This is a genomic window from Gemmatimonadota bacterium (assembly GCA_016714015.1).
Lineage (GTDB): Bacteria > Gemmatimonadota > Gemmatimonadetes > Gemmatimonadales > Gemmatimonadaceae > Pseudogemmatithrix.
This window is the reverse complement of the sequence record JADJNZ010000004.1, coordinates 115,344-173,014: the sequence shown is the minus strand read 5'-3', so window position 1 is coordinate 173,014 and position 57,671 is coordinate 115,344. Positions and strand designations below refer to the sequence as shown.

At 71.2% G+C, this 57,671-nt stretch carries 48 protein-coding genes (2 of these 48 cut by a window edge); 37 read left to right on the top strand and 11 right to left on the bottom strand.

All coding sequences use genetic code 11. The annotated features are described in order from the left end of the window. Both IPJ78_08010 and IPJ78_08005 read left to right on the top strand, forming a co-directional pair. Positions 1-2 carry a 2-nt sliver of a hypothetical protein gene (locus tag IPJ78_08010; GenBank protein ID MBK7906494.1) on the top strand. Its footprint begins 280 nt before the window's first position, so only 2 of the gene's 282 nt are visible here; its start codon lies off the left edge, out of view; only part of the stop codon is in view: it crosses the left edge, with 2 bases visible at positions 1-2. Positions 3-131: 129 nt separating this feature from the next. Continuing rightward, positions 132-434 carry a biopolymer transporter ExbD gene (locus IPJ78_08005; protein MBK7906493.1) on the top strand — a complete coding sequence of 101 codons (303 nt, stop codon included), beginning with the start codon at positions 132-134 and terminating at the stop codon, positions 432-434. 11 nt (positions 435-445) lie between these two features. On the opposite strand, the gene IPJ78_08000 is transcribed toward IPJ78_08005, so the two are convergent. Then, positions 446-1,225 (bottom strand): hypothetical protein, encoded by a 780-nt coding sequence (locus tag IPJ78_08000; protein MBK7906492.1) that lies wholly within the window; start codon positions 1,223-1,225, stop codon positions 446-448. A 344-nt stretch (positions 1,226-1,569) separates the two neighbouring features. Here IPJ78_08000 and IPJ78_07995 point away from each other — a divergent pair, with 344 nt between their 5' ends. The 3 genes from IPJ78_07995 to IPJ78_07985 all read left to right on the top strand — a co-directional run bounded on the left by IPJ78_07995 (position 1,570) and on the right by IPJ78_07985 (position 4,247). Beyond that, on the top strand, positions 1,570-2,121 hold the full coding sequence (locus tag IPJ78_07995) for a hypothetical protein (GenBank protein MBK7906491.1): 552 nt from the start codon (positions 1,570-1,572) through the stop codon (positions 2,119-2,121). Positions 2,122-2,138: 17 nt separating this feature from the next. Next, positions 2,139-3,314 carry an energy transducer TonB gene (locus tag IPJ78_07990; GenBank protein MBK7906490.1) on the top strand — a complete coding sequence of 392 codons (1,176 nt, stop codon included), beginning with the start codon at positions 2,139-2,141 and terminating at the stop codon, positions 3,312-3,314. Positions 3,315-3,383: 69 nt separating this feature from the next. Next, positions 3,384-4,247 carry an HDOD domain-containing protein gene (locus tag IPJ78_07985; protein MBK7906489.1) on the top strand — a complete coding sequence of 288 codons (864 nt, stop codon included), beginning with the start codon at positions 3,384-3,386 and terminating at the stop codon, positions 4,245-4,247. Positions 4,248-4,250: 3 nt separating this feature from the next. Here the strand turns inward: IPJ78_07985 and IPJ78_07980 are convergent, their stop codons facing one another. After that, complete coding sequence (locus IPJ78_07980; protein MBK7906488.1) at positions 4,251-5,708, bottom strand: sulfatase-like hydrolase/transferase; 1,458 nt, start codon at positions 5,706-5,708, stop codon at positions 4,251-4,253. 46 nt (positions 5,709-5,754) lie between these two features. On the opposite strand from IPJ78_07980, the gene IPJ78_07975 reads away from it, so the two are divergent. Together IPJ78_07975 and IPJ78_07970 are read left to right on the top strand one after the other, a co-directional pair. Continuing rightward, positions 5,755-6,834 (top strand): formylglycine-generating enzyme family protein, encoded by a 1,080-nt coding sequence (locus tag IPJ78_07975; protein ID MBK7906487.1) that lies wholly within the window; start codon positions 5,755-5,757, stop codon positions 6,832-6,834. A gap of 79 nt (positions 6,835-6,913) precedes the next feature. Beyond that, on the top strand, positions 6,914-8,650 hold the full coding sequence (locus IPJ78_07970) for a response regulator (GenBank protein MBK7906486.1): 1,737 nt from the start codon (positions 6,914-6,916) through the stop codon (positions 8,648-8,650). On the opposite strand, the gene IPJ78_07965 is transcribed toward IPJ78_07970, so the two are convergent. Then, complete coding sequence (locus IPJ78_07965; protein MBK7906485.1) at positions 8,631-9,782, bottom strand: hypothetical protein; 1,152 nt, start codon at positions 9,780-9,782, stop codon at positions 8,631-8,633. The genes IPJ78_07970 and IPJ78_07965 overlap by 20 nt on opposite strands. A gap of 180 nt (positions 9,783-9,962) precedes the next feature. Between IPJ78_07965 and IPJ78_07960 the strand changes: the two genes are divergently transcribed. Next, positions 9,963-12,977 carry a tetratricopeptide repeat protein gene (locus IPJ78_07960; protein MBK7906484.1) on the top strand — a complete coding sequence of 1,005 codons (3,015 nt, stop codon included), beginning with the start codon at positions 9,963-9,965 and terminating at the stop codon, positions 12,975-12,977. On the opposite strand, the gene IPJ78_07955 is transcribed toward IPJ78_07960, so the two are convergent. Then, on the bottom strand, positions 12,958-13,560 hold the full coding sequence (locus tag IPJ78_07955; protein ID MBK7906483.1) for a hypothetical protein: 603 nt from the start codon (positions 13,558-13,560) through the stop codon (positions 12,958-12,960). The two genes, IPJ78_07960 and IPJ78_07955, sit on opposite strands and share 20 nt — an antisense overlap. A gap of 204 nt (positions 13,561-13,764) precedes the next feature. Here IPJ78_07955 and IPJ78_07950 point away from each other — a divergent pair, with 204 nt between their 5' ends. From IPJ78_07950 to IPJ78_07935, 4 genes are all read left to right on the top strand, one after another. After that, positions 13,765-14,580: an AraC family transcriptional regulator gene (locus IPJ78_07950; GenBank protein ID MBK7906482.1), complete on the top strand. Its 816-nt coding sequence runs from the start codon at positions 13,765-13,767 to the stop codon at positions 14,578-14,580. Between the two features lie 15 nt (positions 14,581-14,595). Then, on the top strand, positions 14,596-15,024 hold the full coding sequence (locus IPJ78_07945) for an SRPBCC domain-containing protein (protein ID MBK7906481.1): 429 nt from the start codon (positions 14,596-14,598) through the stop codon (positions 15,022-15,024). A 21-nt stretch (positions 15,025-15,045) separates the two neighbouring features. Next, positions 15,046-15,456, top strand: coding sequence for a hypothetical protein (locus IPJ78_07940; GenBank protein ID MBK7906480.1), 411 nt, complete (start codon positions 15,046-15,048; stop codon positions 15,454-15,456). A gap of 91 nt (positions 15,457-15,547) precedes the next feature. Next, the gene (locus IPJ78_07935) at positions 15,548-16,414 is read left to right on the top strand and encodes a hypothetical protein (GenBank protein ID MBK7906479.1); all 867 of its coding nucleotides are present in this window, start codon (positions 15,548-15,550) and stop codon (positions 16,412-16,414) included. A 60-nt stretch (positions 16,415-16,474) separates the two neighbouring features. Here the strand turns inward: IPJ78_07935 and IPJ78_07930 are convergent, their stop codons facing one another. Both IPJ78_07930 and IPJ78_07925 read right to left on the bottom strand, forming a co-directional pair. Further along, entirely contained in the window at positions 16,475-18,472 is a 1,998-nt protein-coding gene (locus IPJ78_07930) for a S9 family peptidase (GenBank protein ID MBK7906478.1), read from the bottom strand. Positions 18,473-18,525: 53 nt separating this feature from the next. Next, entirely contained in the window at positions 18,526-18,894 is a 369-nt protein-coding gene (locus IPJ78_07925) for a hypothetical protein (protein ID MBK7906477.1), read from the bottom strand. Between the two features lie 167 nt (positions 18,895-19,061). Here IPJ78_07925 and IPJ78_07920 point away from each other — a divergent pair, with 167 nt between their 5' ends. From IPJ78_07920 to ggt, 3 genes are all read left to right on the top strand, one after another. Further along, positions 19,062-19,664 (top strand): hypothetical protein, encoded by a 603-nt coding sequence (locus IPJ78_07920; GenBank protein ID MBK7906476.1) that lies wholly within the window; start codon positions 19,062-19,064, stop codon positions 19,662-19,664. A 92-nt stretch (positions 19,665-19,756) separates the two neighbouring features. After that, positions 19,757-20,461: a hypothetical protein gene (locus IPJ78_07915; GenBank protein MBK7906475.1), complete on the top strand. Its 705-nt coding sequence runs from the start codon at positions 19,757-19,759 to the stop codon at positions 20,459-20,461. 167 nt (positions 20,462-20,628) lie between these two features. After that, the gene (ggt, locus tag IPJ78_07910) at positions 20,629-22,179 is read left to right on the top strand and encodes a gamma-glutamyltransferase (GenBank protein ID MBK7906474.1); all 1,551 of its coding nucleotides are present in this window, start codon (positions 20,629-20,631) and stop codon (positions 22,177-22,179) included. A gap of 3 nt (positions 22,180-22,182) precedes the next feature. Here ggt and IPJ78_07905 read toward each other — a convergent pair whose 3' ends face one another. Then, positions 22,183-22,734: a hypothetical protein gene (locus tag IPJ78_07905; protein ID MBK7906473.1), complete on the bottom strand. Its 552-nt coding sequence runs from the start codon at positions 22,732-22,734 to the stop codon at positions 22,183-22,185. Between the two features lie 200 nt (positions 22,735-22,934). Here IPJ78_07905 and IPJ78_07900 point away from each other — a divergent pair, with 200 nt between their 5' ends. The 7 genes from IPJ78_07900 to IPJ78_07870 are packed head-to-tail and all read left to right on the top strand — an operon-like array spanning position 22,935 to position 30,450. Next, complete coding sequence (locus tag IPJ78_07900) at positions 22,935-23,381, top strand: hypothetical protein (GenBank protein MBK7906472.1); 447 nt, start codon at positions 22,935-22,937, stop codon at positions 23,379-23,381. Between the two features lie 41 nt (positions 23,382-23,422). Further along, positions 23,423-24,439 carry a M28 family peptidase gene (locus IPJ78_07895; protein ID MBK7906471.1) on the top strand — a complete coding sequence of 339 codons (1,017 nt, stop codon included), beginning with the start codon at positions 23,423-23,425 and terminating at the stop codon, positions 24,437-24,439. After that, on the top strand, positions 24,436-24,849 hold the full coding sequence (locus IPJ78_07890) for a nuclear transport factor 2 family protein (protein MBK7906470.1): 414 nt from the start codon (positions 24,436-24,438) through the stop codon (positions 24,847-24,849). Before IPJ78_07895 ends, IPJ78_07890 begins: the two co-directional genes overlap by 4 nt. Continuing rightward, a complete protein-coding gene (locus IPJ78_07885; protein ID MBK7906469.1) occupies positions 24,842-25,282 on the top strand; it encodes a hypothetical protein in 441 nt (146 codons plus the stop codon). The genes IPJ78_07890 and IPJ78_07885 overlap by 8 nt, the downstream gene beginning before the upstream one ends. A 16-nt stretch (positions 25,283-25,298) precedes the next feature. Then, positions 25,299-27,980 (top strand): hypothetical protein, encoded by a 2,682-nt coding sequence (locus IPJ78_07880; protein MBK7906468.1) that lies wholly within the window; start codon positions 25,299-25,301, stop codon positions 27,978-27,980. Positions 27,981-28,008: 28 nt separating this feature from the next. After that, positions 28,009-29,730 (top strand): M20/M25/M40 family metallo-hydrolase, encoded by a 1,722-nt coding sequence (locus IPJ78_07875; GenBank protein MBK7906467.1) that lies wholly within the window; start codon positions 28,009-28,011, stop codon positions 29,728-29,730. 12 nt (positions 29,731-29,742) lie between these two features. Beyond that, positions 29,743-30,450, top strand: a complete 708-nt coding sequence (locus IPJ78_07870) for an SGNH/GDSL hydrolase family protein (GenBank protein MBK7906466.1) — start codon at positions 29,743-29,745, stop codon at positions 30,448-30,450. 37 nt (positions 30,451-30,487) lie between these two features. On the opposite strand, the gene dacB is transcribed toward IPJ78_07870, so the two are convergent. Then, positions 30,488-32,041, bottom strand: coding sequence for a D-alanyl-D-alanine carboxypeptidase/D-alanyl-D-alanine-endopeptidase (gene dacB, locus IPJ78_07865; protein ID MBK7906465.1), 1,554 nt, complete (start codon positions 32,039-32,041; stop codon positions 30,488-30,490). 126 nt (positions 32,042-32,167) lie between these two features. On the opposite strand from dacB, the gene IPJ78_07860 reads away from it, so the two are divergent. The 8 genes from IPJ78_07860 (at position 32,168) to IPJ78_07825 (ending at position 44,059) form a co-directional block, all read left to right on the top strand. Next, positions 32,168-33,775: a protein kinase gene (locus IPJ78_07860; GenBank protein MBK7906464.1), complete on the top strand. Its 1,608-nt coding sequence runs from the start codon at positions 32,168-32,170 to the stop codon at positions 33,773-33,775. A 1-nt stretch (position 33,776) separates the two neighbouring features. After that, a complete protein-coding gene (locus IPJ78_07855; protein ID MBK7906463.1) occupies positions 33,777-34,454 on the top strand; it encodes a spermidine synthase in 678 nt (225 codons plus the stop codon). A gap of 139 nt (positions 34,455-34,593) precedes the next feature. Beyond that, positions 34,594-36,306 (top strand): sodium:solute symporter family protein, encoded by a 1,713-nt coding sequence (locus tag IPJ78_07850; protein ID MBK7906462.1) that lies wholly within the window; start codon positions 34,594-34,596, stop codon positions 36,304-36,306. Positions 36,307-36,318: 12 nt separating this feature from the next. Further along, a complete protein-coding gene (locus IPJ78_07845; GenBank protein MBK7906461.1) occupies positions 36,319-36,546 on the top strand; it encodes a hypothetical protein in 228 nt (75 codons plus the stop codon). A gap of 30 nt (positions 36,547-36,576) precedes the next feature. Further along, on the top strand, positions 36,577-39,207 hold the full coding sequence (locus tag IPJ78_07840) for a hypothetical protein (protein ID MBK7906460.1): 2,631 nt from the start codon (positions 36,577-36,579) through the stop codon (positions 39,205-39,207). A 6-nt stretch (positions 39,208-39,213) separates the two neighbouring features. Further along, the gene (locus tag IPJ78_07835; protein ID MBK7906459.1) at positions 39,214-41,829 is read left to right on the top strand and encodes a glycoside hydrolase family 2 protein; all 2,616 of its coding nucleotides are present in this window, start codon (positions 39,214-39,216) and stop codon (positions 41,827-41,829) included. Continuing rightward, on the top strand, positions 41,826-43,007 hold the full coding sequence (gene galK / locus IPJ78_07830) for a galactokinase (protein MBK7906458.1): 1,182 nt from the start codon (positions 41,826-41,828) through the stop codon (positions 43,005-43,007). The genes IPJ78_07835 and galK overlap by 4 nt, the downstream gene beginning before the upstream one ends. Then, complete coding sequence (locus IPJ78_07825) at positions 43,004-44,059, top strand: UDP-glucose--hexose-1-phosphate uridylyltransferase (GenBank protein ID MBK7906457.1); 1,056 nt, start codon at positions 43,004-43,006, stop codon at positions 44,057-44,059. The genes galK and IPJ78_07825 overlap by 4 nt, the downstream gene beginning before the upstream one ends. Here the strand turns inward: IPJ78_07825 and IPJ78_07820 are convergent. After that, a complete protein-coding gene (locus tag IPJ78_07820) occupies positions 44,013-45,521 on the bottom strand; it encodes an amidohydrolase family protein (protein MBK7906456.1) in 1,509 nt (502 codons plus the stop codon). The genes IPJ78_07825 and IPJ78_07820 overlap by 47 nt on opposite strands. Positions 45,522-45,606: 85 nt before the next feature. Here IPJ78_07820 and IPJ78_07815 point away from each other — a divergent pair, with 85 nt between their 5' ends. The 3 genes from IPJ78_07815 to IPJ78_07805 are packed head-to-tail and all read left to right on the top strand — an operon-like array spanning position 45,607 to position 49,583. Continuing rightward, positions 45,607-47,310 (top strand): hypothetical protein, encoded by a 1,704-nt coding sequence (locus IPJ78_07815; GenBank protein ID MBK7906455.1) that lies wholly within the window; start codon positions 45,607-45,609, stop codon positions 47,308-47,310. 30 nt (positions 47,311-47,340) lie between these two features. Beyond that, positions 47,341-48,285 (top strand): 5'-methylthioadenosine/S-adenosylhomocysteine nucleosidase, encoded by a 945-nt coding sequence (locus IPJ78_07810; protein ID MBK7906454.1) that lies wholly within the window; start codon positions 47,341-47,343, stop codon positions 48,283-48,285. Further along, entirely contained in the window at positions 48,282-49,583 is a 1,302-nt protein-coding gene (locus IPJ78_07805; protein MBK7906453.1) for an NCS2 family permease, read from the top strand. Before IPJ78_07810 ends, IPJ78_07805 begins: the two co-directional genes overlap by 4 nt. Before the next feature lie 12 nt (positions 49,584-49,595). On the opposite strand, the gene IPJ78_07800 is transcribed toward IPJ78_07805, so the two are convergent. Then, positions 49,596-50,711, bottom strand: a complete 1,116-nt coding sequence (locus tag IPJ78_07800) for an aromatic ring-hydroxylating dioxygenase subunit alpha (protein MBK7906452.1) — start codon at positions 50,709-50,711, stop codon at positions 49,596-49,598. After that, positions 50,708-52,777, bottom strand: a complete 2,070-nt coding sequence (locus IPJ78_07795; GenBank protein ID MBK7906451.1) for a response regulator — start codon at positions 52,775-52,777, stop codon at positions 50,708-50,710. The genes IPJ78_07800 and IPJ78_07795 overlap by 4 nt, the downstream gene beginning before the upstream one ends. 243 nt (positions 52,778-53,020) lie before the next feature. On the opposite strand from IPJ78_07795, the gene IPJ78_07790 reads away from it, so the two are divergent. The 4 genes from IPJ78_07790 to IPJ78_07775 all read left to right on the top strand — a co-directional run. Continuing rightward, positions 53,021-54,121 carry a hypothetical protein gene (locus tag IPJ78_07790; GenBank protein MBK7906450.1) on the top strand — a complete coding sequence of 367 codons (1,101 nt, stop codon included), beginning with the start codon at positions 53,021-53,023 and terminating at the stop codon, positions 54,119-54,121. A gap of 28 nt (positions 54,122-54,149) precedes the next feature. After that, positions 54,150-54,569 (top strand): substrate-binding domain-containing protein, encoded by a 420-nt coding sequence (locus tag IPJ78_07785; protein ID MBK7906449.1) that lies wholly within the window; start codon positions 54,150-54,152, stop codon positions 54,567-54,569. Positions 54,570-54,726: 157 nt separating this feature from the next. After that, positions 54,727-57,174: an ABC transporter permease gene (locus tag IPJ78_07780; protein MBK7906448.1), complete on the top strand. Its 2,448-nt coding sequence runs from the start codon at positions 54,727-54,729 to the stop codon at positions 57,172-57,174. Between the two features lie 139 nt (positions 57,175-57,313). After that, positions 57,314-57,671 carry the beginning of a hypothetical protein gene (locus IPJ78_07775; protein MBK7906447.1) on the top strand. It continues 917 nt past the right edge of the window, so only the first 358 of its 1,275 coding nucleotides appear in the window; it begins with the start codon at positions 57,314-57,316; its stop codon lies beyond the right edge, outside the window.

Sequence of the window (57,671 nt, the reverse complement as noted above, 5' to 3'; positions counted from 1 at the left end):
GAGCACCGTGCGGAAGACCGCCCGGCTTCAGCGAGACGTCACGCGCCCCTCATGGTCCCCTAACCCGATCGCCATACCAGCCTCAGCGACCGTCGCCAACGTGCGGCCACCACCCAGGCCCCGAGGCGATCATGCATGCCGACTCCCGCCACACCGTCGCGCCCGTCCCCAACGTCACGCCGATGATCGACGTGATGCTCGTGCTCCTCTGCATCTTCATGATCGTCACGCCGGCCCTCTCCGCGGGCGTCGACGCCGAGCCGCCGCAGGGGGAGCATCTCCGGCCGCATCCCGACGACGGCGACGACCACACGCTCGCCATCGACGCGAGCGGCCGGCTCTGCCTCGATCGCCGGGAGATCACCGCCGCGGAATTGCCGAAGGCGCTCGCGGGACTCTTCCCCGCGAGCGCCTCCGAGTTCCAGCCGGGCTGACCCGCGCGCGCTCAGCCGTCCCGCTCGTCCCCGTCGCGATCCCGGTCCTCGAACGCCCGCACCGAGTTCTGGATGTTGTTCTCCACGGTGCTCTTGTTCCCGCCACCGCTCCCCGCCGTCGCCGGATTGATCAGCGGGCCGGCAGCGCCGTTGCGGAACCAGCTCGCGATGTCGATCCGCACCGTCAGGTTCGTCGGCGTGACGCCGTCCACCACGAGCGGCGGCGACAGCGACTCCTCGGCGTGGAAGTTCACGTCCGAGAGGTAGGTGAACGGCGTGCCGTTGTAGAAGCCGGTCACGCGGATGCTCTCGCCCGTCGGCCAGTTGGGGTTCGCGACGAGGAAGGCGGCGTCGCCCGCGTCATCGCTCACCTTGTGGACCTTCATCCGCATCGACGAATAGGTGCCGGCGGCCACGTCCACCTCGAGCACCTGCGACGCGACGTCGGTCAACGGCAGCACGACGAGGCGCGCGGAGGCGCTGAAGTACTCGCAGCTGTCGGACGAGAGCGTCGAGTCGCACCCGCTCACGCCTGCGCGGCGCAGCTCGATCTCGCGCGCGACCACCTCGACGCGGGTGATCACGAGCGTGTCGCTGCCGGCCGTGACCATGAGCGAATCGCCCACGGCGTTGGCCATCGTCGCCGAGGACCGGAAGCCGGCCGCGACGCCCGCGAAACGCGCGCCGGCGAAGGAGAGGCTGACGCTCTTGGCGCCAGGCGCGGTGGCGCTGTCGCAGGCCGCCGTGGCGACGGCGAGCGCGCAGAGGGAAAGGAATCGCTTGGCGGACATGGACTGCCTCCTCGAAGTGTGCCGGCGGACGAGGGTCGTCCTCCGGGCTGGACCATGGGGATCGGTGCCCCGTTGACCCCTTCCAAGAGCAATGGACATACCGCGGTGACGATGGCGCCACCACGCGCTACAACATGTTGCCTGACATGAGGTTAGGGCTGCGGTAAGGCATCCCAGCACACACCGGGAATGCATCGGCGCGGTACATGGCTCTCACGTTTCGTTATAGGCATCTCGCGGTCGCAATGCCGTCTAGCGTCGCCGTGATCAGGCGGTATCGTTACGCCGCGCGCCGGATCGACCCACCACTCCCCGATCCCAATCCCACGAACCGAACGGAACGCGTGGTCTCCCTCCCTCGGATCCTCTTCGCGCTCGGCCTCCTCGTGGGCTACACGTGGGCCGCGTGGCTCCGCTTCGACCGCGACGCGCGCGGGATGAGCGTCGCCGTCGTCCTCGCGTCGCTCGCGGTGATGGCATGCGGCGCCTGGGTCCGCGCCGGACAGTTGCGCGCCGACCGACGCGCCATCGGGAGGAGCAGCCCTCGCGATGCGTCGTCCGGCGCCGGGCAAGACGACTCCGTGGAGGCACTCGTCGCGTGGGATCGCGCGCAGCAGGCGACCGGAACCGAGCAGGTGGTCCGCCGCGGCCCGATCTCCCACGGGCTCCGGCTCGTGCCGGTCGCGTACTTCTGGGTCGGTACGGTCGGGCTGCTCCTGGCACCCGAGCGCATCCTGCCGTTCGTGTCGTCCGCCGTCCCGCGCTTCGTGATCGCCGCCGCGTCTGCCGCCGCCGTCTCACTCGTTCTCGCCATCGGGCTCGGACTGTACGGGTGGACGCGCGCCCGGTCGCGGTCCCGACGCGGGGCGGTCCCCACCCTCGGAGGTCTTCCGTGACCGGTCCAGGAGCACCGATGCCATCGCCCACCTCGCGCCGCTCGCGCCCCTCCCACCTGCTCCGCGCCGCGCTCTGCGCATCGCTGGTCGCGCTCGCCCCGGACCTGCCCGCCCAAGGCCTCATCTCCGGCCGCGCCGTGCTGGCCAACTCCACCCGACCCCTCGCCTGCGTGGACGCGGCGCTCCGCCGCACCGACGGCACGCTCATCGCGACCACCTTCACGCGCGAGGACGGCACGTTCGAGTTCGCGGCACCGCCGGCCGGTCGCTACGTCGTCGCCTTCAGCACGCTCGGGATGGCCGAGGCGGTCGCGCCGCTCGACTCGCTCCGCCCCACATCCGATCTCGACCGGACCTTCGCCGTCCCGCTCAACGCGGTGGACTCGCTGGTCGAGCACGTGGACGCGAACCGGCGGAACGTCCGGTTCGCGCAACTGGCGCGGACGAGTGGCGCTCCCCGCTATCCCGCGACGGAGCGCGAGAACGGCCGGGAGGGCGGGGTCGTCGTCGCGCTCGTCGTGCGGCCCGACGGCCTCGTCGACCCGACCTTGACCTCGACGCTGTATGCGTCGGCGGAGCCGTTCGACACGGCATTGCGCGAGGCCTACGCGCAGATGCGGTTCGAGCCGGCGCAGTTCGGCGGGCAGCCGCGCTGTTCCCTGCTCGTCCTGCCCTACATCTACGAACTCGCCGCCAATGGGGCCACGCGGTCCAGCTCCTACGTGCTCGCCGAGGTCGGCGTGCTCGCCCCCAGCGTGGTGACGCCCATGCCCGAGGAGCGGCGCGGCGTCTGCCCGCCCCTCCCGGTCGAGGCCGAGGGCACGCCGCTGGTCTATCTGGCGTGCCAGGTCGATCGCGAGGCGCGCGAAGTGCGGAACAGGGCGCGGCTCGATTGGGAGCCGGCCGAAGGGGAGATCCGGGCCAACTCGTGCTTCCGCGCGGAGACCCGTTTCGTCGTGGACGCGGCCGGGGTGCCGGAACCGGGCACGGCGGTCCTCGTCTCGACGAACAACAGCGCCTTCGGCGCCGCCGTGCTCGCGATGGCGCCTGACCTGCGCTTCGCGCCGGCGCGCCTCAAGGGCCGCCCGGTACGGCAGGTGGTCACCTACCGGGAGTCGGTCGGGGTCAGCGTGAGCATCCAGGATGGCATCGGCGTCGGGTCCTCCACGCCGTCGCGCGTGTCGCGCTGCTGACCCCTCACCTCAAGCCCCCCGCCTGCGGCGTCGATACTGAAGGGGACACCCATCCCCTTTCGAGCCGCCGTGCCCTACATCTTCCCGCGCCTGCAACAGATCATCAGCCGAGGGGACGACCTCCCCACGCTGCCGACGATCGTCCTGCAGCTGCACCGCGTGCTCGACGACCCGCACGCGGGGGTGTCGCGCGTGGCGCACCTCATCGAACAGGACCCCGCGCTGACCACGCGGCTGCTGCGGCTCTCCAACTCGGGCGCGTTCGGGCGCGCCGGGGCGCCCATCTCGACGGTCAGCGGCGCGATCGCGCGCATGGGCCTCAACCAGGTGCGCGCGGTCTGCACGGTGCTCGCCGTGGTGAAGGCCTTCGGGAACGGGCGCGCGCGATTCGACCACGAGGAGTTCTGGTCGCACTCCGTGACGGTCGCCGCGCTCGCGCGCCGGCTCTGGGCCGCGGTGGGTGATTCCCGCGAGATCCGCCCCGAGGACGCGTACCTCGTGGGCCTCCTGCACGACGTCGGCCTGCTCGTCGTGGATCAGTACTTCCCCGACGAGTTCTCGGAACTGCTCGACGCGCGCGCCGATCACGACGCGCCGATCGGTCCGATCGAGGAGGAGCACCTCGGCATCGACCATGGCGCGGTCGCGAGCCTCCTCATCGGGCGGTGGGCGCTGCCGGAGTTCATCGCCGACGCGGTCTACCATCACAACCATCCGCAGGAGGCGCCGCCGGAGGTCGCGCGACTCGCGACGGTGATCGCGGCGGCCGAGGCGATGTGCTGGCAGCTCGACGTGGGCTTGCCGGTCGAGGGGCGTCCGCCGCAGCCGGCGGCGGTGCTGCTGCGCGCGCTCGAGGTGCCGGCGCGCGACGTGCACGGGATGATCGACTGGACGGAGGATGCGTACACGAAGGCGGCGCTCCTACTCGCCTGAGCGTCAGCGCCGCGCCGGCAATGCCTCGCGCTGCAGTCGCTCCAGCTCGCCGCGCACCGTCGGGAGGATCGAATCCCCCTTCGGCGTGCCGATCAGGTTGTCCATCTGGAACGGGTCGCTCACGACATCGTACAGCTCGTCCATCCCCTGCAGCTCGCGATACGCGATGTAGGTGTATCGCTCGGTGCGCACCGCGTCGTAGCCCATGGTGAGCGTCCGCGGGAAGACGATGTCGGTGTAGTACTCGAGGAGGACCGAGCGCCGCCAGGTGGTCGCGCTGCCGTCGAGCACCGGCACGAGCGACACGCCCTGTCGCGGCACGGTGTCGGGCACGCCCGCGAGCGCGAGGAGCGTCGAGGCGAAGTCGATCGTCTGCACCATCTGCGCGGGCGTCGTGGCCGGCCGCGCGACGCGCGGGTAGCGCACGATGAGCGGGATCCGCGCCGACTCCTCGTAGGCGAGCCGTCGCTCCTGGTCGAGGCCGTGCTCGCCGTAGAAGTAGCCGTGATCGCTCGTGAGGACGATGATCGTGTTGTCGAGCTGGCCGAGCGAGTCGAGGGTCGCGACGATGCGGCCGAGGGACTCGTCGACGCCGAGGAGCATCTCGAGGCGTGCGCGGACGTCGGCATCGCTGGTGCCGGTCTCGGGCGAGAGGGGCGGCAGTCCGGGGATCGCACGCTGCAGCGCCGGCTTCCGTTCCGGCGCGCGACGCGCGTTCTCGCGCCGCGGCACGACGGCGGTCGCGTACCGCCCCGCGTGGCGCGGCGCCGGCACGAAGCCCTCCGGCTGCCCCGTCGCCATCGTCCCGCGCGTGCCGTCGTTGCGCTGCACGATGTTCGGGTGCAGCGCCTTGTGCGCGAGGAAGACCATGAACGGCGCCGCGCTCGAGTCGCGGAGGAACCCGACCACCTGGTCGGTGAGCACGTCGGTCACGTAGCCCTCGACCACGCGCCGCGTACCGTCGAAGTTCAGCGACGGATCGACCGCCTCTCCCTGCCCGCGCATCGCGACCCATCGCGTCCAGCCCGGCCGCGGGGAATCGTCGTTCCCCATGTGCCACTTGCCGAAGAACCCGGTGCGATAGCCGGCGGCCTCGAGCGGGATCGCGAAGGTCGCGAGCCGATGGCTCGCCGAGTCGCGCGCGGTGTTGTCGGTGATCCCGTTGGTCCGCACGTACTGGCCGGTGAGGATGCTCGCACGACTCGGCGAACAGAGCGGCGTGCTCGCGAAGGCGTTGAGGAAGCGCGCCCCCTCGGCGGCGAGGCGGTCGATGTTGGGCGTCTCGGCGAACGGATGACCGGCGGCACCGAAGTCGTCCCAACGCAGGTCATCGACGAGGACGAAGACGATGTTGGGGCGCGCCGGCGCCGCGGGCGCGCAGGCGATCGCCGTCGCGGCGAGGAGTGCGACGAGCGCACGCGCCAACGGCGCGCGACGCGGACGGTCGAGGGGAGCGGTCACGGCGGCAACGTTATCTCCCGCCGAGGGCCGACGCTAGATTCCCGACGTGCCCCCACGCCATTCGATCCGTCGTGCGCTCGCGGTCTCGTGGTTCGCCGCGCTCGCCGCCTGCGGTGCTCGGGACGGCGCGAGCGCGGCGCGCGCGGTGCCCGCGGTGCCCGCGCCGGGTCCGGCGCCAGACGGCATGGTCTGGATCCCCGGCGGCACCTTCTCGATGGGCGACGACGGGCCGTTCGCACTGCCGCATGAGCGACCGGTGCATGCCGTCGCGGTGAGCGGGTTCTACATGGACGTCCACACCGTCACGAACGCCGCCTTCGCGCGCTTCGTCGACGCGACGGGGCACGTGACGGTCGCCGAGCGCGCGCCCGCGCTCGAGGAGCTGATGCGCGGGATGCCGCCGGGGACGCCGCCACCCGCGGCCGACCTCCTCGTGCCGGGGTCCCTGGTGTTCACGCCGACGTCGGGCGAGGTGGACCTGCGCGACGTGAGCCGCTGGTGGCGCTGGGTCCCTGGCGCGAACTGGCGTCATCCCGGCGGGCCGGGCACCGACCTCGCCGGAAAGGCCGACCTCCCGGTGGTGCACGTGGCCTGGGAGGACGCGGTCGCCTATGCGCGATGGGCGGGCGGACGCTTGCCGACCGAAGCGGAGTGGGAGTACGCCGCGCGCGGCGGCCACGAGCGTCAGGCGCATGCGTGGGGCGACGGCGCGCACGACGCCGAGCATCCGCAGGCGCACATCTATGGCGGGACCTTCCCGCTGCATCCCGCGGAGCCGGTCGCGGTGGGATCGTTCCCGCCGAACGGCTACGGGTTGCACGACATGGCGGGGAACGTCTGGCAGTGGACGGCGGATCACTATCGGCCCGACACGTACGCACGCCGCGCGCACGAGGCCCCGGTGCACGACCCGACCGGTCCGGCGACGGGACTCGACCCGCGCACGGAGGGCGAGCCGATGCGCGTGATCCGTGGCGGCTCGTTCCTCTGCAATGATGTGTACTGCCGCGGCTATCGCGTGAGTGCGCGCGGGACGGGCGCGCCGGACACCGGGGCTTCGCACATCGGATTCCGCGTGGTGATGACGCCGGCGCAGTGGCGCGCGAGGCGTGCCGTGGTGCGGTGAAGGGTTCGCGGGACCGGCGCTCTTGCTCGCCTGACCAGGATGGGCATATTCCTGTTCGCGCATCCCCCCACCGGTCCACATGCACGACCCGCACCGCTCCTGGCACCACACGCTCGTCAAGCTCGGCCGCCTCCGGACGCTTCTGCTCATCACGGGTTTCTCCGTCGCGCTCTCGCTCGCGCTGACGGTCGTCGCGTACCTCGTCTTCAACGGCCAGCCGTCGGATCGCGCGGCGTACTTCATCCCGGCGGCGATCATCCCGGCGATCGTCGCGCCGTTGGCGACGTGGGCGGTGGTGCGGATGGCGTTCGAGCTCGACGCCGCGCACACGCAGGTCGCGCGGCAGGAAGCGCGCTCGCGCGCCCTGCTCACGGCGGCGCCGGTGGGGATCGCGCATCTTGCGCGTGACGGCCGCGTGCTCGACGCCAACGCGCAGTTCGTCGCGCTCGCCGGCAGCGGTACCACCACCGGCGCGGCAGCCACCGCCGACTGGCGCACGCGCCTCGCCGACCCTGCGGACCGGGCCGCGCTCGAGCGCTCGCTCGCCGAGGGCGCCCCGCGCCGCGACCTCCGCTGGCCGTGGCACCTGCCGGACGGCACGGCGCGCGTCGTGCGCGCGCATCTCGTGCCCGCGGGTGGTCCCGAGGACGCGGTGCTGGTCCTCGAGGACGTCACCGCGCGTGAGGCGGATGCCGCGGTGGCGCGCCGCGCCGACAAGCTCGACCTCGCCTCGCGCCTCGCGAACGGGGTCGCGCACGACCTCAACAACCTGCTCACGATCGTGCGCGCGAGCGCGGCCGCGCTGCGACCCGTCGGCGATGCCTCGGCGATCGGCGCGATCGACGAGGCGACGGCGCGCGGCGCGCGGCTCACGCGACGACTGCTCGCGATCTCGGGGCGCGACGTCCACGACCCCGTCCTCCAACCGATCGCGCCGCTCCTCGACGACACCGCCGACCTGATGCGCCGCGTCCTGCCGTCGGGTATCGCGCTCAAGGCCGATCGCGCGACGACCGCACGGCTCCGCGTGGATCGTGATGCCGTGGAGCAGGCGCTGTTCAACCTCATCGTCAATGCGCGCGACGCGCTCGGTGACGCGGGTACCGTCCGTCTCGCGATCGAGATGCGTCGCGACGAGGGACGGGCGTGGACCCTGCTGACGGTCACCGATGACGGGCCGGGGATGTCGCCCGAGGTCCTCGCCAGGGCGAGTGAGCCCTTCTTCACGACCAAGCCCGCGCACCTCGGCACGGGCCTCGGGCTCGCCATCGTGCGGGACACGATGGCACGACACGACGGCCGCTTCGTGCTCTCCAGCACCCCGGGGACCGGCACGCGCGCCGAGCTGTGGTTCCCGACGCCGAGCGAGGACCTCGACGTCGCGACCGCCACGCCCACCGCACGGCGCTCGACACCGACGCGGACGCCTCTGCCGGCGATCGACGGCCATCACCTCCTGCTGATCGAGGACGAACCGTTGGTGCGCTTCGCGACGGAGCGGATCCTCCTCTCCTTCGGCGCGAAGGTCCGCGCCGTCGCGTCCGTCGAGGATGCCCTGCCCTGGCTCGCGGGGGTCGAGCGGTACGTCGCCATCGTCAGCGACGTCACGCTTCCCGGCGCGAGCGGCCTCGACCTGCTGCGCACGCTCCGCGCGCAGGGCGTGCGCACGCCCGTGCTGCTCGTCTCCGGCTATTCGGCGGAGACGATCGAACAGTCGATGGGGGACGATCCGAACGCGGCGTTCCTCGGCAAGCCGTGGGATGTGGAGACGCTCGAGGCGAAGCTGGTCGCGCTCATCACCGGGGCGCGCCCGTAGGCGGCCGCACCCACCAGTACCGGCTCCCCTCCCCGTCCTGCCGCGTGACGAGGTAGCGCCCCGCGTGCTTCCCGAGCACCGCATCGTCCACGGGGAGTCGCACGCGGAAGCGCGGCTCACCCGCCGCCGAGAGGACCAGCCACTCCACCTGCTCCCCCAGCTGGTCCGGTGTGCCACGGAGCCAGATCTCACCGTCGCGCATGGTCACGAGCGCCGTGACGAGCGGCATCCGCGTGGCCATGCCCTGCGTGAGCTGGCGCGCCGCGGCGTCGCGCATCGCCCCCGGCGGGAAGCCGCGGAGTCGTGACGCGCTCGCCTCCGCGATGTCGCGCTCCAGCGGTTCGCGCGGCACGAGCGCGAAACCGATGCGCCGCACGAGCGCGCCCGCGGAGTCGTAGAGCTCGACGACGAGCTCGCCGCCGTACGCGAACACCACCGACCCGTCCTGCCGCAGCGCGAACCAGTCCGCGGGCGTGAAGAGTCCGGGTGGCTGCCGCATCGCCATGAGCGCGTAGGCCGGCTGGCGCAGGGCAAGGGTGTGCAACTGGCGCGCGCTCGGCGCAGCGCTGTCGAGTGCGAAGACGTGCACCGGGAGTGAATCGCCGGGCGTCTTCGGGACGTCCGTCGAGAGGATACGCAGTTCGCCGCGAACGAAGCCGAACCCGCCCAACGGCGCGGGCGGGAGGGTGACGAGCGCGGTGGAGGCGGTGGCACCATCGCGCGAGTAGCGCAGCGTGCGACGGGCAGCGATGTCGAGGATCAGGGCGTCGCCGGTGGGCGAGAACCCGAGCAGCCCCGGGATGCGGTACTCGCCCGGTCCGCTGCCTTCGCGTCCGACCCGCACCGCGGAGTCGGTGCCGGCGAGCACGCGGCCGACCTCGGCGCGACGACCGCTCGCCATGAGGAGCAGCACGTCGCCGTCGTCGCCGACGACGGCGTCCGCGCGCGGCGGGGTGAGGCATGCCAGTGGATCGGCGCAGAGCGGCGCGTCCGGTTCGAGCGCGATGGTGGGGACGGCCTCGTAGGCGGCCGCGTCACGGATCTCGGGTGCGACGGTGCGCGTGGGCGGGGCGGCCCGATCGCACGCCGTGGCGAGCATGCTCGCCAGGAGGAAGAGACGTTGAGGGCGCATGGGGCGAATGTCGGCGGCGAGACGCGCGCGGGCAATACCGTTCACCGACACTTAATGCGCGCGGGTCAGCACTTCACCACCGAACCGTGAGGGTTCTCCCGGTAGGAAGTCACGACGGACCGTCATATAGATGAGGCAGCGCCCGAGCTCTCGGGCGCCTCACTCACCGGGATGTCCGACATGCGCCGGGACCACCACGACCCCCGACCGATCGGCTGGCGAGCCACGGCACTCGCGCGCGTGTCCCGTGCCGTGTTCGCCGTGCTCTTCGCGAGCCTCTGGCTCGGTGGCGCCGCGCCGCTCACGGCACAGTCAGCGAAGCCCGGCGCCATCCCGGTGCCCGACACGGCGGCGCTCGCCCAACGCCTCGCGACCGCGACAGGGGCCGCACGCATCCCGCTGCTGCTCGCCCTCGCCGATGCGCACAAGGACGCGCCCGCGATCGGCCTCCCGTTCGCCGACGAGGCTCTGACCCTGCTCACCGTGCACCCATCCGTGCCCCGCGAGGTCGAGGCGCGCATCACGCGGAGCTACGCGCTGCAATCGGGAGGGACCTATCCCGAGGCGCTGGCGGAGGCCCTGCGCGCGGAGTCGCTCGCGACCTCGCTGGGGGACGCCCGGACCCTCGCGGATGCGCACTACGAGGTCTCGCTCGTCCAGTGGCGCATGGCGGACTATGCGGCCGCTACTGCCTCGATCGGGCGCGCGCGGCGGCTGCTCGAGCCGTATGGCGACTCGCCTGCGCTCGCGCGCACGCTCTCGCATGTCGGCGCGATCCACTACAACCAGAGCGATCTCGCGGCCGCCCTCGACGGGTTCGTCGCGGCGCTGCGCATGAGCGAGACCCTCGGCGACGAGATCGCGGCCGCCCGCGCGCACAACAACATCGGCCTCGTCTATCTCGACCTCGGGCGGACGGCGGACGGCTACGCAGCGCTCCGACGCGCCCTCGCGATCCACGAACGCCTCGGACCGCGCCGCAACCTGACGAACACGCTCAACAACGTCGGGCTCGCCCTGATCGAGCTCGGCCGCCCGAGCGCCGCGATCGGACCCCTCGAGCGCGCGTACCTCCTCGACGTGGAGGACGGGAACCTCTACGGGCAGGCGAAGGACCTGAGCAACATCGGCTATGCGCACGAGCGGATGCAGCAGCCGACGTCGGCGCTCGACTACCATCGCCGCGCCCTCGCCCTGCGCGAGCGGATCGGCGACAAGGACGGCGTGGTCCGGTCGCAGGGCGCGGTGGCGGAGGTCCGCATGCGACTCGGCGACCCGCGCGGCGCGATCCCGCTCTTCGAGCGATCGGTCGCGCTCGCGACGGAGATCAACAGCCGCCGCAGCCAGTCGGACCTGCTCGCGTTGCTCTCGGAAGCGCAGGCCGCGACCGGGGACAGCGGCGCGGCCCTCCGCACCTACCAGCGCTATCACGCGCTCGCGACGGAGCTGGCGGACAGCGCGAAGCAACGCCTGACGGCGGAGATCGAGACGCGCTACCAGGCGCGACAGCGGCAGGCGGACCTCGACGCGCTCGCCGTCCTCGCCGAGTCGCGTCGCGAGCGGTTGGTCTGGTCCGTCGCCACGATGCTCGCGCTCGTCGCGAGTCTCGTGCTGCTCCTGGTGCTGTACACCACGCGCGTGCGCGCCGAGCGGGCGGTGGTGGAGTCGGAGCAACGGTACCGTGCCCTGTTCCAGACGTCGATGGTGCCGTTCCTGCTGGTCGACGCCTCGACGCGCACGGTGCTCGAGTGCAACGGTCCCGCGCGCACCCTCTGCGGTGTGGACACCGCGATGGGCACGCTCCCGATCGCGGCGATCGACCCGCGCTGGCTCGCCGACGCGCTCGCGCGACTCCTCGAGGGACCGGACACCGACCATCAGGCCATCGACGCGGAGTGGGAGGATCCCGCGGGGCGCGCGCACTGGAGCGAGGTCCGCGGAAGCCGCGTGACCTCCGGTGGCCGCAGCTGTGTGCTCGTCAGCGTCCGGGACACCACCGAGGAGCATCAGGAGGAGGAAGCGCGACAGCGCGATGACAAGCTCCAGTCGCTCGGCGTGCTCGCGGGCGGGATCGCGCACGACTTCAACAACGCGCTGACCGCGATCCTCGGGCATGTGACGCTGGCGCGCGACGCGGAGCCGGACGAGCGGGAGGAGATGCTCGCTGGCGCGGAGCAGGCCGCGATGGCGGCGAGTCACCTGACGACGCAGCTGCTCGCGTTCGCGAAGGGCGGGCAGCCGCTCCGGCGCACGACCGACGTGGCCCGCGTGCTCCGGGATGCGATCGCGCTGGCCGGTGCCGGCTCCCACATGCGCATCGACATCGAGCTCCCCGAGTCGCTCTGGCACGCCCATCTCGATGCCGGGCAGTTCAGCCAGGTCGTGAGCAACCTCGTGCTGAACGCCGCGCAGGCCACCGGCGAAGGGGGACGGCTCGTCGTGCGGGCGTCGAACGTCGCCGAGCACCTCCCGCTCGGCGCCGTCGCCGCGGCGGCGCCCGCGTCAGGCTCGGGTGCGGAGCGCTACGTCCGGATCGACTTCGCCGACAACGGCAACGGGATCCCCGAGGCGATCCGCCATCGCGTGTTCGACCCGTACTTCACGACGAAACGCGGGGGGAACGGTCTGGGCCTCGCCACGGCCTTCGCGATCTGCCGCAACCACGGCGGGACGCTCACCTTCACGTCGCGCGTGGGCGAGGGCACGACCTTCAGCGCGTTCTTCCCGGCGTCGAGCGAGATGGCGGCGGAGGCGACACCCGAGCAGGTCGCGCTCGTGCCGGGGAACGGGTCGATCCTCGTCCTCGACGACGAACCGCTCGTCCGCTCGGTGCTGCAGCGGATGCTCGAGCAGCTGGGCTATCGTGTCGAGTCCGTCGCCGAGGGACGCGCGGCCGTGGAGCGATTCACCGAGCGGCGGCAGGCCGGCTCCCCGTTCGACCTGCTCGTCATGGACCTCACGATCCCTGGCGGGATGGGCGGTCGGCAGGCGATGGCGGAGATCCTGCGGATCGACCCGTCGGCGCGGGCCATCGTGGCGAGCGGCTACTCCGACGATCCGACGATGGCGCACTTCCGCGAGGCGGGCTTCGTCGCGGCCCTCACGAAGCCCTTCCAGCGCGAGGCGCTCGCCCGGGCGGTGCAGGCGGCGCTGCACCGCCCGGGCGACGACGGCATCAGTTCGCCGTCACGTTGATCGTCGCCGTGCAGGTCTCCACGGCGGGCGAGGCGAGCAGCGTGTTGAAGTCCGTCAGCGCCGCGAGCTCGTGGTTCTGCGCGAGGAACTTGAACGCGTGCTGTCCGGGCGTGGTGCTCGCGCCCGAGATGGTGATGAGGGCGTTCGCCCCGGCGAACTGGCTGCTCGTGCCGTAGCCGAGGAGCCGGGCGCCGGTCGCCTCGTCGACGATCGTGAACGACCAGTAGAGGAAGTTGCCGGACGAGGCGACCGGTCCGGTCGTCGGGCCCGTGATCGACATGATGATCTCGGAGCGATCCTGGATGCCCTTGCGGATGGTGATGCCCATCGAGGTGCCGGCGTCGCACACCGCGCCCGCGGAGGCCGCGCGGATCTTGCCCACGGCCGGCGCAGGCGCGCCACCGCCACCACCACCGCCGCCACCACCGCCGCTTCCGCCGCCGCTCGGCGCGCTGCCCGACTTGGCCAGCGAGATCTCGTTCGCCGTCTGCAGCGTGGGGTCGAGGGGTGAGCCGGCATCCGCGCACGCCGTCATCAACGCGCCGAAGGTGAGGACCGAGAGGATCGAGAGACGCGCATTCATCGTGGAGCACTCCATGGCGTGACACGTGGTGGGATCGAGCGGTGACGGTCCTCATGAAAGGCAAGGATCCGGCCAGCGTGCGCGGATCGCCAACACGTTGCCGAGCAATGAGTTGGGTGCAAGGGGCATTCGGAGTGCCTCTGACGTTCCGTTCCAGGGCTATAATGTTCCGATGCAACAGCGGACCTAGGGGGCGCATCCATCATGTACCAACTCCGCCGCCCCGATCCGCGCCTGGCGCCGTTCATCGAGCACTACTGGTTCGTGCGCGCGAGTCCCGCACAGCCGTACGCACTCACGGTGGACGTCTTCGTCGACGCCCGGGCCGACCTGGTGCTCAACCATGGCGTCCCGTACATGCGCACCGTGCACGGGGAGCCCGAGGTGACCATCGCGCACTCCAACCTCGACGCCCAGCGCCTGCGACCGATCCGCATCGCGCAGCGGGGCCAGGTGGTGCTCGCGGGCGTGCGCTTCCATGTCGGCGGTCTCGCGCCCTTCGTGCGCCGATCGCTGCACGAGTGGACCGACCGCGTGGTGCCGGTGGAGGAGGCCTTCGACGGCGATCTCGACGGCTCGCTTCGCGACCACGACGCGGACGAACAGGCGCGACGGTTCGACGCCTACTTCCTCGAGCGGCTTCGGCTCACCGCCGCGACCGAGGACTTCCTCGAGATGAAGGCACGCATCGAAGCCGGCGCGACGCGGATGGACCAGCTGCCGATCCCGCTGCGCCGTCTCGATCGACTCTTCCGCGCCGGCCTCGGCATCACGCCCAAGGCGTTGGTGCGGATCGTGCGCTTCCAGCGCGCGCTCACGCGACTCCGGCACGACCCGGGATGCACGCTGGGACAGGTCGCTGCCGAGTTCGGCTACTCCGACCATGCGCACTTCGTGCGCGAGCATCGGCGCTTCGCCGGTGTCACACCCGGACAGCAGGTGGGCTACTTCCCCGCCGGCGCGCCGACGGATTTCAGCCCCAACCTTGTCCGATTCGTTCAAGATTCCCCCCCGTCCTGAGGTGACCGTACGGTCATGGCCCAGACACGACATCGGTTCTTCTCCCGCGAGACGGACGTCCGGATCGAGATCGAGGCGAGCGCCGATGCGGTGTGGTCCGTCCTCATCGACGGCGCCGCCTATCCCACTTGGACGTCCACCGTGCGGTCGATCGATGGGGTGATCGCCGCCGGTCAGCGGATCAAGCTCGTCTCGTCGCTCGACCCCAAGCGCACCTTCTCATTGACGGTGCGCGAGTGCGAGGCCCCGCGTCGACTCGTCTGGGGCGACGCGATGGGGCGCCGGACGTACGAGTTGCGGCCAGGTGGCACCGGGACCACGTTCACGATGCACGAACGGATCGGCGGACCGCTCTTCCCGCTGTTCGCGCGGATGATCCCGTCGTTCGACGAGTCGTTCGACCGCTTCGCGCAGGATCTCAAGCGGCGCGCCGAGTCACGCTGACCTCCCATCACGGGTACCTCGATGGCCATCGTACTGGATCGCGGGAAGGCGTCGCCGTGGAAGCTCCGTACGCCCCCGGGCACCTCGGACTACACCATGCACGTCGAGGAGAAGGACGGGCGCACGATCCTCGTCTGCACGGTCGGGACGACCATCCTGCACTACGACGCGCGCTGCGTCGCCGACCTACACGCGATGCTGCGGGCGGCCGGCGACTGGGTGGAACTGGGCTCCGCCGATGAACAGAAGCCGGCGAAGGCGGGCACCGTGGAGGCGTGGGGGCGTTCACCGGACAACCCGATCGGCGGGTGGTACGGGCTCAAGAAGGGCTTCCGCGGCCGCTTCGGCATGTATCTGCCGCCGCTGCTCGAAGCGCTCGGCCTCTGCGAGCTCGAGCACCACGCGCGTAACAACCGGATGCGCGCGAAGTAGCGTGACCTGCGTCACGCGGCTAACGTCGGCGCGACTCGCACGTCCGACCCCGTGAAATGGAGACACACCCCACCATTCACTGGAGTCCGCCATGTCCCGCCTGCGCCTGCTGGTCCCTGCCGTCCTCCTCGCCGTCGCCGCGTGTGACGACACTACCGGCCCCGACGGCGGTCTCACCGCGGTGCAGACCACGCAGGTCGGCGCGACGATGCAGGACGAGGTCGAGAACGACGTCGACGCGATGATCATCGAGGCGGCAGTGACGCCGAGCTTCGAACCGGCGCCGGGGATGGCGCAGGTCGTGGCGCCGTGCGTCGCTCCGTCCAACACGACGGACACCGACGGCGACGGCATCTACGACGACGCGACGATCGTCTTCACGACGCCGGCCTGCACGCGCACCAACCGCCGCGGGGGCACCGTCGCCATCACCGGCACGCTGCGCATCCAGGACCCGACCCCGCAGGCCGGGCTCGCCTTCACCAACACGCTGACGGGCCTCACCTTCGCGTTCACCGGTGGTGGCGTCGCCGCGCGCAACTATACCGTCTCGCGCACCGGCACCCGCAGCATCGCGATCGCGGGCTCCGGACTCACCTTCGCGTCGGACCTGTCGATCACGCGCACCTTCAACGTCGGCGCGCAGGCGACCGTCGAGAAGGTCTGGACCGTGAGCTACACGCCCGCGGCCGGGCAGGTGCTCGCCGCGGGACAGCCGCTGCCGAGCGGGACCTTCTCGGCGACCGGCACCGTGGACTGGACGCGCGGCGCCGAGCAGTTCTCGTTCGCGGTCACGACGCAGACGCCGCTCTCGTACGATGCGACCTGCGACGCGGCGCAGCGGATCACCGCCGGCGAGGTGCGCGCGCAGGGGACGTTCAACGGACGCGCCGGGTACCTGCGGATGCGCTGGACCGCCTGCGGCGTGGAGCCGTCGGTCGTGTTCATCCGCACCTGATGGGGAGAGGGCCCTGACCGCGATCGCGGTCAGGGCCCTCGGACGCCCTTGGACGCGCGATCAGCGCGCCACCCAGCGCTCCATCCACGTCGTCCACCGCTCCATCCGGTCGATGGCGAAACTCGGCCGCCGGATGCCATGGTGCTGGCCCGGGTAGACGACGAGCTGCGTCGGGACCTCGCGGCTGCGGAGCGCGAGGTACATCTGCTCGGAGCCGGCGATCGGCACGTTGAAGTCGTCGGCGCCGCCCATGAACAGCGTCGGGGTCGAGATCCGCTCGGCGCGCCAGAAGGCGTACGAGAGCTTCTGCCAGAGCGCGGGGTCCTTCCACGGGGCGCCGAGTTCCGCGAGGTATTGCGCCGCGTACTGGTCCGAGCCGAACATCGACGTGAAGAGCGAGCTCCCCGCCCCGCTCACGGCCGCCTTGAAGCGCGGGGTGGTCGCGATGAGACAGTCGGTGAGGATGCCGCCGTAGCTCCATCCCCCGACGGCCAGTCGCGCGGAGTCGGCGATGCCGGAGCGCACGGCCTGATCGACCGCGCCGAGCAGGTCCTCGACCTCCTTGCCGCACCAATCGGCGTAGATGGCGCGCTGATGCGCCTCGCCGCGTCCGCTGGAGCCGCGATAGTTCATCTGCAGCACGTTCCATCCGGCTGCCGCCAGGACCTCGCGCTCGAGCCAGAACGAATGGTCATCCTGCGCCACCGGCCCGCCGTGGATCCAGAGCACCGTGCGATGCGGTCGGCCGGGCTCGGCGCCCGCGGCGCGCGCGAGCAGGCCGCGCACGATCGTGCCGTCGCGGCTGCGTGATTCGAACTCCTCCACGCCGGCGAGCTTCACCGTCGCGCGCCAGGCGTCATTCTCGTGCGTGAGTCGCCGCGGGCCACTCGCGTCGAGCGCGTGCACCTCACCGGGCGTCGTCGCATCGCCGAGGACGATGGCGATGCGCCCCTTCGCCTGATGGACCGACTCGACCAGCTGCCGACCGTCGACGACGCGCGTGATGGCGCCGTCGGCGAGCGCGATCCGCAGCAGCACGCCACGGCGGTCGTCGTCGATGACGGTGAGCAGCGCGTCGCCCCGGTCCGTCCACACGGGCGCCGTCTGCGGGCGATCGAGCGCCGGCGCGAGGACGCGGACCGCGCCGCCGTCGGCGGGGATCACCGCGACGCGCTGCGTGCCGTACATCGGCACGGGCACGAAGGTCCCCTGGAGGAACGCGATCGACCGGCCGTCGGGACTCCAGCTGGCGGCCCGCTCGACGGTCGGGGTGCTGGTCAGGCGCCGCGGCTCCGCGCCGGCGCGCGCGTCGATCACATAGAGGTCGGTCTCGTCGGTGCGATCCTCGTCCGTGTGGCGCGCGCTCGTGAACACGATCCGCGTGCCGTCCGGCGACCAGTCGGGCTCGCGGTCGTCGGCGTCACCGCTGGTGAGGCGGGTGACCGCCTTCGTCGCGACCTCGACCAGGTGCAGGTGCGTGCGACGCCGGTCGAGCCACCCGTCACCATCGCGCTTGATGAGGAGGCGATCGATGACGATCGGACGCGGCTTCGACGTGTCCGCCCGCGCGGCGGAGTCCGCATCCTGCGAGACGATCACGATCCGGGCGCCGTCGGGGGACCAGACGTAGTCGGCGACCCCTTCCGCGATGGAGGTGAGTTGCTGCGCCTCGCCGCCGGCCCGATCGAGCAGCCAGAGCTGCGACTGGTCATCGTCCCCGCGGGCGGAGACGAAGGCGAGGTACTTCCCGTCGGGGCTCCAGCGCGGCTGCGACTCGCTCGCCTTGGTGGACGTGAGTCGCACGCTGCGCGTGCCGTCCCACCGCACCATGTGGAGGTCGGTGTCGCGCGCGTCGCGGGAGGAGTCGGCGCGGCTCACGGTGTAGGCGACCCACTCGCCGTCGGGCGATACCTGCGGATCGCCGACGTCGCGCAGGCGGTAGAGGTCGCGAGCCGTGACGGGGCGCGGCGCGGCAGCAGAGGCCTGTGCCGCGAGGGCGACGGGAGCGATCGCGACGGGGAACAGCGCGACGGCGAGGCGGAAGCGGAGGAGGCGCATGTCCACAATCTGGCGCGTCGGCCGCCGGGGCCGCTACACGCCGGTCCTGCGTCTCAGGCCGAGAGCCAGGCCTCGGCGTCCTCGCGTGTCCGGAACTGTGCGTGGGTCAGCTGCGGATTGATGTTCAGCTTCTGGAAGAGGTTCGCGTAGTTCGTGCCGGCCGGCGTCGCGGCGACGAGCGCGGAGCGCGCGGGGCGATCGAAGTCACCACTCAGTCGCGGCGCGGCGTGGCGCTCGAGCGTGCTGAAGTCGAGGTCGCGGCCGAAGATCCCCGCGAGGAGGTAGATCCGGTCGACCGGGCACGCCGGGTCCTGCTCGAACGCCTCGACCGTCTCGACGCCTTTCAGGAACTCGACCTTGGAGACGATCCCGCGGAACTCGATGACGAGCCAGCGCGGCTCACGGGTGACGGTGCAGGGCATGACGCGAATGCTAGCCGCGGCACTCGCAGGACCGCCACTGCGTCGCCCGGCGGCCGAACGCGGGGCGATCCTCTGCCGGGATTTCCCTCCCCCCGAGCCCGAGCTTTCCGTATGGCGGCTGCGGCGCCGGGTCGTATCGTGGGAGCACCACCCTCGGGAGGCCCCTCATGCGTCCTTTCCCCCGCCTTGCGCTCTCCCTGCTCTGCCTCGCCGCGCTCGCCGCGCCGCTCGCCGCGCCGGTCGCCGCGCAGGAACAGATGATCGGATTCGAGAAGATCCAGCAGCTCCTCGCGGGCGGTCAGGCCCGCCTCGCCGCGCGCGAACTGCAACTCGCCTCGGTCGCCTTCCGCTCCGAGATCGGACGGTGCCGGGACGAGGAGATCGGCGCACGGCTCGTCGAGCTCGAACCCCGCTTCACCTCGCTCGCCGAGCGCGTGCAGACCGGGGCGATCACGACCGCCGCGCTCGAGCAGGAGTTCGTCGCGATGGACCGCCTGCTCGCCGAGAATCACCTGAAGCTGGCGGTGACCGGCTGGGGCCTCCGCCGCTTCGGAAGGTTGGAGGCCGTCGCGACCGACCTCCGGCTCGCCGCGCTCTACCTGGATCGCTCGGCCAATTGGAGCCGGCAGCCCCTGCCCGCCGACCTGCGGCAGGCCGTCGACGGCGCCCTCGCCGCGGCCGAAGCGCTGGCCAAGAGCCCGGCGAATCCGCCCGGCCCGACCGGCGCCGCGATCGAGGCCTTCGACAAGGCGATGAAGCTCCCCCGCTGAGGGCCCGGAGCGACCCTTCGGGACCCGTGCGGTTGGCGAAAGGGGGGCGATGGCCCCATGTTCACATCACACCTTCGCCCTCCTGACCGCCCGTGTCCGCCCGCGCCCTCCGCCTCCACGAACGCCTGCAACGGATCGTCCCCGGTTCGCCGACGGAGATCGCGACCCGCGACGCGGAACGCACGCAGCTCATCGATGCCTACTGGGATGACGTCGAGGAGCGCGTCCTCTATGTGATGGTGCTGCTGAGCGCGGGCCGGAACAACGAGGCGATGACGCTCTGCGCGGCCTACCTCGAGGGCGTGGCCCATGAGCTGGTCGCGATGCATCCGTCGACCGGCGAGGCCTTCGAGGACGAGGCCGAGCAGCTCTCGAGCGACCCCTACCTCACGCTCGTGCATCCGCTGCAGCTCGTGCGTGTGGTCGCGATCACCGAAGGCCTCTCGCCGACGGCCCGGCTCGACATCGCGCAGACCTTCCCCGGTCCCGAGCACACGCTGCTGCACCAGGAGCAGGCGCTCGAGATCGTGCGCGCGCTGGTGGAGCCCGCGGAAGCGGCGCTGCTCGAGCGCGTCATCTGGAAGTGCACCATCGCGTACGTGATCTACGACTTCATCCGGTCGCAGTCGTTCAAGCGTCGCGAGGGCACACGCACCATCGGACTCGGCACCGCCTTCCACGAAGGCCATCCGGTGCACGAGCTGAGCGTGCCCGAACTCGTGAGCCTGCTGCGCGGCATGGTCGCCGAGGCGCGCGATCGTGCGCACACGAGCGGGACGCTGCCGCAGCACGACTGAGCCGTTCGCTCCTCCCCCACATCGGAGTGCGCATGACCCGTTCCGTCACCGGTGCCGCGGTCGCGGCGCTCGCGGCCTGCTCCCTGCTCTGCCCCGCGCCTGCCGGCGCGCAGGCGCCGCGCCCCACGACGCTCGCCGGCCGTTCGACGGTCTATGCGCCGAGCGGCATGGTCGCGACGAGCCAGCCGCTCGCATCGGCGGCGGGGCTCCAGGTGCTGCGCGAGGGGGGCAACGCGATCGACGCGGCCGTCGCCGCGGCGGCGGTGCTCACCGTGACCGAGCCGCACATGACCGGCATCGGCGGGGACATGTTCGCGATCGTCTGGCTGGCGAAGGAGCAGCGGCTGGTCGCGCTCAACGCGAGCGGTCGCGCCGGCGCGAAGATGACGCGCGAGACCCTGCTCGCGCGCGGGTTCCGCCCGGGATCGCAGCAGGGCGCGATGTCGGTCACGGTCCCGGGGGCGCTGGCGGGATGGGAGATGCTGCTGCGCACGCACGGGACGCGCGCGCTGCGCCAGGTGCTCGCACCGGCGATCGGGTATGCACGCGACGGCTTCCCCGTGACGCCGATCATCGCCGCGCAGTGGGCGGCCGAGACGTCCTTCCTCCAGCGCGACTCGGCGGCAGCGGCGACCTTCCTCCCCGGAGGGCACGCACCGAAGGCCGGCGAGTGGTTCCGCAATCCCGACTACGCCCGCACGCTGCAGACCATCGCCGACAGCGGCATCGGCGTCTTCTATGGTGGCGCGCTCGGCCGGCGCATCGTCCAGCGCCTCGACGCGCTCGGCGGCTTCCTCACGCTCGACGACCTGGCGCGGAACGCGCCGAACTGGGTGACGCCCATGTCGGCGGACTACCGCGGCTACCGCGTCTGGGAGCTGCCGCCGAGCAACCAGGGGATCGCCGCGCTCGAGATGCTGCGCATCCTCGAGCCGTACGACCTCAAGGCGATGGGGCACAACTCGCCGGCGTACCTGCATCACCTCATCGAGGCGAAGAAGCTCGCGTACGCCGACCTCGACCGGTTCGTCGGCGACGCGGACCATCTCGACATGCCGGCGTCGCGGATGCTGAGCGACGAGTTCATCGCGGAGCGGCGGAGCCACCTCGACCCGGTCCGCGCGCAGTCGCGCGTCGATCCGGGCCCGCTGCGCACGCAGAGCGAGACGATCTACCTGACGGTGGCCGACGCCGAGGGGAACATGGTGTCGTTCATCAACTCGATCTACGACTACTTCGGGTCGGGCGTGGTGGTGCCGGGGACCGGATTCGCGCTGCACAATCGCGGCGCCGGATTCACCCTGACGCCGGATCGGCCGAACACCGTCGCGCCTGGGAAGCGGCCCTTCCACACGCTCATCCCTGCCTTCGTCACGCAGGTGGTGAACGGGCGCGAGCAGGCGTACATGAGCTTCGGGCTGATGGGTGGCGGCGTGCAGGCGCAGGGGCATGTGCAGTTCCTGCTGAACCACCTGGTGTTCGGGATGGATGTGCAGCAGTCGATCGATGCGGCGCGGTTCCGGCACTACGACGGGATGCGGGTCGCGCTCGAGGCGCCGATCGGCGATGCGGTGCGCGCGGCGCTCACGGCGATGGGGCACGTGATGATCGACGCGCCGCCGGTGGCGTTCGGCGGGGCGCAGGCGATCATCCGGCTGCCGCGCGGCTATGCGGCGGGGAGCGATCCGCGGAAGGACGGGATGGCGGTCGGGTACTGAGCCTCAGCGACGCGCGCGCGCCACGGCCCATGTGAGCGCGCGACGCACCGTGAGGTGGAGCACGAGCGAGACCAGCGCGAGGACCGACGCGATGATGACCGGCAGCACCGGCCCGAACGCGTAGGTGAGCCCGAGGGCGAAGCCGAGCACGTACTCGGCGCGGTAGATCGGGAGCAGCAGGCCCAGCAGCGGGATCGCCTGGAAGAGGACGCCCGACACCTCCTCGCGTCCGAGCAGGAACGCACCGGCGAGCGCTGCGCCATAGAGCGCGGCGCCGGCGAACGCGAACCCCGCGGAGCGGAGGATGTCGTCCGCACCGCCGGCGGAACGCGCGGCCGCGAGCCGTAGCTGCACGCGACCGGTGAGGAACCAGACGAGCGCCGGGACGGTGACCGCCCCCCACCAGTTGGTGAAGGAGGGCAGGTCGGCGCGCGCCAGGAGGTGGTGTCGTGGGACGCCGTCGTGGGCGTACTGCCACGCGAGGAGCGCCCAGTACGCGAGCGTGACGACCCCCGTGAGGGCGAGGCGGATGCGAGGGAATGCGTCGGCGGTCAACGGGACTCTTGGTGGCGAAGGGATGCTGTCCGTACGCGGGCGGCCGGGGATCGTTTCCCCGTCCGGGGCCGGTCGGGATGCGGAGCGCGCGAACCCTTCGCATCTTCTCCACTGACAGGCACCCCGAACCCGGATCGCCCCATGACCAGCACCGTCCTCGACTTCCTGCGCGCCGACGACCTGGCCTCCGGAGGCGCACGATGAGTCATCGTACCCCGACCTGCCTGCTGCTCGCGTTCGCGATGAGCGCACAGGCCTGCTACCGAAGCGCGCCGCTCGGCCCAGAGGAACCCGTGCCGCAGCGCCGGGGGCGCGTGAGTTCCGCGACGCCGTTCGCGCTGCGGACCACCGACCTGAAGGCCGGCGAGGAGCCGTGCCCGGTGGAGCGCGTGGATGCATCGGTCCGCCGCGTCGCCGGGGACACCATCCATTTCGCCACAGTGTTCGGCTACGATCGCGCGCCGGGCGTCGGAAGTTGCCGGCGCCCGGGCGACGGGTTCGTGGTCCTCTCCGAGGTGCAGGCGCCACAGGTGGACGCCCGCAAGTTCAGCGCACTGCGTTCGGTCGCGCTCGTGGTGCTCGGGATCCCGGCCGCGCTCATCGCGGCGATCGTGATCGCCTGCGGTGGCACGTGCCAGATGACGTGAACGGGGGCGCCGGCGTCCGCGGCGCACGGTATCTTCCCGCCATGCGCGTGGCCTCCGGTTGGCTCTTGCTCGCGGTTCTCCTCCCCTCGGTCGCCAAGGGGCAGGTCCTCACCCCGCGGGAGGCCCTCGACTCCTCCCGCGCTGCGCTGGTGCGCGATGTGGGACGGCTCGCGAGCGCCGAGTTCGCCGGCCGTGCGACGGGCACGGCGGGCGCGGACAGCACGATCGCGTATCTCGCGCGCGCGTACGTGGCGATGCAGGTCGACCCCGCGGGCCGCGGGCCCTGCGACGACAGCGGGCGTTGCACCCGGAGCTACCGGCAGACCTTCGCGCTGCCCCGTTGGACACTGCGGAATACCGGCCTCGATTCCACCGCGCTGGCGACCAACGTGATCGCCGCGATCCCCGGGACCGACGAGGTGCTGGCGCAGGAGTGGATCGTGCTCGGCGCGCATCACGATCATCTCGGCGCGACCGGCATCGGCGCGCGGGATGCGCGGACCGCGCGCCTGCCACATCTCGGCGCGGACGACAATGCCTCCGGGACCGCGGCCCTGCTCGAACTCGCGCGGCGCCTCGCGTCCGCGCCGGTCCGCCGTTCGATCCTGCTCGTGCACTTCGGCGCGGAGGAGCTCGGCCTGCTCGGATCGACCGCGTTCCTGACCGATCCACCGGTGCCGGTGCGCGCGATGGTGGCGATGATCAACCTCGACATGGTCGGGCGGCTCGGCGGCAAGCGGCTGACGGTGTTCGGTACCGCGACATCACCGGCCTGGTCCACGCAGCTCGATGCCGCCGCACGCGAAGCGGAGGTGCGGCTCGATCCGTCCGCGGATCTCGGCGTTCGTGGCACGGGCAGCGACCACATCGAGTTCGCGCGCCTCGGCCTGCCGTCGCTGCACCTGTTCACCGGCGTGCACGAGGCGTATCACACCAAGGACGACACACCCGCGAAGGTCGACTACGACGGCCTGGTTCGGGTCGTGGTCTTCACCGAATCCCTCGTGCGGGCCCTGGGCGATGCACCGGTGGCCCTTCCCCGTTCCGCGACGCCATGACCCCGCCCGCCCTCGTCCGTTGGCACGCCGCGCTCGCCGCGCGCGACCCTCGCGCCCTCGACGTCCTCCTCGCCGACGACGTGGTCTTCCACTCGCCAGTGATGCACACGCCGCAGGTCGGCAAGCGCGTCACGGCGATGTACCTCGCGGCGGCCTTCGAGGTGTTCGGCCAGCCGGGCTTCCGCTACGTGCGCGAGATCGTGGGGGCGCACGATGCCGCGCTCGAGTTCACGGTGGAGCTCGACGGCGTCGTCGTGAACGGCGTGGACCTCATCCGGTGGGACGCGAGCGACCGCATCACCGATTTCAAGGTGATGCTGCGACCGCTGAAGGCGGTGCACCTCATCCACGAGCGCATGGCGGCGATGCTGGCCGCCTCCACTCCTCGAACGGGACCACCGGATGCGTAAGCTCCCGACCTGCCTCGTCCTCACGTTCGCGCTCGGCCTGCAGGCCTGCCGCGCGAGCGCTCCGCTCGCGCCCACCGGCCCGGAGCCGCGCCGCGCGATCCGCATCACGTCGGCGGCGCCGTTCGCGGTGCACCTCGTCGGCGAGGAGGGCCCGGCGCGCTGCCGCGCGACGCGCTTCGAAGGCGTCGTCACCGCGGTCGCGGGCGACACGATCCGGTTCGGCACGGTCTACTCGCTCCACCGCGCGTCCGGGATGACGACGTGCCGGACCCGCGGCATCCCCTTCGTGCTCTCGTCGGAGATCACGGAGGCGCGGACCGTCGCCCGTCCGTTCAGCCCGGGGCGGACGGCGGCGATGGTGCTGATCGGACTGCCGTTGGCGGCGTTCGCCGCGATCGGACTGCTCTGCTGGCTCGAACCCTGCTTGGCATGACGGGAGAGGATCGCACATGAGGGGTCGCCATTCGCGCATCGCATTCGCCGCCTTCGGCGCGCTCGTCGCGCTCAGCCCCGCGTCCGCCGCGCGCGCGCAGTCCCCGACCACCTCCGCCGAGCGCGCCACCGCCTGGGCGGAGCACCAAGCCCTCGACCGCGCCTCGCCGTTCCGCGGCCTCGCCTGGCGCCCCGTCGGCCCCGTGCGCATCGGCGCGCGCGTGGAGGCCATCGCGATCCCGCCGGGCAACACGGGCACGATCTACGTCGGGGTCGGGTCGGGCAATCTGTGGAAGACGGTGAACAACGGCCTCACCTGGCGCGCCATCTTCGAGCACGAGAGCGCCTTTGCCATCGGCGACGTGGAGGTCGCGCCGAGCGACCCGCGCGTCGTCTGGGTCGGCTCGGGCGAGGCGCAGCCGCGCTATGCGGGCTATGCGTATCCCGGGACCGGGGTCTTCAAATCCACCGACGCCGGCGAGACATGGACCGCCATGGGCCTCGCCGAGACGCATCACATCGGCAAGGTGCTCATCGATCCGCGCGACCCCGACGTCGTGTTCGTCGCGGCGATGGGGCATCAGTGGTCGGCCAACCGCGAGCGCGGCGTCTTCCGCACCGAGGACGGCGGCGCGCACTGGGAGCAGGTGCTCCGCATTGACGACTCCACCGGCGTCGTCGACCTCGCGATGGACCCGTCGGACCCGCGCATCCTGTACGCGTGGGCGTGGCAGATCGAGCAGGGACGCAGCGGCGGCCTCTTCAAGTCCACCGACGCTGGACGCCATTGGCGACGCGCGTCGAACGGGTTGCCGACCGGCCCGCTCGGCCGCGCCGGCATCGCGGTCGCCGCCGGCGCGCCGGGCGTCGTCTACCTCCATCTCGACGACCGCTCGCCGAGCTCGGTGAAGGACCGTCCGTTCGTCGGCGGGTCGGTGTACCGCTCGGACGACCACGGCGAGCAGTGGCGCCGCGTCGACCGGGGCGACCTCTTCGAACTCTTCGGCGCGTACGGATGGAAGTTCACCGACATCCGCGTCGATCCGCGCGACGCGCAGCATCTCTACATCCTCGGCAACCACGCGATGGAGTCGCACGACGGCGGTGCGACCTGGCGGCGCATCGGCGACCGCATCCTCCGCCTCCACGAGACCGAGGGGCGCGCGCTCCATCTGGACCATCATGAGATGGTGATCGATCCCGCCAATCCGGATCGCGTGCTGCTCGGCAATGACGGCGGCCTCTTCCTCTCCTATGACGCGGGCGCGAGCTGGCTGCACCTCAACAACATCCCGGTCACGCAGATGTACTTCGTCGCGACCGACGATCGGTCGCCGTACCGGATCTATGCCGGCACACAGGACAACGCGGCGCTCTTCGGCCCGAGTGACGCGTCGCTCGATGATGCCGTGCCCGATCCGTGGCGGAGCGTCTATCTCGACCGATGGACCGGCGGCGACAGCTATGTCACGCTCCCGGACCCGACCGACGACCGCTTCATCTATTACGAGCACCAGAACGGCGCGATGATGCGGATGGACATCACGGGCAGCTCGATCCTGAGTGGCGGTCCGTCGAGTCAGAACATCCGGCCTCGCCTTCCGCGCGGCTCGGCGCCGCTGCGCTTCAGCTGGTACACCCCGTTCTTCATCTCCCCGCACGATCCGCGGACGCTCTACGTGGGTGGCGACCGGGTGCTCAAGTCCACCGATCGCGGGAGCAGCTGGCGCGCGGTGAGCCCGGAGCTCGGTGACCCGGCCGGCGCGGACCGCACGCCGGTGACGACCGGCGGGTTCACGATGCTCACCGAGTCGCCGCTGCGCCCCGGGATGCTCGCCGGCGGCACCGAGGGCGGGCGGCTCTGGCTCTCCACCGATGATGGCGCGCAGTGGCGGCGCATCGACACCGGCCTCCCGAAGAAATGGGTGAGCCGCGTGACGCTCTCGGCCCGGGACGCCGCGACGATCTACGTGAGCTTCACCGGCTTCCGCGAGGACGACACGCGCCCTTACGTCTTCGCGTCGAACGACACCGGTCGCACCTGGCGTTCGATCGCCGCCAACCTCCCGGCGGAAGCGGTGAACGTGATCAAGGAGGACCCGATGAACGCCGACCTCCTCTACCTCGGCACCGACCTCGGGGTCTATGTCTCGCGCGATCGCGGCGGATCGTGGGAGTCGTTGAACGCGTCGCTTCCGTCGACGCCGGTGCAGGACCTGACGGTGCAATCGCGGGAGAGCGAACTGGTGATCGGGACGTACGGACGGGGTGCGTGGGTGCTCGACCTCGCACCCATCCGTACGCCGCGCACCGAGTGGTCCGGCACCGCGTTGCATCTCTTCCCCGTGCGTGACGTCGTGCAGGACTGGTATCCGTGGGATGCGGTCCCGGGCGATCGGCGTGGCCGGCGCGTGGCGCGGATGCAGGTCGCGTCCGATCGCCCGCGCGAGGCGACGATCGCGGTGCGCGACTCGACCGGGCAGGTGGTGCGCGAGTGGTCGCTGTCGCTGGGCACCGGCGTCACCACCGTCGAGTGGGACATGCAGGTGATGGACCGCGCGGGCCGACTCGTGGATGTGCGCCCGGGTGCCTTTGTCGTGGAGGTGCGGGCCGGCGACGCGCGTGCGACGCGCCCGCTCCGCGTCGCTCCCGATCCGCAGCTGACCGAGGGACAGCGACGCCCCGAGGAGTTAGGTTAGGGCTCCCGCTTCGCGAGCACCCCCCGGCATGACGCGCACGACCTCGTTCCTCCTCACCCTCGCCGGCGCCGTCGTGCTCGGCTGGGCCGCCGTGCGGACCCCGGCGCCACTCCCGGCCGACGCCCCGGCCACCGAGTTCTCGGCGACGCGCGCGATGGCGGATATCCGCGCGATCGCGAGCGCGACGCGCGCAACCGGCACGCCGGAGATCGCGGTGGCACGCGCGCATCTCGGGGCGCGTCTCACCGCGCTCGGCTTCACCTGGCGCGAGACCACGTATCCCATGCCGCCGCGCGCCGCCGCGCGCCTCAGGTCGTGGGGCGGTGACTCGGTCGCGACGGGCACCAACCTCATCGCGTGGCGGCAGGGCGCCGACTCCATGGGCCCGACCGTGGCGCTCATGGCGCACCACGATGCCGTCTGGGGATCGCCCGGCGCGGCGGACGATGCGTTCGGGGTCGCGGCCGCACTCGAGATCGCCCGCGCGATCCCGCGCGAGACACAGCGGCGCGACCTCATCCTCATCCTCACCGACGGCGAGGAGATCGGCCTCACCGGCGCGCGCGCGTTCTTCGCCAAGGACAGCACGGCCGATCCGCTGGCCGATCGCGTCGGGGTGCTGATCGACCTCGAATCGCGCGGCGGCGGCGGGCTCGCCTCGATGTTCCAGACCAACACCGAGAACGGCGCGCTCATGGCGCTGTACCAGGACGTGGTCCGGCACCCGGCGGCGAACTCGATCGCGGTGAGCATCTACGAACGCCTCCCCAACTCGACCGATTTCACCCCGGCGCTCGCGCGCGGCGCGATCGGCTTCAACATCGCGAACGTCGGCGACGCCCGGCTCTATCACTCCCCGCTGGCCACGCCCGACGAGATCGACCCCGGCACCCTGCAGCACATGGGTGCGCAGGCGCTCGACCTCACGCGCGCCCTGCTCACGGTGGACACGCTCCCCGGCAAGGCACCGGCGGTCGTCTTCAGTGACGTCCTCGGCGTCACGATGTTCTCGTATGCGCCGGCGACGGGGTGGATCCTCCTCGCGGTGTGCGCGCTCGTGCTCGCGCTCGCGGCGTATCACCGCAAGTTCGACTGGAGCGCGCGGTCGGCCGCGGGCGTCGCCTTCGACGGGTTCGCTGTCGCGGTGGTCGCGGGGTTGGCACTCTTCCTCGTCAACAAACTCTCGCTCACGGCCGCGAGCCCCGAGCTGAACTACTACGACCGTCTCGCGGCGCTGCCGCGGCTCGAGCTGCAGGCGGCCTGCCTCGTCCTCGCGACGCTCCTCGCGTCCACCGCCACCTGGGCGCGCAGCGATTCGAGCCGGTCCGTCGGCGCCGGCGTGCTGACGCTGGTGCTCGGTGTGGTGACGCAGGTGCTCCTGCCCGGCGGAGGCCCGATCTTCGTCTGGCCCCTCCTCGCGGCGACGGCGGCGTTCTTCATCCAGGGATTCGCGGCACCCGGCGCCACCGCGCCACGCGTGGTCGCGATGAGCATCGCCGCGATCGGGCTCGCCTGGCTCGGCTCGATCGCGCACTTCCTGCTCCTCGGCGTCGGTGCCGACCTGCCGTCGGCGATCGCTCCGCTGCTCATCCCAGCGCTCGCGCTTCTCGCGCCGGTGATGCCCGACTGGCCACGTCGCCCGACGCTGCTGGCCGCGAGCGCACTGCTCGTCGCCGCCGTCGGCCTCGCCCTGTGGGTGCGTCTCGACGCACTCGCCCCGAGCGTCGCCGTGTACGCCCTCCCCCGCTGACCGTCACCGCCCATGCGCCCCGCCCTCGCCCTGCTCCTCGCCATGTCCATCAGCGCCGCGATCCCCGCCGACGCGCAGCCGAACGCCGACTGGGCGAACCTGAAGCGCTACGCGGCCGAGAACGCGGCCCTCCCCGCGCCAGCACCGGACGAGGCGCGCGTCGTCTTCTACGGCAACTCCATCACCGAAGGGTGGGCGCCACACTTCGCCACGATGTTCCCCGGCAAGCCGTACTTCGGCCGCGGGATCAGCGGACAGACGACGCCGCAGATGCTCATCCGCTTCCGACAGGATGTCGTCGCGTTGCGGCCCAAGGTGGTGGTCATCCTCGCCGGCACGAACGACATCGCGGGCAACACGGGCCCGTCGACCAACGAGATGATCGCCGACAACCTGCGGGGGATGACGGAGATCGCGCGCGCGAACGGCATCCACGTGGTGCTCTCGTCGGTGCTGCCGGTGTTCGACTACCCCTGGAAGCCTGGGCTCGAGCCGGCGCCGCGGATCATCGCGCTCAACGCGTGGATGCGACGGTACGCCGAGGAGATCGGCGAGACGTATCTCGACTACCACACGGCGATGGCCGACGCGCGCGGCGGGTTGCCGCCGTCGCTCGCCGATGACGGTGTGCATCCCAACCTCGCCGGCTATCGGCTCATGGCGCCGCTCGCCGACGCGGCGATCGCGCGCGCGCTCGGAAGGCCGTTCGGAAGGCCGTGAGGTCCGTGCGGGGCAGCGTACCGCCCCGCGCACTCGCTCAGCGGATGTGCTCCCAGGCCAGCGATGCGATCTCGCCGAGCGCCTGCCCCGCGACGATCGTCGGGTCGCCTGACGCGACCGAGAGGTTGTTCACGTAGATCGCGAACGCGACGCGCTTGCCGCTGCGTGACGTGAAGTAGCCGGCGAGTCCCTTGCCGGTCACGAGCGTGCGACGGTTGAGGGGATCGTACGTGGAGTAGGTGCCCGTCTTCGCGAAGACCTTCCCTGCCCCCGGCGATCCCACCTGGATGGTCGCGAGGGTCCCGTCCTGCCCGAGGACCGGCAGCGCCGCACGGAAGGCGTCCGCCCAGGGCTTGCCGGCGACGACGGCGAGGTAGCGCGTCATGAATCGCGGCGAGAACCAGGCGTTGCCGCCCGCACCGTCACCCTGCACGGCGCCGCCGAGGTCGAGCGACTCGCGCTGCAGCCAGTCGTGCGCGAGATCGAAACCGTTGCGCCCGGCGCGGCGGGCATCCGGCCGCGACCCGAGCAGCAACGGGAAGTTGCTGGCGTGCAGGTTCTGGCTCGTCTTGAGCAGCACCACCGCCTCGGCCGTGAGCGGGAGCGAGACGTGCTCGGCGACGACCATCGAATCGACGTACGCCGCCGCGAGTGACGGCACGTCCACGCTGCGCTGCCTGAGGCGCGGCAACACCCGCACGCCGGCGTCGGCGAGCACCTCGCTCAGCACGATCTCGCCGAAGCGGCGCGGTGACGGGACCGCCCACCGGAGGTTGGAGGGCGTGGCACGAGGCACCATGCCCGACAGCACGAGGATGCGATGGTCGGCGTCGCTGCTGTCCTCCATGCTCCGCGTGACGGCGGGTGCGCCGGAGTCCACCGTCGTGAACGTCGCCTGCACCGTGAGCAGGCTCGTGCGCGGCGAGACCTGGACGGTCGCGGCATCGCCGGCGCGCGCGCCCGGCGTGACGACGATGTCGATGACGTTGTCGTTCACGACCATCGGCGACATCACGATCCGGGTCCCGAGTTCGCGCTCGCCCTCCGCGAAGAGCGAGGCGTCGACGATCACCTGTCCGGAGACCGCGCGGATCCCGCGAGCGGCGACCTGCCGCGCGAGGTCGCGCAGCGTGGTCAGCGGGTCGGTGGCGAGCGGCGGTCCGCCGTACGAGTGGTCCCGGTCGATGAAGGCGTAGGTCCCGTCCTCGCGGCGCCGGCCGGAAAGATTCGGATCGCCGCTCGCGACGACCACGAGATCGCCCTGGACCACGCCGTCGCGGATGGGACCGGTCCGGTAGACGCGCGTGGTGAAGCGGTGATCGGGCCCGAGCACCTCGAGCGCGGTGCCCATCGTGAGCAGCTTCGTGGTGGAGCCCGGCACGAAGAGCCGGTCGCCGTTGACGCTGGCGAGCACCTTCTTCGCGTCGAGGTCGTAGAACTCCATCCCCCAGCTCGCATGGGCGAACTCGGGGCGTTCCATCACGGCGCGGATGCGGGCGTCGGGAGCGGGCTGCGCGTGGAGGGCGCGCGGCGCCACACCGGTGACCGAGACCGCGAGGAGGAAGACGACGGCGGCGCGGAGGGTGCGCATCACGGACTCCAGGTGCAGGGCAAGGAGGACTGTCGAGCCGAGAATATGCCCCGCCCCGGACCCGGTCGCCACGCGTGGCGCGCCGCCCCGCTCGGTCGTCTTGTTGGTTGGGCCCCCACCCATCTCATGCGCACTCCCACCCCGCCTTCCTCGCCCAACGAGCGCCCGCTGATCGACCGCCTCCGCGCGGCGACCGCGGGGCGTTACACGATCGGCGCCGAACTCGGCGCCGGCGGCATGGCGACCGTCTTCCGCGCCACCGAGATCGCCCTCGAACGCGAGGTGGCGATCAAGGTGATGTCGATGGAGGTGGCGTCGACGCCGGGCGCGGTGGAGCGCTTCCGTCGGGAGGCGCGCGTGGCCGCCGCGCTCAGCCACCCGCACATCGTCCCCATCTACGCGATCGGCGAGGACCCCAAGCTCGCGTTCTTCGCGATGAAGTACATCGAAGGCCGCGGGCTCGACTCGATCCTCAAGAAGGACCCGATGCAGTCGGTCGAGATGGTGGTGAAGACCATCGCCACGGTGGGCCGCGCGCTCGCGCACGCGCACGAGAAGGGCGTCGTGCACCGCGACGTGAAGCCGGCGAACATCATGGTGGGCAACGATGGCTGGCTCTACGTCACCGACTTCGGCATCGCCAAGCGCGACGACGTGCAGGGGCTCACGCAGGTCGGGACGGTGATCGGCACGCCGGCGTACATGTCGCCGGAGCAGTTCAATGGGCAGACGACGACCGGTGCGGCGGACCAGTATTCGCTCGGCATCGTCGCGTACGAGATGCTCGCGGGGCGCGCGCCGTTCAACGGGCCCTCGCTCGGCGAGATCATGCGCGGGCACCTGCTCGAACCCCCGCCGGCGCTGCGCACGTTGCGCATCGACATCCCCGCCCCGGTGGTCGACGTGGTGAACCGGATGCTCGCCAAGGACCCGGCGGACCGCTTCGCGACGCTCAACGACGCGGCGGCGGCCCTTGAGGGCGCCGGTGCCGGCGCCAAGGGGATGGCCCCGCGTCGCACGGTCCCGACCTCGCAGGCGGCGGCCGAGTTGCGCGCGACGACGAGTCCGACGACGCCGATGCCGCGGAACTCGACCAGTGGCCCGCTCACCGGCGCCAACTCCGGGGCCAACACGGGCGCGAACTCGGGGGCGGCGCGCCGGCCGGTGACCGCGACCCATGCGCGTCCGGAGCCCGCCCGGCAGGGCGGCGGCGGGACCGCCCTCGCGGTCTTCGCCCTCCTCGCCGCGGCGCTGGGCGGCGGCTGGTACGTCTTCCGCGAGGACATCAGCGCGGCGATGCGACCGGCCCCCATCGCGAGCATCGCCCCCGAGCTGCCGAGCACCCCGGTGCCCGAGCCGATGCCGGACAGCGGTGCGATCGCGGCCGCCGAATCGACGACCGTGGCCGGGGCGGACACGACGGCGAACGCCGGCGACCCGGCCGACGCGATCGCCGACCTCGCCGCGCGCCTCGCCTCCGCCCCGGTGATGGACGTGAATGCGCCGGCGGACTCGGTCGTCGTGCGCGTCGGCAGCCAGACGATGCAGACGGTGCTCTTCGTGAACGACCGGCAGGTCGGGATCCTCGGCGGGATGGGCCTCGTGAGTGTCACGGTCCCCCCCGGCGCGGTGAAGGTCCAGGTCCGCAAGGTCAACTGTCGCGACTGGGACACGACCTTCACGCCGGTCACGGGACGGCGCTACTCCTTCATGGAACGCTCGCCAACGTGCTGACGTGAAGCCCTTCGAACGCCTCGGCGACGCCACGACGCCCGACGGCACGCGGATCGAGTTCTTCCGCCACGATGGCTCGTACCTCATCCGCGCCGACGGCGTGGAGCTGATGTCGTCGCGCCGTCACCTGTCGGAGGACCGGCTCGCCGAGGTCGCGTGCGAGGGGCTGCGGGATCGACCGAAGGTGCGCGTGCTCATCGGCGGACTGGGCCTGGGCTTCACGCTGCGCGCCGCCCTCAAGGCCCTCGGTCCGGACGCGGAGGTCGTGGTCGCCGAGCTGATGGCGGAGGTGATCGCGTGGAACGCGAACCCCGAGTACCAGCTCTCGGCGACGGCCATGGCCGACCCGCGCGTCCGGATCGTGCACGACGACGTCTTCAAGGTGCTCGAGGGCGAGCCGAACGGCTTCGACGCGATCATGCTCGACACCGACAACGGCCCCGAGGGGATGATCATGTCGGAGAACGACCGGCTGTACGCGGCTCGGGGGATCATGCTGACCATCCGGGCGCTGCGGCGCCCCGGCGTGGTCGCCTACTGGAGCGTGGGCGAGGACCACCGGTTCGTGGACCTGCTGCAGCGGGCCAAGCTCAAGGTGGAGACGCTGAAGGTGCGGGCACACGACACGCGCGGGCCGCTGCACATTCTGTACGTCGCCCGCCCCTCGGACGCGCGTTAGGTCATTGCCCTGAGGGTCCGACGGCAGTAAGCTCTGCCGTCGCTCCGGTCGCCGCCCCCCGCGGCGGCCGCAGCCCACCCCCGGAGCCACCGTGCAGCACGTCCCCGCGACGACCCTGACGGCCGTCGACTACCTCGTGATGGCGCTCTACTTCGGCGTCGTCCTCGGCATCGGCTTCGCCCTGCGGCGCCGCACCAACACGGCGAGCGAGTTCCTGCAGTCCGGCCGCTCGTTGCCGCCCTGGGTCACCGGCCTCGCCTTCCTCTCGGCGAACCTCGGCGCGCAGGAAGTCATCGGGATGGGCGCCTCGGGTGCGAAGTACGGCATCGCGACGAGCCACTTCTACTGGATCGGCGCCATCCCGGCGATGGTGTTCGTCGCGTTGTTCATGATGCCGTTCTACTACGGCTCGCGCGCGCGGTCGGTCCCCGAGTACCTCAAGCTCCGCTTCGACGAGAAGACGCGGACGCTCAACGCCGTGAGCTTCGCGGCGATGACGATCTTCTCGTCGGGCATCTCGATGTACGCGATGGGCAAGCTCTTCAACCTGCTGCTCGGCTGGAGCTTCGACGTCAGCGTGCTGGTCTCGGCGGTGATCGTGCTGGCGTACGTCTTCGCCGGCGGGCTGACGAGCGCCATCTATAATGAAGTGCTCCAGTTCTTCATGATCGTCTTCGGCTTCGCGCCGCTGGTCTTCCTGGGGCTCCGCGAGGTCGGCGGCTGGGCAGGCCTGACTGCCCGGCTGACGGAGGCCGCGGCGACGCGCGGGCTCGCGCCCGGCGCGTACACCCACGCCTGGCAGGGGATGAGCAGCGCCGCGACCAATCCCGTGGGCGTCGAGTGGTTCGGGCTCGTGATGGGCTTGGGCTTCGTGCTCAGCTTCGGCTACTGGTGCACCGACTTCCTCGTGGTGCAGCGCGCGATGGCGGCGGACTCGATGACCGCCGCGCGCCGCACGCCGCTGATCGCCGCGGTCCCGAAGATGCTCTTCCCGTTCCTCGTCATCCTCCCCGGCATGATCGCGCTCGCGCTCACGGCCGCCGGTGGCGACGCGGGCGCGGGGATCATCCCGGCCAAGCTCACCGAGGCCGGCGCGCCGATGATCGATGCCGCCGGCCGCGCGGTGCTCGACTACGACCTCGCGACGCCGATGCTGCTCATCAAGCTCTTCCCCGAGGGGATGCTCGGCCTCGGCCTCACCGCCCTGCTCGCGAGCTTCATGTCGGGGATGGCGGGCAACGTGACCGCGTTCAACACGGTCTGGACGTACGACATCTACCAGAGTCACATCGCCAAGCACGCGAGCGATGACCACTACCTGTGGATGGGGCGCGCCGCGACGGTGGGCGGCGTGCTGCTGTCCGTCGCGGCGGCGTACGTCGCTGGCGCGTTCAACAACATCATGGAGCTGCTGCAGCTCGTCTTCGCGTTCGTGAACGCGCCGCTCTTCGCGACCTTCGCCCTCGGCATGTTCTGGAAGCGGTCGACGGGGCACGGCGCATTCTGGGGTCTCGTCTCCGGCATGGGCGGCGCGGCGCTGCATCATGGACTCACGCTCGCCGTGGGGGCAGTGCCCGGCGTGAAGGGCGGCTTCTTCGGCCTCGTGCACACGTACCCGAGCGAGATGGCGCAGACCTTCTGGACCGCGATCATCGCGTTCACCGCGTGCACCGTGGTGACCATCGTGATCAGCCTGATGACGAAGCCCCGCCCCGACGAGGAACTCAAGGGCCTCGTCTACGCGCTCACGCCCAAGCCGGCCGAGGGTCATCTCGCCTGGTACCAGCGGCCGGCGGTCTTCGCCGGTGCCGTGCTGGGGATGACGCTCGTGCTCAACCTCCTCTTCGCCTGAGGCACGCCGACCATGAGTGAAGGAATCGGTGGGATGGACCTCCGCGTGCCGATCGGCGGCCTGTTCGTCGCGCTCGGCGTCGTGCTCGCGGGCTTCGGCCTGATGACCGCCTCCGATGCGGAGATGTACGCGAAGTCCGGCGGCCTCAACATCAACCTCTGGTGGGGCGCGGCGATGCTCGTGACCGGCGCCCTGTTCCTGTTCTTCGCGCGGCGCGATGCCGCGCGCGCGAAGGGCTAGTCGCCCTCCCCTCCATGCCGGAGCAGTGAGATGCGCGTGATCGCCCGGGTCCTCGGCCTGTGCGGCCTCTGCGGGGTGCTGGCCGCTCCCGTGCCCGCCCAGCGCGCCGCCACGCCCGCCGTCCGGGTGGATCGCGAGGGCGTGATGCGCTGGACCGCGACCGGGAAGGAGGTCGCCCTCTTCGGCGTGAACTACGCGGCGCCGTTCGCCTATGACTACCAGTCGATCCGCGCGCTCGGTCTGGATCCGAAGCGCGCGATCGACGCGGACGTCTCACACCTCGCGCGGCTCGGCGTCGACGCCTACCGGATCCACGTGTGGGACCGCGAGGTCACGGACACGCTCGGGAACCTGCTCGCGAACGAGCACCTCGACCTCTTCGACTATCTCCTCTCGCGGCTCGAGGCGCGGGGCATCAAGGTGATCCTCACGCCGATCGCGTGGTGGGGACCGGGGTATCCCGCCCCTGACCATCCATCGCCGGGCTTCGCGAACCGCTTCAGCAAGCCGCAGATGCTCGTCGACTCCACCGCGCGGCGCGCCTCGGTTCGCTACGTCGCCCAGTTCGTGCAGCACCGGAACCCCTACACGGGGAAGCGCTACGGCGACGATCCGAACATCCTCGCGATGGAGATCTTCAACGAGCCGTGGCACGACCTCGCGCCCCCGCGCGAGACCACGCGCTACATCAACGAGATGGTCGCGTCGATGCGCGGCGCGGGGCTCCGCACGCCGATCTTCTACAACATCAGCGAGCACTGGACGCCGGAGCACGGGGCGGCCGTCTGCGCGGCGGACATCCAGGGGGTGAGCGCGCAGTGGTACCCCACGGGGCTCGTGCGCGGCGAGGCGCTGCCGGGGAACCCGCTCCCCAACGTCGACCGCTATCCATTGCCGTGGAAGGAGACGCCGGGCTGCGCGAGCAAGGCGCACATGGTCTACGAGTTCGACGGTGCCGACGTGACGGTGCCGGTGATGTACCCGGCGATGGCACGCGCCTTCCGCGGCGCGGGATTCCAGTGGGCGACGCAGTTCGCGTACGACCCGATGGCGGTCGCGTACTCCAACACGGAGTACCAGACGCACTTCCTCAACCTCATCTACACGCCGGCCAAGGCGATCAGCTTCCTCATCGCGGGTGAGGTGTTCCGGCAGACGGCCCGCGGGTTCGATGCGGGGACGTATCCGGCGAGCGAGCGGTGGGGGAAGTTCCGCGTGTCGTATGCGGAGCGGCTCAGCGAGTACGTCTCGGACACCATGTTCGCGTACACCGGCTTCACCGAGACCCTGCCGCCCGACCCGCGGGCCCTGCGACACATCGCCGGCGTGGGCACGTCGATGGTCGTGGGGTACTCGGGCAGCGGCGCCTACTTCCTCGATCGCCTCGTCGACGGCGTCTGGCGTCTCGAGGTCTATCCCGATGTCGTCGCGGTCGAGGACCCGCATTCACGCGGGAACCTGCAGCGTGCGGTGAGCCGGATCCACTGGCGCGAGGAGCAGTTCTCCCTGTTGTTGCCGGACCTCGGCGCCGAGTTCACGATCGCCGGGATCGGCGCGGGGAACGCCATGCGCGGCATCGCCAAGGCCGGTCGCATCGACGTGCGCCCCGGCGTCTACCTCCTCGCGCGTGCGGGCGTGGACGCCTCCGGCTTCCGCGACACGACGCGGTTCGGGGGACGGAGGCTCGACGAGTTCCACGCCCCGCCGTCCAGCGAGGGGACGCCGCTCGTCCGGCATGAGCCGCCGCCGAGCATCGCGCGGAACGCGCCCCTCAACGTCTCGTTCGACGTCGTGCGGCCGACCGCGCCCGACTCGGTGCTGCTCTTCGTCCGCCAGCGCGGCTGGCGGGACTACTCGCGGGTCTCGCGCCTCATCGGAGGACTCGTCGACGATCCGTTCACGCATCACGGCACCCTGCGCGTCACCGACCTCACCGGCGTCGTCGAGTACGTGGTGACCACCTTCGACGCGGCCGGCGCCGTCACGTATCCGGGCGCGATCCCCGGACGACCGGACCGCTGGGACTTCGCATCGACCGAGCATTGGGCCGCACCGGTGGTGGAGCACGCGGCGCCGGTCGTCCTCTTCGATGGTGACCGGGACCGTTCGCGCATCGTGGAACCGGGCTACATCCCCGGCGTGCGGTGGCGCTCGGAGAGCGTCGCGAGCTCGTTGCCGGAGCGGAACGCCTGGCGCGCCGTCGTCGACACCTTCGGTCCGGCGTCACCGCATGTCGCCTTCCGGACCATGCTGCGTCGCGCGACCCGCGCCCGTCTCTCGCCGGCACTGGGGGCCGCCGGGCCGTTCGGCGACGCCCTCCGGATCCGCTGGCGCAGCACGGGGCCTGCCCCCGCGCGCATCGAGGTCGCGCTCATCCTGAGCGATGGCTCGGCGTGGGGGAGCACGGTCGCGGCGCCATCCGCCTGGGGCGAGACCGAGATCGCGCTCGCCGACCTCGTGCGTGCTCCCCTCGTGCTCCTGCCGCGTCCCTATCCGACCTTCCTGCCATACGACCTGCGCGTCGGCGGCACGCCGTCGTTCGCGCTCGAACGCGTCGAGGGCATCCAGTGGGGGATCCCGCGGCCGGCCGGCGCGGCCGCCGATCCGCGCGCGGGACTCGAGGTCGAATGGGTCCAGCTCGTCCAGCGACCGCAACGGTAGGGGAACATGGAACGCCGCCACTTCGTCGCCAGTCTCGCCGCGGGGAGCGGTGCGCTCGCCATCGGCGATGACGCGCTGCTCCGCGCCGTCGCCGCGCCCCCGCGGGGCACGGAGTCGCTCGACCGCGGCTGGCGCTTCCTGCGCCTCGACGCACCAGACGGATCGGCCGATCGCACACGCCCCGACTTCGACGATGCCGGGTGGGAGGAGGTCTCCCTTCCGCACACGGCGAGGATCGAGTCGCTCGTCACGGGTGCGCCGGGGACACCGACCGCGCAATGGCAGGGTCACTGCTGGTACCGCCGGACTCTCACGCTCGACGCGGCGGCGGCCGGATCGTGCACGTGGCTGCGCTTCGGCGCGGCGATGAACGTCGCCGAGGTCTGGCTCGATGGACAGCTCCTCGGCCGCAACCTCGGCGGATGGACACCGTTCGTGTTCGACCTCAGCAAGAGGCTCGTTCCCGGTGTGAGGAGCACGCTCGCGGTGCGCCTCGACAATCGCGACAATGCCGCCACGGGACCGAAGCCGCTCGCCGATCTCGACTTCAACATGTACGGCGGGCTCTACCGGATGGTGGAGCTCGTCACGAAGGACCAGCTGCACATCACCGATCCGATCCTCGCCGATCGGCCCGGCGCGGGCGGCGTACTCGTGCGGACAACGGCTGCGAGCAGGGAGCGTGCCACGCTGGAGGTGAAGGTCCATGTGATGAACACGGCGCCCGGTCCGCGCGCATTCGGCATCCGCGTGCGACTCGAGGACGCTGCTGGCCGTGTCGTCGCGCACACCGCGACGAACCCCAGTCCGCTGCTCGCCGCGCAGGATCAGGACGCGTTCCTCAACTTGACCGTCGAGCGCCCGGCGCTCTGGCACCCGCACGCGCCCCATCTGCACACGCTCCACACCGAACTCGTCGCCAACGGGCGCGTCATCGACAGCGAGCGCACCCGCATCGGTATCCGCCGGTTCGAGGTGAACGCCGACGGACTGCGGATCAACGGCGAGAAGCTCTTCCTCCGCGGCACCAACCGGCATCAGGACTACCCGTACGTCGGTTACGCCCTCTCCGACGACGCGCAGCATCGCGACGCGCGGCTCATCAAGGAGGCCGGGTTCGACTACATCCGCCTCTCGCACTACCTGCATGCGCCGGCCTTCATGGACGCCTGCGACGAGCTCGGGATCTGCGTGATGAACGCGATCCCCGGCTGGCAGTACTTCAATCGCGATGACCCCGCCTTCACCGCGCTGCAGTACGAGAACATCCGCCGCATGATCCGCCGCGACCGGAACCACGCGTGCGTCCTGCTCTGGGAGACCTCGCTCAACGAGACGATGATGCCGCCCGAGTTCATCGCGCGGACGCAGGCGCTCGGGCACGAGGAACTGCCCGGCGACCAGATGTTCACCTGCGGTTGGAGCCCGGGCTACGACGTCTTCATCCAGGCTCGCCAGCACGGCGGGTGCGTCGAGGTGAAGGACCGCGCCTGCGTGGTGAGCGAGTACGGCGACTGGGAGTACTACGCGCAGAATGCGGGTCTGAACCAGACCGAATGGCGGAATCTCGCCGCGGACGACGCGAACAGCCGGCAGCTTCGCTGGCACGGCGAGAAGCGCCTCCTGCAGCAGGCGACGAACATCCAGGAGGCGCACAACGACAATCGGAAGACCATCGCGTTCGCCGACGGACTCTGGGTGATGTTCGACTACAACCGCGGATACGCGCCGGACGTCGAGTCGAGCGGCTGCGCGGACCTCTTCCGCGTGCCGAAGTTCTCGTACCACTTCTTCCGGTCGCAGCGCGACGCGGGAGAGCGTATCCCCGGCGTGACGACCGGGCCGATGGTGTTCATCGCGTCTCACTGGACGGCATCGTCGTCGCTCGCGGTGCGCGTGTTCAGCAACGCCGAGGAAGTGGAACTGCGGTTGAACGGCCGCCTGATCGCCCGCCAGCGGCCGGACAGTGACCGGATCTCCACGCACCTCGCCCACCCGCCGTTCACCTTCGCGGTCTCCGCGTTCGAAGCCGGTCGGCTCGACGCGACCGCGTTCATCGGCGGACGCGCGGTCGCGACCCATGCGGTGCGCACGCCCGGTGCACCCGCACGCCTGGAACTGCGACTCGACGAGCAGGGCCGTCCCTTCGGCGGCCGCGGCAAGGATGTCGTCTTCGCTCATGCATCCCTCGTCGACGCGCCGGGCACGCTGGCCGCCGAGGTATGGGAGAACGTCGCATTCGGCACCGCCGGGACGATCGCCCTCGTCGGCGCGAACCCGTACTCGACCGAGGCCGGCGTCGCCAGCATCCTGCTCACCGCCGAGCGCGCACGACCGCGCGGGGTGCTGGCCGCGCTCGCCCTCGTGCCGGGCGCCGGCACCCTGCGGCTGCTCGGTGCCGCGCACGGGATCGGCATGGCCACGCCCGCCCACACGCTGCACGTCACCACTGATGGGACCGCACCGACCGCGCGGGCGCCGAGGTATCGCGCCCCCGTCGTCCAGACCGACCGCCTCCGCGCGGCGCTCTGCATCGGCGACCGCGTCATCGCCACGCTCGACGCCTCCACGTTCAGGTTCCGCGTGGCCGGCAGCACCGCTCCGACTCCCGCCTCCCGATGACCCCGAACGTCGTTCCCGCCCCCGCCCGAGCGGTCCTCACCGCGTTCCGCTCGCGGTATGGCGCATCCCCCGACCTCGTCGTGCGCGCGCCCGGGCGCGTGAACCTCATCGGCGAGCACACCGACTACAACGACGGCTTCGTCCTCCCGCTCGCGATCGACCGTGCCGTCTGGATCGCGCTCGCGCCCACGGACGAACGCGCGATCGAGATCACCGCGCTCGACAAGCAGGAGACGGGCCGGATCGACCTCGACCACTTCGCCAAGGACGGTCCGTCCTGGCTCGAGTACGTGCGCGGCGCCGCGTGGGCCCTCACGCAACCCGGTGAGCCGCTGCGCGGGTGGCGCGGCGTGATGGCGGGCGACGTCCCCCTTGGCGCCGGCCTCTCGTCGAGCGCCGCCGTCGAGCTCGCCACCCTGCGCGCCTGCGCCGCCGCGTCCGGGCGCGAATGGGATCCGCGCCTCATGGCGACGCACGGCCAGCGCGCCGAGAACGCGTGGGTGGGCGTGAACTGCGGGATCATGGACCAGATGATCTCCGCCGCGGGCGAGACGGGCCACGCGCTGCTGATCGACTGCCGCTCGCTCGCGCTGAAGCCGGTGCCGCTTCCTGCGGAGGCGGTCGTGGTGGTGATGGACACGAGCACGCGCCGCGGCCTGATGGACTCCGCCTACAACGAGCGCCGCGCGCAGTGCGAGGCGGCCGCGCGGCACTTCAAGGTCGATGCGCTCCGCGACGTGACGCTCGCCCGCTTCGAGGCCGAGGCGGGCGCGCTCGACGCGGTGACGCGCCGCCGTGCGCGGCACGTGGTGAGCGAGAACGCCCGCACCGTACGCGCCGCCGACGCGCTGCGCGCCGGCGATGCCGCGACGGTCGGGCGCCTGATGGACCTCTCGCACGAGAGCCTGCGTGACGATTTCGCGGTCTCGAGCCCCGCGCTCGACGCGATCGTCGAGATCGCGCAGGCGCAGGACGGCTGCTTCGGCGCGCGGATGACCGGCGCCGGCTTCGGTGGCTGCGCGGTCGCGCTCGTCGCCGCCACGCGGGCCGAGGCGTTCGTGGCGGCGGTGCGGTCCGACTACCGCGCCGCGACCGGGCTCGATGCGGCGCTCTACGTCACCACTGCGCAGCCGGGCGCCTCGGTGATCAGCGGCCCCGAAGCCGCGGCGCTCGCGTGACCGAGTCGATCCTCCTCTCGAACGTCCATCGCCGCTACGACCCGCTCGGCGACCGGTGGGTGCTCGTCTCGCCGCACCGCGGCCAGCGGCCGTGGCAGGGGAAGGTCGAGGCACTGCCCATCACCGGGCGCCCCGCGCACGACCCCACCTGCTACCTCTGCCCCGGGAACGCGCGCGCGGCCGGGGCGACCAATCCGGCGTACGACGGCACCTTCGTCTTCGACAACGACTTCGCGGCGCTCAAGCCCGACACGCCCGCCGCCGCGCTCGATGTGAACGGCCTGCTCCGCGCCGAGTCGGAGTCGGGGATCTGCCGCGTCATCTGCTTCTCGCCGCGCCACGACCTCACGCTGGCCGAGATGGACACGCCGGCGATCCGCCGCGTGGTCGACACCTGGGTGCACGAGACCGAGACGCTCGGCGCGCGCCCGGGGATCACCCACGTGCAGGTCTTCGAGAACAAGGGCGAGATCATGGGGTGCAGCAATCCGCACCCGCACGGACAGGTCTGGGCGCGGGCGACCCTGCCAGAGGAAGCCCAGCGCGAGGCGCGGACGCAGTCGGCGCACTTCGCGCGGCACGGGCGCACCCTGCTCGCCGACTATCTCGCGCTCGAGGAGGAACGCGGCGACCGCGTGGTCTGCCGCAACCCGCACTTCACGGTCGTCGTGCCGTTCTGGGCGGTCTGGCCGTTCGAGACGCTCGTCATCGCGCGTCGGCCCGTGGCATCGCTCCCCGCCCTCACCGACGACGAGCGCGATGGGCTCGCCGACATCCTCCGCCAGCTCACGGCGCGCTACGACGGACTCTTCGACGTCTCGTTCCCCTACTCCGCCGGTGTGCACCAGGCCCCGACCGACGGTACTGCGCACCCCGAGCATCACCTGCACCTGCACTTCTATCCCCCGCTGCTCCGCTCGGCCACGGTGCGGAAGTTCATGGTCGGCTACGAGATGCTCGGCATGCCGCAGCGGGACCTGACGGCGGAGTGGAGCGCGGAGCGGCTCAGGGCAGTCGGCTCCGGCCCCAGAACCCCGCCGGCGTCCGCGTGAGCGAATCGAGCCCGGTGCGCGCGATGGCGAGATCCGCCTCGCGCTGCGCCAGCTCGAGCACCTGCGTCTCGTTCACGGTGAGCACCTGGCGGTCGCGCATGAGCACGCGCCCGTTCACGAGCACCGTGCTCACGTCGTTGCCGTTGGCGAAGTAGGCGAGCCGGTAGAGCGGCATGTTCATGGGAACGAGGTGCGGGCGGAACCAGTCGACGAGGATCACGTCGGCCTTCTTGCCCGGCTCGAGCGAACCGATCTCCTTCTCCAACCCGAGTGCGCGCGCCGCGTCGATGGTCACCATCTCGAGGACCTTCCCCGCCGGGAGGACCTTCGCGTCGCGGAAGAAGGCGCGGTGGTACCGCATCGCCTGGAACATGTGCCGGAACATGTCGTAGCTGCGGTCGGGCGCGACGCCGTCGGAGCCGAGCATCACCGTGGCGCCGGCATCGAGGAGCTCGACGAGGCGGAACTGCTCGCGCATCGCGGCGTTCGCGCTCGGATTGTGCACCACCTTCGTGCCCGTGCGCGCGACGATCGCGATCTCCTCGTCGGTCATCCCCGTGGCGTGCGAGAGGATCGCGTCGGGGCCGAGGATGTCGAAGACGTCGTTGGCGAACTTGACCGAGCCCTTCGAGTGCCCGTCCTGCGTGAAGAGCAGGCCGTACTGCTTCGAGAGCGCGCGCGTGGCGCGCGCCTGCGCCGTGAGTTCCGCGAGCGCCGTCGGCGTGAGCGGGGTCGTCTCGGGATGGTGCGTGGGGAACATCATCGCGATGTGGAGGCGGCCGTCGCCCGCGCCGTTCCAGCGCTTGATGAGCGTCTCCGACACCTCGAGCTGGCGCTCGAACGGCACCAGCACGTCGAGCGCCGAGTCGCCGCGCCACTGCGTGTAGGTCTTCGGGAAGGGTGGCCGCCGCGGTCCGACGGCGAGGAAGTAGCGGAGCCCCACGGTGTCGAGCGCCGCCATGTACGCGTCGCCGTACATCGGATCATCGGTGCGCATGATCATGTCGCCGCCGCCGAAGAAGCTGAGCGAAGTCGTCACGCCGAACCGCACCTTCTCCACGCCGGTCAGCAACGCCTCGGCGCGCCAGAAGTCCACCGTCGAACCGCGCGCATAGATCGTCTCGGTCGCGGGGTACCACTCGTCCGTGTCCATCCCGAGGGACTTCACGAGGCCGTGGCCCGCGTGGCCGTGTCCGTCGATGAGCCCCGGCATGACGATCTTCCGGTGCGCGTCGATGGTCTGCGCGGCCGTGTACCTCGCCGTCAGCTCCGCGGTCGGCCCGACCGCGATGATGCGGTCGCCGCTGATGGCGACGGCGCCGTCTTCCAGCACGCGGCGCGCGGAGTCCATCGTCACGATGGTGCCGCCGGTGATGAGGATGTCGACGGGCTGCCCCGTGGGCGCGCCGCTGCATCCGGCGACGAGGGTGACGAGGAACGGGAGCGATCGGCCGAGGCGCATGTGGGGGATCCGGTCGGGAGGTCGGGTCGAGGATGCGGCGGGAATGTAGCGCGCCGTGTCGCCGGTGGGCGGTATCTTTCCGGCCATGCCGACCTCCCGCTTCCCCGCCCCGCGGCGCCTGCGCGCCGCGCTCGCCCTCGCCGGCGCGCTGCTCGGCGTCGCGGCGCCCGCCGTGCGTGCGCAGACCTTCCGCCTCTCCTTCCCGGCGTCGACGCATGCCGGCCCGATCACCGGTCGCGCCTACCTCTTCATCGCGCGCACCAACGAGAGTGAGCCACGCCGCCAGTCGGGCGCCTCGCGCACCAGCGAGCCGTTCTTCGGGGTCGACGTCGAGTCGCTCGCCCCGGGGCAGGCGGTCACCTTCGACAAGTCGGTCCTCGGATTCCCGGTCGCGTCCCTCGACCGGCTCCCGGCAGGCGAGTACTACGTGCAGGGCCTGCTCGTGCCGTACTCGCAGTTCAAGCGGAGTGACGGTCACACCATCTGGGCGCACATGGACGCGGGCGAGGGACAGCGCTTCAACAACGCCCCCGGCTCGCTGGTGAGCGAGGTGATGAAGGTGCGGATCGACCCCGCGCGCCCGATGAACGGCTGGATCTCGCTGACGAAGGTCCTGCCGCCGGTCACGCGCCCGGCCGATACGGAGTGGGTGCAGCGCTTCCGCATCCGCTCGCGCCTTGCGAGCACCTTCTGGGGCCATGACATGGAGCTCGGGGCCGTCGTGCTCCTGCCCAAGGGCTACGCGCAGGATCCCACCCGGCGCTACCCGGTCGTCTACACGATCGGCCACTACGGCGACCGCGCGCCGTTCGGCTTCACGTTCGACGGATGCGATCGCGCCGAGACCGCCGAGGCGCGCGCGGCGCGGCTCGCCCGCTCGGCGCGCGAACCCGGCTGCGAGTTCCAGCAGGCGTGGACGTCGGGACAGGTCCCTGAGTTCATCGCGGTCTTCATCCAGCACACGACGCCGTTCTACGACGACAGCTACGCGCTCAACTCGGCGAACAACGGGCCGTACGGCGACGCGATCACGCAGGAGTTGATCCCGGAGATCGACCGCCGCTATCGCACCATCGGCGCGGCGTACGCGCGCACGCTCACCGGCGGATCGACCGGCGGCTGGGACGTGCTCGGCCTCCAGCTCCACTATCCCGACGTCTTCGGCGGGGCCTGGTCGCTCTATCCCGACCAGCTCGACTTCCGGAACTACCAGTTCGGCGACATCTACGCGGACACCAATGCGTTCGTCCGCGACGCGGGCTCCTGGCTGCCGCGCGAGATCCCGTCGAGCCGATCGGTGGAGGGACTCACCGACCTCAGCGTGCGCGAGGAGAACCAGGCCGAGCTCGTGATCGCGTCACGCGGTCGCTCCGGCGGCCAGTGGGACGGGTGGCAGGCGGCGTGGGCGCCGGTCGGCCCCGATGGCTACCCGGCGCAACTCTGGGACAAGCGCACCGGCCGAATCGACCGCGCCGTCGCCGAGGCGATGCGCGAGCGGGGCTACGACCTGCGCGCGTACGTCGAGCGGAACTGGAGCCGTATCGGACCGAGCCTGGTCGGGAAGATCCACGTCGCCGTCGGCGACATGGACAACTACTTCCTCAACCTCGGCGTCTATCGCTTCGAGCAGTTCCTCGAGAGCACCAAGGAGCCGGGCAAGGGCCCGTACTTCGCCGGGACGTTCGAGTACGGACGGCCGCTCAAGCCGCATGGCTGGCAGCCGTGGACCAACCAGGAACTGCTGCGGATCATGAAGCGACAGATCGACGCCAACGCCACGAGGCCCTGAGTGCGACGACGCCGTCTTCCCCGGGCCGCGATGGCGGCCGGCCTCCTCCTGCTGGCCGCGTGCGCGTCCGGTGCCGTCGGTGCGGCTCGCGGTGCCGCTCCGCATGCCGATCAGGGTCGCGACGCGGTCCCGCGCATCGCCGTGATGTCCGCCTTCGACGCCGAGTGGGTCGCGCTGCGCGCGGCGACGACCATCACGGAGCGGCGCGTCGTGAACGGCCGCACGATCTATCTGGGCACGCTCGCCGGGCACGACGTCGCCCTCATGCTCAGCGGCTTCAGCATGGTCAACGCCGCAATGACCACCCAAGCCGTCCTCGACCGCTTCACCATCACGTCGATCGTCTTCTCCGGCATCGCCGGCGGCGTCAACCCTGGCCTGAACGTGGGCGACGTCACGGTGCCGGCGCAGTGGGGCAACTATCAGGAAATGGTCTTCGCCCGTGAGACGCCGAACGGCTTCGCGCCCAATCGCGTCACCACGCCCTTCCCCAACTTCGGGATGATGTTCCCGCAGGGCACCTCGGTCACCGTGCGGAACGCCCCCGCCGACTCGCTGGAGCGACGCTTCTGGTTCGGTGCGGACTCGGCCGCGCTCGCCGTCGCGGCGACGGTCGCGGCGCGCGCCCCGCTGAAGCGGTGCACGGCGAGCGGGGCGTGCCTCGCGCACGCCCCGCGCATCGTCGTCGGCGGGAACGGCGTGAGCGGCCCGACCTTCGTCGACAACGCGGCCTTCCGCGAGTGGGCGTGGACGGCCTTCCGCGCCGACGCGCTCGACATGGAGACGGCCGCGGTCGCGGTCGTCGCGCACGAGAACCGCGTCCCGTACATCGCGTTCCGCTCCCTCTCCGACCTGGCCGGCGGCGGGCCCGGCGGGAACGAGGTCCGCGTCTTCGGTCAGCTCGCCGCCGAGAACTCGGCCGCGGTCGTGATCGAGTTCCTCAAGGCGCTGCCCCGCACGACAGGCTCGCGGTGAACCGCTACTTCGACTTCGCCGCGCACGGCACGACGCTCCGCACCGAGGTCCGCGCCGGCATCGCGACCTTCCTGACGATGGCGTACATCATCGTCGTGAACCCCGCGATCCTCGAGGCTGCGGGCTTGCCGCGCGAGGCATCGATCACGGCGACGATCCTCTCCGCCGCGTTCGGCACGCTCATCATGGGGGTCTACGCCAAGCGACCGTTCGCCATCGCGCCGTACATGGGCGAGAACGCCTTCATCGTCTTCACGGTCGTGAAGGGGATGGGCTTCCCGTGGCAGACCGCGCTCGGCGCGATCTTCCTCGCCGGTGTCCTCTTCACGCTGCTCACCGTGCTCCGCGTGCGGAGCTGGCTCGCGAACGCCCTGCCCACGTCGCTCAAGCACAGCTTCGCGATCGGCATCGGCCTGTTCCTCACATTCATCGGGCTCAATCAGATCGGCGTGGTCGTGCCGGGAGTGCCCGGGGCCCCGGTCGCCCTCGGGGCGCTCTCCAGCCCGACCACCCTCCTCGCGCTCGCGGGTTTCGTCCTCACGGCGTGGATGCTCGCGCGGCGCCAGACGGGCGCGCTCATCATCGGCATCCTCGCGACGACGGCACTGTCGGTGCTCGTGGGCGTCACCCCGCTCCCGGGCTCGGTGATGAGCCTGCCGCCGAGCCTCGCGCCGGTGTTCGGGCAGCTCGACATCGCCGGCGCGCTCACGCTCCAGGCGCTGCCGGTGGTCGTGATCGTGTTCGTGATGGCGTTCGTCGATACCATCGGCACGCTCATCGGGCTCTCGGCGCGGGCCGGGTTGCTCGACGCGCAGGGGAACCTTCCCGACATCGAGAAGCCCATGCTCGCCGACGCGCTGGTGAACATGGCGGCACCGGTGCTCGGGACCACGACCTGCGGCGCCTTCGTGGAGTCGGCGGTCGGGATCGAGGAGGGCGGCCGCACCGGGATGACCGCCGTGGTCGTCGCCGCGCTCTTCCTCCTCGCACTCTTCTTCGCGCCGTTGCTGACCGCGGTGCCGATCCACGCGACGGGCGTGGCGCTCGTCGCGATCGGCCTCGTGATGGTCGGTCCGATCGCGACGCTCGAGCGCGACGACCAGACGGAGTGGATCCCCGCGCTGCTCACGATCGTGCTCATGAGCTTCACCTTCAACATCGGCGTGGGGATGACCGCGGGGCTGCTGCTCCACCCGCTGCTCAAGGTGCTCACCGGCCGCGGACGCGAGGTGCCGGCGGCGATGTGGGTGCTCGCGGGGATGTCGCTCGTCTTCTACATGGTCTATCCCTACCACTGACCCGCGCGCGTTTCAGGCGTCCGGCCGCGCCACCCAGCTGCGGTACGCGGCCTTGAGCCGGTCCTGGAAGTGGTGCACGCCGAGCTCCGCATCGACCGAGAATCGCCCGCGGTCGTACGCGCGCGATCCGACGCCGCGCTGCACGTGCACGCAGATGTCCATGTCCTCGCGCTGGATCCGGTCGGAGTAGTCGAGGTCGTCGGCGATCGCTCGCTCGGCCGCCGCCCCGGCCGCATCGGCGTAGAAGAACCCGAACTCCACGCGGCACCGGTCGGGCCCGAGCGGCACGACGAGGTTCGTCTGCACCCGGCCCGGCAGGATGTTGAGCATGTAGTTGGGGAAGACGCAGTAGTAGTACGCGCAGTCCCCCGGTCGGATGTCGTACGGCGCGTCGCCGGCGGTGAGCGCGGTCCACTGGAGCGAGAAGTGCTCGTGGCCTTCGGTGCGATACTGCCGGAAGTCGTAGAGCTTCATCAGCTCGGGATGCACGTACGGGACGTGGTACCCTTCGAGGAAGTTGTCGACATACACCTTCCAGTTGCACGCGACCTCGTAGTCGATCCGCTTCACGAAGGTCATCGCGTCCAGACGCACCGGCGCGATCCGCTCGGCGATGCCCGCCATGACGCTCGCGAGCGGCGCGGCGTCGGCGTCGAGGTTCACGAAGACCTGCCCCTGCCAGGTCTCCACGCGGATGGGCACGAGCCCGTAGTCCTTCTTGTCGAAGAGGTCCACGCGGTCCCAGCGCGGCACGCCGCGCAGCGAGCCGTCGAGCAGGTAGGTCCAGCCGTGGTACTGGCAGGTCAGCGCCTTCACGCACCCGGCGGCCGCGGTCGCGAGCGGCCCGCCGCGATGCCGGCAGACGTTGTAGAACGCCCGGAGCACGCCCTCGCGATCGCGCAGCACGATCACCGGACTGTCCGCAACGGTCGCCGTGAAGAAGTCCCCCGGCTCGCGCAGTTGGCCCAGATGCCCGACGCCCTGCCAGGTGCGCGCGAAGATGGCGTCGCGGTCGAGGTCGTGGAACGCCGGATCGGTGTACCACGCCGACGGGATGGTCCAGGACCGCTCGATCGGCGTGCTCTCGAGGTCGGCCGAGTGGAGCGCGGGATAGGTCGCGGGTCTCATGTCGGGCTCCCGTCCTCCACCGCGGCCTCCCGCGCGACCGCGAGTCGCTCTGCCACGCGATCGGTCAGCTCGCGCGCGGTGAACGGCTTGGTCAGGAGGTCGTGCTCCGCCCGCAGGCCGCTCTCCGCGCTCACCACATCCTTCGGGTAGCCGGAGATGAAGAGCATCGGCAGGCCGGGCACGCGCAGTTGCACGGCGTCGGCGAGCTCGGGGCCGGTGAGGCCCGGCATCGTCACGTCGCTCACGAGCATGTCGATGCCGCGCGGGTCGGCATCGAGCACGCGCAACGCCTGGATGCCGTCGGGGGCGAGGCGCACCGCGTAGCCGGCGCGCTGGAGGATGCGCGCGACCACGGTGCGCGTGCTGTCGTCGTCGTCCACGACGAGGATCGTCGCGCCGGCGGCGCGACGGGCCTCCTCGGGCGCGAGCGAGACCGGGCCGGTCTCCAACGCCTCCGTCGCGAACGGCAGCAGGATCTCCACCGTCGTCCCCTGCGCAGGGACCGACGCGAGCGCGACGGTCCCGCCGCTCTGCATGATGATCCCCTGCACCGAGGCGAGGCCGAGCCCGGTGCCGTGCCCGCGCGCCTTCGTCGTGAAGAACGGCTCGAAGGCGCGCGCCACCGTCTCCTCGTCCATCCCGACGCCCTCGTCGCTGACACGCATCCGGACCTGCTCGGGCCCCGTCGGGCCGGTGACGCGCTGGACCGAGAGGACGCACCGCCCGCCCCCCGGCATCGCGTCGCGCGCGTTCGCCACGAGGTTCACCAGCACCTGCTCCATCTGCGCCGCGTCGATGCTCACGCGCGCGTCGGGTTCGAGATCGAGGATCAGCTTCACCCGGTCGCCGACGATCGGCTGCAGCAACCGCTGGCGTTGCGTGACCAGGGCGGACAGGTCGAGCACGGTCGGTCGCGCGACGTCGCGCCGCGCGAACGCGAGCAACTGCCGCGTCAGGCTCGCCCCGCGCTCCTGCGCCGCGAGCACCTCGTCGAGCAACGTCGCGCGCATCTCGGCGTCCGCCTCGTCCCGAAGGAGCTCGGCGGAGCCGCTGATCGCCATCAGCAGGTTGTTGAAGTCGTGCGCGATGCCACCCGCGAGCTGACCGATGGCCTCGAGTCGCTGTGAGTGCGCGAGCTGGGACTGGTTGTCGCGCTGCGTGCGTTCGGTGCGCACCCGTTCGGTGACGTCGCGGAGCATGAGTTGCCGGCGACCCGCGTCGATCCGGCGCCAGGTGACCTCCACGTGGGACGCCGGCTCACCGGCGCGCACGAGCGTCCAGAGCAGGGGCGTGGTCATGGGGCGGGAGAGCTCGCCGAGGTCGGCCGCGCGGCTCTGCCATCCCGCGGCGCCGAGCAGCTGGCTCAGTGACCGACCGGCCGCATCGCCGCCCGTCAGGCCAAGCAACCGCCCGGCCGCGGCGTTCGCCGTGTGCACATGGTCAGCCGGCGTGAGGATGAGGATGCCATCCGGTGCGAAGGCGATGAGCTCGCTCAACTCGCGCTCCTGGTCGCGGACCAGCATTACCGTGCGCTGCAGCGTGCGCAGGCTGATCGCCACCACCCCCCACGCCGCCAGCATCCCCACCGCGTGGATCACGAGCCAGTACCAGGCGCGGACGGAGAGTCCCGTGTCGATGAACTCCGGCGAGATGCGCACGAGCGGTGCCGTGATCGCCACCGAGACGAGCGTGAGGATCAGCCCGATCCGGCGGCCGAGGAGCAGGCTCGCGCCCATCACCAGCACCGGACCGGCGAGGAGACCCGGGGACGGGAAGAGCGGAGACGTCGAGAGCGCCCCGGTCGACTCCGTCCAGCACGCGGCGACGGTCAGCAACGTCCCCGCCCTCGATTCGCCGCGGAGCACGAGGCCGAACGCGACCCAGCAGCCGATGGCGGCGGCGATGGGAGAGTAGATGGGCAGCGCGGCGTCCGTGCCCCGGATCGAGAGCACCGTCACTGCCACGATCGTGTACGCGATCGCCCCGACGAGCGAGCCGCCGATCGCCCATCGACGGAAGTCGTCGGGCGTCTTCTCCTGCATCTCGAGCACCGAGAAGGACGGCATCCCCCCTAACTTGGGTCCGCCGGCCCCGGGACGCGAGAGGCATTCTCCTCACCGCGGACCCCGGACGCGCGGAATCGCCGTGCCGGGAACGCCGCGTGGTGGACCGAACGGTCCGAACGCGAGGACTCAAGACCGTCACTTCGTGACCGACACTGTCCCTTACAGCGCACCTCGCGCACACGATCGTCGCTTTCTCCCGCACCGGGAGGAGGCGGCGCAGACCTTCAGCATCAGGGCACTCGCATGCAGCGTTCATCCCTCTTCCTCCTGCTCGGCCTGGTCGCCGTCACCGGGGCTCCCGCCGCGGCGCAGCAATCCGACCGATTCCGGATCAACGGGTACTCGTCCTTCGAGTACGAGCAGCGGACCGGTCCTGCCGGCCGCGGTGACACGCGGGGCTCGTTCGACTCCGACGGCTTCGACCTCGTCTTCAACTTCGCCCCGGCCGACCGCTTCCGGGTCGCGGCCGACATCGCGTGGGAGCACGGGGCCGCCTCCGAGGATCAGCGCGGCAACAACGCGATCGAGTACGCGTTCGCGGAGTACGCGGTGAGCGACTGGTTCCGCGTGCGCGCGGGCAAGATGTTCGTGCACTTCGGCATCTACAACGAGATCCACACGGCGAAGCCCGCATTCCTCTCAGTGAAGGAGCCGAGCTCGACGGTGCGCACCGACAAGTACGGAAGCCGAGTGCGCTTCTACCCCCGTCACGCGTCCGGCATCGCCTTCACCGGCTCGGGACAGATCGCCGGCCGCGCCCTCGACTACGTCGTGCAGATCTCCAACGGTGACCAGCCCGTTTCCCCCGTGGCTGGTGGCGCAAGCGAGAACAACCCGTTCGACAAGGACGACAACAGCCAGAAGGCGATCAGCGGCATCGTCCGATTCTCCCCGGTGGATGCCTTCCGCATCGGCGTGTCGTTCTACCGCGATCGCCCCGAGGAGTATGACGCGCTCTTCGAGTCGCTCGGCTCGCAGTCGACGCTCGCCAGTTACGGCGCGTTCGTCGATTGGCAGCCGGGCAACTCCGGGGTCGAGGTCGAGTGGGTCCAGGGCTCGCTCGACGCGTCCTCCGGCACGGGCATCGACCGCACGGGCCTGAGCGCGATGGTCTATCAGCGGATGGGGCGGTACACGCCCTACTTGAGGTACGAGGCCCACGATCCCGACACCGGCACGCCGGACGACGAGGCGAGCACGTCGATCATCGGACTCAACACGCGCATCACGCAGGGACTCTTCCTCAAGACCGAGTACGACCAGTTCAAGTCGGGCGTGGACAACCGCCGCTTCCGCGGCGTGAACTTCGGGGAGATCAAGGTCTCCGTCTCTGTCGCATTCTGACGCCACCTCATCCGCCCGAGCGAACCCAATGATCCGATCCCTCATCGCCGCCCTGCTGCTCTGCGTGAGCGCGTCCGCGGCACAGGCGCAGGCCTTCAAGGTCGTCGTCAACGCGGAGAACTCCGCGACCATCACCAAGCAGGTCGTCAGCTCGATATTCCTCGGCACCGTGAAGACCTGGTCGGGCGGCGTCGCCGCGGCGCCGGTCGACCTCCCCGAGAAGTCCGATGTCCGGCAGGCCTTCAGCGTCGCCGTCATCGGCCGCGAGGCAAAGGCGGTGACCGCCCACTGGCTCCGCGAGATCTACTCCGGTCGAGCGGTGCCACCGATCCAGAAGGACACGGACGCCGCCGTGCTCGACTGGGTGCGCGCCAACCCGGGAGCGATCGGATACGTCTCGTCGGGCGCCACCATCCCCGCCGGCGTGAAGGTCGTCGACGTCAAGTAGCGCCACGGCCGCACCGAGCGAGCCCACTTCCCGCGCCCCGGGGAGTGGGCTCGCTGCATGAGGCGTCCACGGGAGGGCCGCGGCCACAGAACGGATGCGCCTTGCGTGGGCGCGTCCCACGGGGGACGTTTCCCACATCGTCCTCCCCGAGCCCCCGATGTCCCTCGACCTGCGCTACATCCTGCGCTCCCTCGCGCGCGCCCCGGGCTTCACCGTCGCGGTCGTCCTCACCCTCGGCCTGGGCATCGGGGCCAACACCGCGATCTTCTCGGCCGTGCGCGGCGTCCTCCTCCGGCCGCTCCCGCATCAGGAGGGCGACCGCCTCGTCTACCTGCGCCAGTCGGTCGCGGCGCAAGGCGCGACCAACATCGCGTTCTCGGTCCCCGAGATCAACGATTTCCGCGAGTCGTCGCGGACGCTCGGGCAGATCGCCGAGTACTCGCCGCTCACGCTCTCGCTCGTAGAGGAGGCCGAGGCCACGCAGATCGATGTCGGCCTCGTGACGGGCAACTACCTCGCCGTGATGGGGCTCAAGCCGGTCGTGGGCCGCGAGTTCAACGCGAGTGATGACGGCGCGGGCGCCGCGCCGGTCATCATGCTCGGCCACGCCTACTGGCTCGCGCACTTCGGCGGCGACAGTGCGATCGTCGGCAAGTCGATGCGGATCGGCAACCGCGAGGTCGTGGTGATCGGCGTGCTCCAGCCGGCCCCGTTCTTCCCCGGTCGCATCGACGCCCTGATGAACATGTCGATCAGCGAGCATCACGTCAGCGCGATGATGGTCCAGGGCCGCACGCACCGCATGACCGAGATGATCGCACGGCTGGCACCCGGAGCGACGGTCGAGCAGGCGCGGCAGGAGGTCTCGGGCATCGTCGACCGCGTGCACGAGGAGAACCCGTCGGATTACAACGCCGCCTCGGGCTACTCGGTCTCGCTCACGCCATTCAAGGAAGTCCTCGGGGCCGATGCACGCACGACGCTCTTCCTCTTGATGGGTGTCGCCGCGCTCGTGCTCGTCATCGCCTGCGCCAACGTCGCGAACCTCACCCTGATGCGCGGTGTGCGGCGCGAGCATGAGATGGTCGTGCGTGCGGCGCTCGGCGCGGGCACGGCCCGCCTCCGCAAGCTGCTCCTCGCCGAGAATCTCGTCCTCGCGTTCGGGGGCGCGGCGCTCGGGCTCGTCGTCGCCTTCGCCGGCGTCGGCACGCTCTCCGCAGTGATCGCGCGGTACAGTCCCCGCGCGGACGAGATCCAGGTCGACGGCATGGTCCTCGGCTTCACCGCCCTGCTCGCGGTCGTCGTCGCGGTGCTGCTCTCCTTCGCGCCGCGCGTCGGCGCCGAGCATACCCTCGGTGCGGGACTCTCGGCGGGCGGCAACCAGAAGAGCGGTTCCGCTCGCCGCCGCCGCCTCCAGCAGGGCCTCGTCGTGGCGCAGGTCGCCGTCTCGGTGATCCTCCTCGCCGGCGCGGGACTGCTCGTGCGTTCCATGCAACAGCTGGCCGCGGTCGATCCTGGGCTCGATCCCGAGAACGTGCTCACCATGGAAGTGCCGCTCGACTTCACGGCGGTCACCGACTTCGCGCGCGCCGGACGCCGGTACGAGGAGATGGGTCGCGAGCTGGCGACGCTCCACGGCGTCGAGGTCGTCGGCGTCGGCTCGACCATCCCGCTGCGCAAGTCGGAGATCATGCTCGAGATCAAGGCCGAGGGGCGTCCGGTCGGTCCGGGTGAGCCCCAGCCGGCCTCCGAGTATCGTTCGGCGGATCCGGGCTACTTCCGCGCGTCGGGGATCCCGCTGCTGGCCGGTCGTGATTTCAGCGAGACCGACACGCGCGGCGCCGGGAAGGTCGTCATCCTCAACAAGACGCTTGGCGACCGCCTGTTCCCGGGCATCGACCCCATCGGCCGGCGCGTCGCCTGGACCGGTGACGTGCTCCGGTTCATCGGCATCCCGGAGAACGACTGGCGCACCGTCGTCGGCATCGTCGGTGATACGAAGGACGGGGGACTCGACGCGGCGCCGACTCCGGCGACCTTCATCCCGTTCGCGCAGTCCGATTTCCCGACAGGCGGTCTGGTGATCCGCAGCACGGTCGACCCGGCAGGTCTCGCCACCGCGGCCCGCGCGATCGTGCACAGCATCGCGCCCGAGCAGCCAGTGGAGAACGTGCTGCCACTGACCGCCGTGCGCGACGAGAGCGTGGGTCCGCGCCGGCTCAACGCACTGCTCGTGGGCTCGTTCGGCCTGCTCGCGCTCGTCATCGCGTCCATCGGCATCGCGGCGGTGCTCGCCTTCTCGGTGAGTGCGCGCACGAACGAGATCGGCATCCGGATGTCGCTCGGTGCGGACCCGGGTCGCGTCCAACGCATGATCCTGAGCGAGGGCGGCCTGCTGGTGGGCCTCGGGCTGCTCGCGGGCGCCGGCGGCGCGCTCGCGCTGGCGCGGAGCATCGAGGGACTGCTCTACGGCGTCCCCGCGCGGGACCCGCTCACGCTCGTGATGGTCATGGTCCTGATGGGGGCGATCGGCCTGGCCGCCTGCTGGATCCCGGCGGCGCGGGCGAGCCGGATCGACCCCTCGACGGCCTTCCGATCGCAGTGACCGTGCGAGTGGCGGGTCGCCCCATCCCAATGTGACGGGGCGGCCTTCCCGGCAAGATGCTGTACAGTGTACCGTTCTCGTGCAGTCTCTCAGCCCGCGCTGAACGCCACGCGGAAACGGTTCACGAGTGGAGCACGCTGTGTCCCAGACCCCGTACGCTCGCCCCATCCAGTCCCGCCCCCGCGCCGTCCACCTCACGCTCCGTGACGGCGACACCGTGGATGGCGGCATCTATCTCAACGACGGGCAGGCGCTCGCGCCGTATCTCGGCACGCGCAAGCACGGCTGGGTCAACATCGTGAACGCCGTGTGGGGCCTCGAGGGCGAGGTCCACCGGCATGCCGTGCTCCAGACGGAGCACATCGTGATCGCGTCGTCGACGAACCAGGACTACCCGATCGTCGCGAGCACGCCGAACGCCACCGCGCGCGCGGTCGACATCCTGCTCGAGGACGGCACGCGCCTGCAGGGCAATCTCCTGCTCGGCGCCAAGCAGC

Excerpts from the sequence above, each read along its gene's own strand:
- IPJ78_08005 (MBK7906493.1), top strand. The coding sequence starts at position 132 with ATGCATGCCGACTCCCGCCACACCGTCGCGCCCGTCCCCAACGTCACG.
- IPJ78_08000 (MBK7906492.1), bottom strand. The coding sequence starts at position 1,225 with ATGTCCGCCAAGCGATTCCTTTCCCTCTGCGCGCTCGCCGTCGCCACG.
- IPJ78_07990 (MBK7906490.1), top strand. The coding sequence starts at position 2,139 with ATGCCATCGCCCACCTCGCGCCGCTCGCGCCCCTCCCACCTGCTCCGC.
- IPJ78_07970 (MBK7906486.1), top strand. The coding sequence starts at position 6,914 with ATGCACGACCCGCACCGCTCCTGGCACCACACGCTCGTCAAGCTCGGC.
- IPJ78_07965 (MBK7906485.1), bottom strand. The coding sequence starts at position 9,782 with ATGCGCCCTCAACGTCTCTTCCTCCTGGCGAGCATGCTCGCCACGGCG.
- IPJ78_07960 (MBK7906484.1), top strand. The coding sequence starts at position 9,963 with ATGCGCCGGGACCACCACGACCCCCGACCGATCGGCTGGCGAGCCACG.
- IPJ78_07955 (MBK7906483.1), bottom strand. The coding sequence starts at position 13,560 with ATGAATGCGCGTCTCTCGATCCTCTCGGTCCTCACCTTCGGCGCGTTG.
- IPJ78_07950 (MBK7906482.1), top strand. The coding sequence starts at position 13,765 with ATGTACCAACTCCGCCGCCCCGATCCGCGCCTGGCGCCGTTCATCGAG.
- IPJ78_07945 (MBK7906481.1), top strand. The coding sequence starts at position 14,596 with ATGGCCCAGACACGACATCGGTTCTTCTCCCGCGAGACGGACGTCCGG.
- IPJ78_07940 (MBK7906480.1), top strand. The coding sequence starts at position 15,046 with ATGGCCATCGTACTGGATCGCGGGAAGGCGTCGCCGTGGAAGCTCCGT.
- IPJ78_07935 (MBK7906479.1), top strand. The coding sequence starts at position 15,548 with ATGTCCCGCCTGCGCCTGCTGGTCCCTGCCGTCCTCCTCGCCGTCGCC.
- IPJ78_07930 (MBK7906478.1), bottom strand. The coding sequence starts at position 18,472 with ATGCGCCTCCTCCGCTTCCGCCTCGCCGTCGCGCTGTTCCCCGTCGCG.
- IPJ78_07925 (MBK7906477.1), bottom strand. The coding sequence starts at position 18,894 with ATGCCCTGCACCGTCACCCGTGAGCCGCGCTGGCTCGTCATCGAGTTC.
- IPJ78_07920 (MBK7906476.1), top strand. The coding sequence starts at position 19,062 with ATGCGTCCTTTCCCCCGCCTTGCGCTCTCCCTGCTCTGCCTCGCCGCG.
- ggt (MBK7906474.1), top strand. The coding sequence starts at position 20,629 with ATGGTCGCGACGAGCCAGCCGCTCGCATCGGCGGCGGGGCTCCAGGTG.
- IPJ78_07900 (MBK7906472.1), top strand. The coding sequence starts at position 22,935 with ATGAGTCATCGTACCCCGACCTGCCTGCTGCTCGCGTTCGCGATGAGC.
- IPJ78_07895 (MBK7906471.1), top strand. The coding sequence starts at position 23,423 with ATGCGCGTGGCCTCCGGTTGGCTCTTGCTCGCGGTTCTCCTCCCCTCG.
- IPJ78_07890 (MBK7906470.1), top strand. The coding sequence starts at position 24,436 with ATGACCCCGCCCGCCCTCGTCCGTTGGCACGCCGCGCTCGCCGCGCGC.
- IPJ78_07885 (MBK7906469.1), top strand. The coding sequence starts at position 24,842 with ATGCGTAAGCTCCCGACCTGCCTCGTCCTCACGTTCGCGCTCGGCCTG.
- IPJ78_07880 (MBK7906468.1), top strand. The coding sequence starts at position 25,299 with ATGAGGGGTCGCCATTCGCGCATCGCATTCGCCGCCTTCGGCGCGCTC.
- IPJ78_07875 (MBK7906467.1), top strand. The coding sequence starts at position 28,009 with ATGACGCGCACGACCTCGTTCCTCCTCACCCTCGCCGGCGCCGTCGTG.
- IPJ78_07870 (MBK7906466.1), top strand. The coding sequence starts at position 29,743 with ATGCGCCCCGCCCTCGCCCTGCTCCTCGCCATGTCCATCAGCGCCGCG.
- dacB (MBK7906465.1), bottom strand. The coding sequence starts at position 32,041 with ATGCGCACCCTCCGCGCCGCCGTCGTCTTCCTCCTCGCGGTCTCGGTC.
- IPJ78_07860 (MBK7906464.1), top strand. The coding sequence starts at position 32,168 with ATGCGCACTCCCACCCCGCCTTCCTCGCCCAACGAGCGCCCGCTGATC.
- IPJ78_07850 (MBK7906462.1), top strand. The coding sequence starts at position 34,594 with ATGGCGCTCTACTTCGGCGTCGTCCTCGGCATCGGCTTCGCCCTGCGG.
- IPJ78_07845 (MBK7906461.1), top strand. The coding sequence starts at position 36,319 with ATGAGTGAAGGAATCGGTGGGATGGACCTCCGCGTGCCGATCGGCGGC.
- IPJ78_07840 (MBK7906460.1), top strand. The coding sequence starts at position 36,577 with ATGCGCGTGATCGCCCGGGTCCTCGGCCTGTGCGGCCTCTGCGGGGTG.
- IPJ78_07835 (MBK7906459.1), top strand. The coding sequence starts at position 39,214 with ATGGAACGCCGCCACTTCGTCGCCAGTCTCGCCGCGGGGAGCGGTGCG.
- galK (MBK7906458.1), top strand. The coding sequence starts at position 41,826 with ATGACCCCGAACGTCGTTCCCGCCCCCGCCCGAGCGGTCCTCACCGCG.
- IPJ78_07820 (MBK7906456.1), bottom strand. The coding sequence starts at position 45,521 with ATGCGCCTCGGCCGATCGCTCCCGTTCCTCGTCACCCTCGTCGCCGGA.
- IPJ78_07815 (MBK7906455.1), top strand. The coding sequence starts at position 45,607 with ATGCCGACCTCCCGCTTCCCCGCCCCGCGGCGCCTGCGCGCCGCGCTC.
- IPJ78_07810 (MBK7906454.1), top strand. The coding sequence starts at position 47,341 with ATGGCGGCCGGCCTCCTCCTGCTGGCCGCGTGCGCGTCCGGTGCCGTC.
- IPJ78_07800 (MBK7906452.1), bottom strand. The coding sequence starts at position 50,711 with ATGAGACCCGCGACCTATCCCGCGCTCCACTCGGCCGACCTCGAGAGC.
- IPJ78_07795 (MBK7906451.1), bottom strand. The coding sequence starts at position 52,777 with ATGCCGTCCTTCTCGGTGCTCGAGATGCAGGAGAAGACGCCCGACGAC.
- IPJ78_07790 (MBK7906450.1), top strand. The coding sequence starts at position 53,021 with ATGCAGCGTTCATCCCTCTTCCTCCTGCTCGGCCTGGTCGCCGTCACC.
- IPJ78_07785 (MBK7906449.1), top strand. The coding sequence starts at position 54,150 with ATGATCCGATCCCTCATCGCCGCCCTGCTGCTCTGCGTGAGCGCGTCC.
- IPJ78_07780 (MBK7906448.1), top strand. The coding sequence starts at position 54,727 with ATGTCCCTCGACCTGCGCTACATCCTGCGCTCCCTCGCGCGCGCCCCG.